Source organism: Mycolicibacterium wolinskyi, assembly GCF_002101965.1.
Classification (GTDB): Bacteria; Actinomycetota; Actinomycetes; order Mycobacteriales; family Mycobacteriaceae; genus Mycobacterium; species Mycobacterium wolinskyi.
Window position 1 is genome coordinate 458,160 of record NZ_LQQA01000029.1, and the last position, 57,671, is coordinate 515,830.

50 protein-coding genes (2 of these 50 cut by a window edge) are annotated in these 57,671 nt (G+C 66.7%); 33 read left to right on the plus strand and 17 right to left on the minus strand.

Going from position 1 to position 57,671, the window contains the following annotated elements; all coding sequences use genetic code 11:
• The 3 genes from AWC31_RS23385 to AWC31_RS23395 all read right to left on the minus strand — a co-directional run.
• Positions 1–1,086 carry the 5' portion of an acyl-CoA dehydrogenase family protein gene (locus AWC31_RS23385; protein WP_085146294.1) on the minus strand. 807 nt of this gene lie to the left of the window's left edge, so 1,086 of the gene's 1,893 nt are visible here — the first part of the coding sequence; the start codon lies at positions 1,084–1,086; its stop codon lies beyond the left edge, outside the window.
• A gap of 103 nt (positions 1,087–1,189) precedes the next feature.
• Positions 1,190–3,832 carry an aconitate hydratase AcnA gene (acnA, locus tag AWC31_RS23390; protein WP_085146295.1) on the minus strand — a complete coding sequence of 881 codons (2,643 nt, stop codon included), beginning with the start codon at positions 3,830–3,832 and terminating at the stop codon, positions 1,190–1,192.
• A gap of 48 nt (positions 3,833–3,880) precedes the next feature.
• Positions 3,881–4,816: a GntR family transcriptional regulator gene (locus AWC31_RS23395; RefSeq protein ID WP_207626408.1), complete on the minus strand. Its 936-nt coding sequence runs from the start codon at positions 4,814–4,816 to the stop codon at positions 3,881–3,883.
• A 220-nt stretch (positions 4,817–5,036) separates the two neighbouring features.
• Here AWC31_RS23395 and AWC31_RS23400 point away from each other — a divergent pair, with 220 nt between their 5' ends.
• The 13 genes from AWC31_RS23400 to AWC31_RS23460 all read left to right on the plus strand — a co-directional run bounded on the left by AWC31_RS23400 (position 5,037) and on the right by AWC31_RS23460 (position 18,046).
• Positions 5,037–6,260 (plus strand): ABC transporter substrate-binding protein, encoded by a 1,224-nt coding sequence (locus tag AWC31_RS23400; protein ID WP_085146296.1) that lies wholly within the window; start codon positions 5,037–5,039, stop codon positions 6,258–6,260.
• A 22-nt stretch (positions 6,261–6,282) separates the two neighbouring features.
• A complete protein-coding gene (locus AWC31_RS23405) occupies positions 6,283–8,058 on the plus strand; it encodes an ABC transporter permease (protein ID WP_085146297.1) in 1,776 nt (591 codons plus the stop codon).
• The gene (locus tag AWC31_RS23410; protein WP_085146298.1) at positions 8,051–9,151 is read left to right on the plus strand and encodes an ABC transporter ATP-binding protein; all 1,101 of its coding nucleotides are present in this window, start codon (positions 8,051–8,053) and stop codon (positions 9,149–9,151) included. Before AWC31_RS23405 ends, AWC31_RS23410 begins: the two co-directional genes overlap by 8 nt.
• Positions 9,148–10,563: an NAD-dependent succinate-semialdehyde dehydrogenase gene (locus AWC31_RS23415; protein WP_085146299.1), complete on the plus strand. Its 1,416-nt coding sequence runs from the start codon at positions 9,148–9,150 to the stop codon at positions 10,561–10,563. Before AWC31_RS23410 ends, AWC31_RS23415 begins: the two co-directional genes overlap by 4 nt.
• A 15-nt stretch (positions 10,564–10,578) precedes the next feature.
• Positions 10,579–11,019: a cupin domain-containing protein gene (locus tag AWC31_RS23420; protein WP_085146300.1), complete on the plus strand. Its 441-nt coding sequence runs from the start codon at positions 10,579–10,581 to the stop codon at positions 11,017–11,019.
• Positions 11,020–11,046: 27 nt separating this feature from the next.
• Positions 11,047–12,126: an isocitrate/isopropylmalate dehydrogenase family protein gene (locus AWC31_RS23425; protein WP_085146301.1), complete on the plus strand. Its 1,080-nt coding sequence runs from the start codon at positions 11,047–11,049 to the stop codon at positions 12,124–12,126.
• The gene (locus tag AWC31_RS23430) at positions 12,123–12,782 is read left to right on the plus strand and encodes an aspartate/glutamate racemase family protein (RefSeq protein ID WP_085146302.1); all 660 of its coding nucleotides are present in this window, start codon (positions 12,123–12,125) and stop codon (positions 12,780–12,782) included. Before AWC31_RS23425 ends, AWC31_RS23430 begins: the two co-directional genes overlap by 4 nt.
• The gene (otnK, locus tag AWC31_RS23435) at positions 12,779–14,026 is read left to right on the plus strand and encodes a 3-oxo-tetronate kinase (RefSeq protein WP_085146303.1); all 1,248 of its coding nucleotides are present in this window, start codon (positions 12,779–12,781) and stop codon (positions 14,024–14,026) included. The genes AWC31_RS23430 and otnK overlap by 4 nt, the downstream gene beginning before the upstream one ends.
• Positions 14,023–14,646, plus strand: coding sequence for a 3-oxo-tetronate 4-phosphate decarboxylase (gene otnC, locus AWC31_RS23440; RefSeq protein WP_085146304.1), 624 nt, complete (start codon positions 14,023–14,025; stop codon positions 14,644–14,646). The genes otnK and otnC overlap by 4 nt, the downstream gene beginning before the upstream one ends.
• A complete protein-coding gene (locus AWC31_RS23445; RefSeq protein WP_085146305.1) occupies positions 14,643–15,689 on the plus strand; it encodes an Ldh family oxidoreductase in 1,047 nt (348 codons plus the stop codon). Before otnC ends, AWC31_RS23445 begins: the two co-directional genes overlap by 4 nt.
• 2 nt (positions 15,690–15,691) lie before the next feature.
• Complete coding sequence (locus AWC31_RS23450) at positions 15,692–16,012, plus strand: putative quinol monooxygenase (protein WP_085146306.1); 321 nt, start codon at positions 15,692–15,694, stop codon at positions 16,010–16,012.
• Between the two features lie 20 nt (positions 16,013–16,032).
• Positions 16,033–16,767, plus strand: a complete 735-nt coding sequence (locus AWC31_RS38160) for a FadR/GntR family transcriptional regulator (RefSeq protein ID WP_085146307.1) — start codon at positions 16,033–16,035, stop codon at positions 16,765–16,767.
• 64 nt (positions 16,768–16,831) lie between these two features.
• Positions 16,832–18,046, plus strand: coding sequence for a CaiB/BaiF CoA transferase family protein (locus AWC31_RS23460; protein WP_085146386.1), 1,215 nt, complete (start codon positions 16,832–16,834; stop codon positions 18,044–18,046).
• 324 nt (positions 18,047–18,370) lie between these two features.
• Here the strand turns inward: AWC31_RS23460 and AWC31_RS23465 are convergent, their stop codons facing one another.
• A complete protein-coding gene (locus AWC31_RS23465; RefSeq protein ID WP_067858331.1) occupies positions 18,371–18,820 on the minus strand; it encodes an STAS domain-containing protein in 450 nt (149 codons plus the stop codon).
• Positions 18,821–19,068: 248 nt separating this feature from the next.
• Here AWC31_RS23465 and AWC31_RS23470 point away from each other — a divergent pair, with 248 nt between their 5' ends.
• The 6 genes from AWC31_RS23470 to AWC31_RS23495 are packed head-to-tail and all read left to right on the plus strand — an operon-like array spanning position 19,069 to position 26,414.
• Complete coding sequence (locus tag AWC31_RS23470) at positions 19,069–19,410, plus strand: L-rhamnose mutarotase (RefSeq protein ID WP_085146308.1); 342 nt, start codon at positions 19,069–19,071, stop codon at positions 19,408–19,410.
• A gap of 42 nt (positions 19,411–19,452) precedes the next feature.
• Complete coding sequence (locus AWC31_RS23475; RefSeq protein ID WP_085146309.1) at positions 19,453–20,763, plus strand: MFS transporter; 1,311 nt, start codon at positions 19,453–19,455, stop codon at positions 20,761–20,763.
• Positions 20,760–21,923: an L-rhamnose isomerase gene (gene rhaI, locus AWC31_RS23480; protein WP_085146310.1), complete on the plus strand. Its 1,164-nt coding sequence runs from the start codon at positions 20,760–20,762 to the stop codon at positions 21,921–21,923. The genes AWC31_RS23475 and rhaI overlap by 4 nt, the downstream gene beginning before the upstream one ends.
• A 2-nt stretch (positions 21,924–21,925) precedes the next feature.
• Positions 21,926–23,962: a bifunctional aldolase/short-chain dehydrogenase gene (locus AWC31_RS23485; protein WP_085146311.1), complete on the plus strand. Its 2,037-nt coding sequence runs from the start codon at positions 21,926–21,928 to the stop codon at positions 23,960–23,962.
• Entirely contained in the window at positions 23,959–25,401 is a 1,443-nt protein-coding gene (locus AWC31_RS23490) for a rhamnulokinase (protein ID WP_085146312.1), read from the plus strand. The genes AWC31_RS23485 and AWC31_RS23490 overlap by 4 nt, the downstream gene beginning before the upstream one ends.
• Before the next feature lie 17 nt (positions 25,402–25,418).
• On the plus strand, positions 25,419–26,414 hold the full coding sequence (locus AWC31_RS23495; RefSeq protein ID WP_085146387.1) for a LacI family DNA-binding transcriptional regulator: 996 nt from the start codon (positions 25,419–25,421) through the stop codon (positions 26,412–26,414).
• A 579-nt stretch (positions 26,415–26,993) separates the two neighbouring features.
• Here the strand turns inward: AWC31_RS23495 and AWC31_RS23500 are convergent.
• The 3 genes from AWC31_RS23500 to AWC31_RS23510 are packed head-to-tail and all read right to left on the minus strand — an operon-like array spanning position 26,994 to position 29,799.
• Positions 26,994–27,602 (minus strand): LutC/YkgG family protein, encoded by a 609-nt coding sequence (locus tag AWC31_RS23500; RefSeq protein ID WP_085146313.1) that lies wholly within the window; start codon positions 27,600–27,602, stop codon positions 26,994–26,996.
• Positions 27,599–29,068 carry a LutB/LldF family L-lactate oxidation iron-sulfur protein gene (locus tag AWC31_RS23505; RefSeq protein WP_085146314.1) on the minus strand — a complete coding sequence of 490 codons (1,470 nt, stop codon included), beginning with the start codon at positions 29,066–29,068 and terminating at the stop codon, positions 27,599–27,601. Before AWC31_RS23505 ends, AWC31_RS23500 begins: the two co-directional genes overlap by 4 nt.
• Positions 29,065–29,799 carry a (Fe-S)-binding protein gene (locus tag AWC31_RS23510; RefSeq protein WP_085146388.1) on the minus strand — a complete coding sequence of 245 codons (735 nt, stop codon included), beginning with the start codon at positions 29,797–29,799 and terminating at the stop codon, positions 29,065–29,067. Before AWC31_RS23510 ends, AWC31_RS23505 begins: the two co-directional genes overlap by 4 nt.
• 79 nt (positions 29,800–29,878) lie before the next feature.
• Between AWC31_RS23510 and AWC31_RS23515 the strand changes: the two genes are divergently transcribed.
• Positions 29,879–30,565 carry a FadR/GntR family transcriptional regulator gene (locus AWC31_RS23515; RefSeq protein WP_085146315.1) on the plus strand — a complete coding sequence of 229 codons (687 nt, stop codon included), beginning with the start codon at positions 29,879–29,881 and terminating at the stop codon, positions 30,563–30,565.
• A 21-nt stretch (positions 30,566–30,586) separates the two neighbouring features.
• Complete coding sequence (locus tag AWC31_RS23520) at positions 30,587–31,015, plus strand: hypothetical protein (RefSeq protein WP_234816966.1); 429 nt, start codon at positions 30,587–30,589, stop codon at positions 31,013–31,015.
• Between the two features lie 3 nt (positions 31,016–31,018).
• On the opposite strand, the gene AWC31_RS23525 is transcribed toward AWC31_RS23520, so the two are convergent.
• Complete coding sequence (locus tag AWC31_RS23525) at positions 31,019–32,257, minus strand: DNA polymerase domain-containing protein (protein ID WP_085146316.1); 1,239 nt, start codon at positions 32,255–32,257, stop codon at positions 31,019–31,021.
• Between the two features lie 55 nt (positions 32,258–32,312).
• Between AWC31_RS23525 and fadD2 the strand changes: the two genes are divergently transcribed.
• Together fadD2 and AWC31_RS23535 are read left to right on the plus strand one after the other, a co-directional pair.
• On the plus strand, positions 32,313–34,019 hold the full coding sequence (gene fadD2, locus AWC31_RS23530; RefSeq protein WP_085146317.1) for a long-chain-fatty-acid--CoA ligase FadD2: 1,707 nt from the start codon (positions 32,313–32,315) through the stop codon (positions 34,017–34,019).
• A 116-nt stretch (positions 34,020–34,135) separates the two neighbouring features.
• A complete protein-coding gene (locus AWC31_RS23535) occupies positions 34,136–34,918 on the plus strand; it encodes an SDR family NAD(P)-dependent oxidoreductase (protein WP_067858364.1) in 783 nt (260 codons plus the stop codon).
• Positions 34,919–34,923: 5 nt separating this feature from the next.
• On the opposite strand, the gene AWC31_RS23540 is transcribed toward AWC31_RS23535, so the two are convergent.
• From AWC31_RS23540 to AWC31_RS23565, 5 genes are all read right to left on the minus strand, one after another.
• Positions 34,924–35,226 (minus strand): hypothetical protein, encoded by a 303-nt coding sequence (locus AWC31_RS23540; protein ID WP_165766043.1) that lies wholly within the window; start codon positions 35,224–35,226, stop codon positions 34,924–34,926.
• Between the two features lie 413 nt (positions 35,227–35,639).
• A complete protein-coding gene (locus tag AWC31_RS23550) occupies positions 35,640–37,826 on the minus strand; it encodes an acyl-CoA dehydrogenase family protein (RefSeq protein ID WP_085146319.1) in 2,187 nt (728 codons plus the stop codon).
• Positions 37,827–37,912: 86 nt separating this feature from the next.
• The gene (locus tag AWC31_RS23555; protein ID WP_165766044.1) at positions 37,913–38,893 is read right to left on the minus strand and encodes a 2-hydroxyacid dehydrogenase; all 981 of its coding nucleotides are present in this window, start codon (positions 38,891–38,893) and stop codon (positions 37,913–37,915) included.
• Positions 38,869–40,011: an alpha/beta hydrolase gene (locus AWC31_RS23560; RefSeq protein WP_085146320.1), complete on the minus strand. Its 1,143-nt coding sequence runs from the start codon at positions 40,009–40,011 to the stop codon at positions 38,869–38,871. The genes AWC31_RS23555 and AWC31_RS23560 overlap by 25 nt, the downstream gene beginning before the upstream one ends.
• Complete coding sequence (locus tag AWC31_RS23565) at positions 40,008–40,637, minus strand: TetR/AcrR family transcriptional regulator (RefSeq protein WP_085146321.1); 630 nt, start codon at positions 40,635–40,637, stop codon at positions 40,008–40,010. Before AWC31_RS23565 ends, AWC31_RS23560 begins: the two co-directional genes overlap by 4 nt.
• Before the next feature lie 98 nt (positions 40,638–40,735).
• Here AWC31_RS23565 and AWC31_RS23570 point away from each other — a divergent pair, with 98 nt between their 5' ends.
• A complete protein-coding gene (locus AWC31_RS23570) occupies positions 40,736–41,335 on the plus strand; it encodes a VOC family protein (protein WP_067858380.1) in 600 nt (199 codons plus the stop codon).
• Here the strand turns inward: AWC31_RS23570 and AWC31_RS23575 are convergent.
• Together AWC31_RS23575 and AWC31_RS23580 are read right to left on the minus strand one after the other, a co-directional pair.
• Positions 41,305–42,144, minus strand: coding sequence for an SAM-dependent methyltransferase (locus AWC31_RS23575; protein WP_085146322.1), 840 nt, complete (start codon positions 42,142–42,144; stop codon positions 41,305–41,307). The genes AWC31_RS23570 and AWC31_RS23575 overlap by 31 nt on opposite strands.
• Before the next feature lie 7 nt (positions 42,145–42,151).
• A complete protein-coding gene (locus AWC31_RS23580) occupies positions 42,152–43,033 on the minus strand; it encodes a helix-turn-helix transcriptional regulator (protein ID WP_085146323.1) in 882 nt (293 codons plus the stop codon).
• A gap of 101 nt (positions 43,034–43,134) precedes the next feature.
• Here AWC31_RS23580 and AWC31_RS23585 point away from each other — a divergent pair, with 101 nt between their 5' ends.
• Complete coding sequence (locus AWC31_RS23585) at positions 43,135–44,043, plus strand: MBL fold metallo-hydrolase (RefSeq protein WP_085146324.1); 909 nt, start codon at positions 43,135–43,137, stop codon at positions 44,041–44,043.
• Positions 44,036–45,439, plus strand: a complete 1,404-nt coding sequence (locus AWC31_RS23590; RefSeq protein ID WP_085146325.1) for a carboxylesterase/lipase family protein — start codon at positions 44,036–44,038, stop codon at positions 45,437–45,439. The genes AWC31_RS23585 and AWC31_RS23590 overlap by 8 nt, the downstream gene beginning before the upstream one ends.
• Here the strand turns inward: AWC31_RS23590 and AWC31_RS23595 are convergent.
• Positions 45,429–46,241, minus strand: coding sequence for a helix-turn-helix transcriptional regulator (locus AWC31_RS23595; protein WP_085146326.1), 813 nt, complete (start codon positions 46,239–46,241; stop codon positions 45,429–45,431). The genes AWC31_RS23590 and AWC31_RS23595 overlap by 11 nt on opposite strands.
• Positions 46,238–46,855: a TetR/AcrR family transcriptional regulator gene (locus tag AWC31_RS23600; protein WP_085146327.1), complete on the minus strand. Its 618-nt coding sequence runs from the start codon at positions 46,853–46,855 to the stop codon at positions 46,238–46,240. Before AWC31_RS23600 ends, AWC31_RS23595 begins: the two co-directional genes overlap by 4 nt.
• Before the next feature lie 76 nt (positions 46,856–46,931).
• Here AWC31_RS23600 and AWC31_RS23605 point away from each other — a divergent pair, with 76 nt between their 5' ends.
• The 7 genes from AWC31_RS23605 to AWC31_RS23635 form a co-directional block, all read left to right on the plus strand.
• The gene (locus AWC31_RS23605; protein ID WP_085146392.1) at positions 46,932–47,837 is read left to right on the plus strand and encodes an oxygenase MpaB family protein; all 906 of its coding nucleotides are present in this window, start codon (positions 46,932–46,934) and stop codon (positions 47,835–47,837) included.
• Positions 47,838–47,878: 41 nt separating this feature from the next.
• On the plus strand, positions 47,879–48,772 hold the full coding sequence (locus AWC31_RS23610) for a class I SAM-dependent methyltransferase (protein ID WP_085146328.1): 894 nt from the start codon (positions 47,879–47,881) through the stop codon (positions 48,770–48,772).
• A 186-nt stretch (positions 48,773–48,958) separates the two neighbouring features.
• Positions 48,959–50,728: a type VII secretion AAA-ATPase EccA gene (gene eccA, locus AWC31_RS23615; protein ID WP_085146329.1), complete on the plus strand. Its 1,770-nt coding sequence runs from the start codon at positions 48,959–48,961 to the stop codon at positions 50,726–50,728.
• On the plus strand, positions 50,725–52,281 hold the full coding sequence (gene eccB / locus AWC31_RS23620; protein ID WP_085146330.1) for a type VII secretion protein EccB: 1,557 nt from the start codon (positions 50,725–50,727) through the stop codon (positions 52,279–52,281). Before eccA ends, eccB begins: the two co-directional genes overlap by 4 nt.
• Positions 52,278–56,261 carry a type VII secretion protein EccCa gene (gene eccCa / locus AWC31_RS23625; protein ID WP_085146331.1) on the plus strand — a complete coding sequence of 1,328 codons (3,984 nt, stop codon included), beginning with the start codon at positions 52,278–52,280 and terminating at the stop codon, positions 56,259–56,261. The genes eccB and eccCa overlap by 4 nt, the downstream gene beginning before the upstream one ends.
• Complete coding sequence (locus tag AWC31_RS23630) at positions 56,258–56,569, plus strand: PE family protein (RefSeq protein ID WP_085146332.1); 312 nt, start codon at positions 56,258–56,260, stop codon at positions 56,567–56,569. Before eccCa ends, AWC31_RS23630 begins: the two co-directional genes overlap by 4 nt.
• Before the next feature lies 1 nt (position 56,570).
• Positions 56,571–57,671 carry part of the coding region annotated (locus AWC31_RS23635; RefSeq protein WP_085146333.1) for a PPE family protein on the plus strand (this coding region is incomplete at its 3' end). Its footprint extends 317 nt past the window's final position, so 1,101 of the 1,418 annotated nt are shown.

A 57,671-nucleotide genomic window follows, 5' to 3' on the forward strand; every position in this document is an offset into this window, starting at 1 on the left:
CTCGATCCGAATGTCGGTGCGACGAGCGTCGGCCAGCTCACTGGCGAGCTCGACCATGGCCTCGATCCCATACGCGGTGGCCGCGATGAACGCCACCTTGCCTGCCACGGCGTCGTGCTCACCGACCGGGCGTCCCCACTGCACGCGTTCCTTCGACCATTCCCGCGCGATCTTCACACACCACTTCGCGGTACCGGTACACACGGCCGGCAGGGACAGCCGTCCCACGTTGAGGGTCGACAGGGCGATCTTGAGTCCTTCACCTTCACGGCCGATCCGGTTGGCGGCGGGCACCCGCACATCGGTCAGCTTGGTGAGACCGTTCTCGATGCCACGCAATCCCATGAACGTGTTGCGGTTCGCCACGACGATGCCGGGGGAGTCGGCTTCGACCACGAACGCGGTGATGCCGCCGCGGTGCCCATCGCTCTTGGGTACTTGAGCCATCACCACCAACAGGTCGGCGATGACACCGTTGGTCGTCCACAGCTTGACGCCGTTGAGCACGTAGTCGTCACCATCCGGGGTCGCGGTGGCGTGCAATCGAGCCGGATCGCTTCCGACATCCGGCTCGGTGAGCAGGAAAGCGCTGATTTCGCGGGTACAGCGGGGGAGCCACGTGCGTTTCTGTTCGTCGGTGCCGAACATCGACACCGGCTGCGGCACGCCGATCGACTGATGCGCGGACAGCAACGCGCCCAGCGCGGGATGCACCGAGCCGACCAGTGCGAGCGCTTTGTTGTAGTAGACCTGCGACAGTCCGAGCCCGTCGTACTCGGTGCCGATCTTCATGCCGAACGCGCCCAGTTCCTTCAAGCCCTGGATCACCGCGTCCGGTATCTGCGCGTCGCGTTCGATCACCGCGGCGTCGATCTGCGACTCGCAGAACTTCCGCAGCCGGGCGAGGAATGCCTCACCACGTTCGGTGGCCTCAGTCGGCCCGCGAGGATGCGGATGGACCAGATCCAACCGCAGTCTGCCGAGGAACAACTCCTTGCCGAAGCTCGGCTGGCGCCACTGTGCCTCACGTGCCTGCTCGGCAACCTGCCTGGCCTGGCGTTCGTTGACTTCTCCGGTGACGGTCATCGCCGACCTCCAACCCAACGGTCCTACTCGACGGTAACCCCGTCGGGTGGTGGCATACCCGCAAACGGGCGAACCACGCGAGATCGGATCGAGCGACTCGCCACTACTTCGGCGTGGCGAGCGTTCGGCGGATCACGTAGGGCAGCGTGCCACCGTGCCGGAGGTAGTCGATCTCGTTGCCGGTGTCCAACCGCAGCCGCAGTGTCATGGAGTCCGAACGGCCGTCGGTCCGGATGATCTCCAGCCGCACCGGCACGGTTCCCGTCGTCAACACGTCCAACCCGCGAAGGCGGAGTGTCTCGGTCCCGTCGAGTGCCGGCGCGCGCTCGCCGGGGGCGAACTGTAACGGGAATATGCCCATGCCGATCAGATTCGACCGGTGGATCCGCTCGAAGCTCTCGGCGATGATCGCCCGAACACCCAGCAGGGCAGGGGCTTTGGCGGCCCAGTCGCGGCTCGAGCCGGCCCCGTAGTTCGCGCCCGCGACGATGACCAGCGGCGCGTCACCGTAGGTGGCCGCGGCTTCGTAGACCGGTAGGACCGCGCTTCGGTCCCGCGTATACGCCCACGCACCCTCGCCGCCGACGTCGTCGGGCAGCAGGCGGTTGTGGACGGAACGGTTGGTGAATGCCCCGCGCAGCATGACCTCGTAATTGCTTCGGCGCGTCGAGTACTGATTGAAATCCCGCGGAGCCACGCCGGCATCGCGCAGATACGTCGCAGCCGCACTGTCGCGGGGAATAGCACCGGCAGGGGAGATGTGGTCGGTCGTCACATTGTCGCCGAGCAGCAGCAGTACGCGTGCCTCCAAGACGCCGGGCGTCGGCGCCGGTGCAGGTGCGATGTGATCGAGGTAGCTGGGCCTGCGGATGTACGTGCTGGCCGCGTCCCAGCCGAACCGAATATCGGATTGTCCCTGGAGCTCGCGCCAGGCTGCGGTCCCGGTCCTGATCGCGGCGGTGTTGCGTTCGAACATGTCGGGCCGCACGGCGTGCGCGACAGTGGCGGCGACGTCGGTGTCGGCGGGCCAGATGTCGCGCAGAAAGACCGGCCTGCCGTCGGGGCCGGTCCCCAGCGGCTGGGCCTCGAAGTCGTGCAGGACGCTACCGGCCAGTGCGTAGGCGACGACCAGCGGCGGCGAGGCCAGGTAGCCGAACTGCAGGCGCGGATGCACGCGGCCGGGAAAGTTGCGGTTACCCGACAACACCGCCGCCGGGACAACGCCATCCGCGGCGAGTTCTTCCATGCGCGGATGCAGTGGACCCGAGTTTCCGATGCACGTCATGCAGCCGTAGCCGACGGTGGTGAAACCCAACCGGCCCAGGTCGGCGAGCAGACCCGCCTCGGTGAGGTACTCGGTGACCACACGAGAGCCGGGCGACAGCGTCGTCTTCACCCAGGGTTTGACGGCGAGCCCGGCGCGAACGGCGTTGCGGGCCAACAGGCCCGCGTGCACCATGAGCGCGGGATTGGCGGTGTTGGTGCAACTGGTGATGGCGGCAATGGCGACCGGCCCGGCCGGCACCGGCTCGCCGAACACCGCGTCGGGTTCGACCGAGGTTCGCGCCGGCTCCGGCAGCGCTTGACGGAACGACGCGGGCACGTCGGACAGCGCAACCCGTTCGTGCGGCAGGCGCGGGCCGGCCAGCGTCGTCTGCACGGACTCCAATGCGAGCGTGAGTGTTTCGTCATAGACCGGCGGGGCGGCTTCGTCGGTACACAGGAGATGGTTGGCGCTCAGGTACGCGCGGACCAGCCGGCAGTGGTCTTCTGCCCTGCCCGTCAAGGCCAGGAACCGCAAGGTTTCTTCGTCGGACGGGAAGAGCGCCACGGTGGCGCCGTACTCGGGGGCCATGTTGGAGACCGCGGCGCGGTCGGCCCACGCGAGATTCCGCGCGCCGTCGCCGTGGAACTCGACGAACTTGTCGACGACACCGTGGGCGCGCAGCATCGCCGTGACGGTCAGCGCCAGGTCGGTTCCGGTGACGCCGGGGCGCAACCGCCCGGTCAGGTGCACGCCGACCACCTTGGGGTACGCGATCGCGACGGGTTCGCCGAGCATCGCCGCCTGCCCCTGCAGCCCACCCACGCCCCAGCCGAGTACGCCGATCGCGTTGACCATCGGCGTGTGACTGTCGGTGGCCACCAACGTATCCGGATGCACCGTCGCCGGCTCAGTGGCGTCGTCGACCCATACGCACGTGGCCAGAGACTCCATGTTGACCTGATGGATGATGCCGGTGCCGGGCGGGACGACGCCGAAGTGGTCGAGCGTGTTCTGTGCCCATTTGATGAAGCGATAGCGCTCGTCGTTGCGACGGAAGTCGATGGCCAGGTTGGCCTCCACCGCGTCGGGCCTGCCGTAGTGTTCGGCGATCACCGAGTGATCGACCGTGAGATCGACCGGGATCGCCGGCTGCAAGGCCCCCGGGTCGCCGCCGAGTTCGGCCACACAGTCGCGCATCCCGGCGAAGTCGGCGAGTGCGGGCAGACATGTCGTGTCGTGCAACATGATCCGATTCGGATGCAGCGGCACTTCGCAGCCAGTCGCCTTGCCGCGCAGGCGGTCCAGCACGGCGGGCAGTGCTTCGGGAGCCCGGCGGGCGACGTTTTCGATGAGAATGCGGACCGCGTACGGCGTCGCTGCGATCTCGGCAGGGGTCAGGACGTCGGACAGCGCCACATACCGGTAGGCCCGTCCGTCGATGACGAGGTGGGCCACGTCGGCCGTGGGCGCGGTACTCATGCGACAAGTTTGTACTAATCGGCGAAAAAGTACAACAAACCCCGTTGTCTAGTGAGACTTGATCCCCGTCTTGAGTTCTCGCACCACGTCGAGGTGGGTGTACATGAACTCGGCGGCTTTCTCGTTGTCGCCGCCCTCCAGGAGGTCCAGCAGGTGCAGATGCTCGCGGGCCTGCGTGACGAGACGGCTGCGGTCGGCTTGGTGGTTGTACTCGATCATTCGGCGCATCCGGTTGACCCGGCGGACCGCATCGGCGAGGTAGGCATTGCCCGAACATTCGGCGAGCATCTCGTGGAATGTCGAGTTGTAGCGGAAAAGCTCACTGCGCGAAAGCAATACGATGTTGCCGTGTAGCAGCGATTCCTGCTGGCGGCGATGCAGTGCGAACGCGTCGGGGTCAATGGCGAACCCGGGTTCGCGCAGGCCCGCGGGTTCGATGATGAGGCGGAAACGGTAGCTCTGGTCGTGCGCCTCCTTTGTGGACAGGGCGCGGACGAACTCCCAACCCCGCCCGGCGCGGCGCCGGATCAGATCCTCGGACTCCATCCGGGCGAGCACCAGATTGGCCTGACGGGTGGTGAGGCCGTAGCGCTGGCACAGCTCGGTGGTGGTGAAGTCGTCGGTGAAGCGACCGCCCAGATGATCGTCGATGATCCGGAAGTAGAGCTGCTCGTCCTCGTCGCCGTCGGCGCTCATCGCGACCCGGCCCAGTTCGGAGGCCGGCATGGTGAGGTGGAAGCCCTTGCGTGGCGTGCGCTCGACGAGGCCGATGTCGGCCAGATAGGTCAGCGCGCGGCGCGCCGGCGTGCGCGAGATGTCGAGCGCGTCGGCCACCCACTGTTCCGTCAGGTGGGCACCCGCCTCCAGCTCGTGGTGGCGGATCAGGTCGATGACGCGCATCGCCATCGAGTTGGGCGACACCCGCGTGGACAGCAACCCGCCCGCTCCGCCGCTGCCGGCGGCAAGGCCATTACTGACGATCACGCTGCGCCCCTTTGACCTCGATGTTCTATCTGTCGCGATCGTACAAGCCGGCCGACGCCGGGTGCCGTTTCGTGCTCGGTGTCCAAGAAGGACTCTTGACCGCAGGCTGTGACCTGAGCCATATTGTACTAATCGGAAAATCAGTACACAGCTCGTGAAAGACTCCGCTCATTGGTCAACCGGTTGACAGGGCGACCAATTTTGGAGCACACTTCACCGCATGCGTGACCCGCACCACAGTGCGGCGCTGAGCGAGGAGGCTCACCGGACCGTGTCCACTCAACAGACGACGTCCCTTCACCACACCAAACGCATATCGCCAATGCGGCGGGCGGCCGTGCTGTTCGCAGCACTTGCGACGGCCGCCGGGTTGTCGTCCTGCGGTGTCGCGCAGGATTACTCGGCGACCCAGCCGGAACTGCCGGACTACTACCCGGCGGATTACCCGGCGTTGATCGGGGCGTCGAAGCGCGAGGGCGGAACGCTGACGATCTACTCCAATACCGATCAGCAGAGCTGGGCGCCGATCATCGATGCGTTCCAGGACAAGTTCCCCTGGGTCGGGAGCGTCAACGCCACCAACTTGGACTCCGATGAGGTGTTCCAGCGCGTGTTGTCCGAACAGGCCATCGGCCAGGACTCGGCCGACATCGTGGTAAGCAATGCCGCCGATGCTTGGGCGGATTTCGCTGAACGTCCGGGCACCCTCGTGGAATACACGTCGCCCGAGCTGGAACATCTGCCGGACTTCGCGCAGCCGATGCCCAACGTCTACACGCTGTCGGTGGATCCGATCTCACTGGTGTACAACACCGCGCTGCTGCCGGATGACGAGAAACCGACGAGCATCGCCGACCTCGCCGCGAAGGTCACCGAAGACCCGGAGGAGTTCAACGGCCGCATAGCCGTCCGAAACCCCAAGGGTGCGTTCGGATTCACCGTCACGCGCGCATTCGTCGACAACAATCCCGATGCGGCGTGGGCAGAGCTCGCGAAGATCCTGCCGTTCTCGCAGAACGAAACCTCCACGGGCGGCATGGTGGAGAAGGTCACGTCCGGTGAGTACACGGTCGGATTCTTCATGGGCTCACCGGCTCTCACCGCAGAACAGCGCACCGGGGGCCTGATCAAGGCGGTGTTCCCGACGGACGGCACCCCACTGTTGCGGCGGGGCATCGGAATCGCCAACGGGGCACCGCACGAGGCGACCGCAAAACTGTTCCTCGACTTCGTGATGTCGGAGGCCGGTCAGCGCGCGGTCTCCGAAGGCGGCCTGACCGCCTACCGCGACGGCGTCGAACGCGCCGAGGACGGCGTCGCGACATACCGCGAGGTCGTCGAGTCCGTCGGTGCCGACAACCTGATCTTCGTTCCCTACATCAAGGCCAGTGACGAGGAGATCGACGCGTTCTCCGAACGTTGGCAGTCCCTGCAAGCCGGCTGAGCCGAGATAGTGACGAGACATCATGACCCTCACCACGCCTGAAACCACCACTCCGTTCGTCCGGCCCACACCGGGAGAATTCGGCAGCCCGCGCTACCGCAGGTTCCGAAACATCGGACGCGACACCCTGATCCAGTACGCCGTGTTGGCGATACTCGCGGTGTTCGTTCTGGCGCCCGTACTGCCGACGATCTACCAGTCGGTGATGGACCGCCCGCTGTACGAGGTCGGCGGCCTGTTCACCCTCGGCAATTACGCCAGGCTGTTCACCGAGGCCGGCTTCGGTGACGTCATCGTCAACACCGTCCTGTTCGCCGGGCTGACCGTCATCCTGGCTCAGCTGTTCGCGGTACCGATGGCCATCGTCGTCACCAGGACGAAGCTGCCGCTCGGCCGGTTGGTCGGCGGGTCGATGCGGTGGCCCTTCTACATCTCGTCGTTGCTGTTGGGGTTCGGCTGGATCATCCTTTACGGGCCAGGCGGATTCGTCAGTGTGCAGGCCCGTGAATTTCTCGGGTTCGTGCCGTGGAACCTCTACTCGATCCCGGGCATGGCATTGACCGAGGCGGTCGCGCTGGCGCCCATCGCGTTCACGTTCTGTGTCGGCGCACTCAACCAGTCCGACAACTCGCTGGAGTCCGCCGCACAGGTGTGCGGCGCAGGCCCGGTGCGCATCCTCTGGTCGGTCGTGGTGCCGATGCTGCGCCCGCCGATCGTCTACAGCTCGGTCCTGATCATCTCGATGTCGATCGAAACCCTTTCCGTGCCACTGCTGTACGGCATGCCCGCCGACATCTCCGTGTTCTCGACCTTCCTCTACACCAACGGCCTGCAATCGATCGACCCCGATTACGGCGTGCTCGGCGCGGCGTCGGTGCTGATCCTTCTGGTGACTGTCGGGCTGGTCGCCATGCAGGCGAAGCTGTTGAAGAACTCGCAGCGGTTCGTCTCCGTGCGGGGCAAGGCCACCCGTCCCCGGGTCTTCGACCTCGGCTGGATCAAGTGGATCTCGGTGGTCTTCATCGGCATCTACCTGATCGTCGGCGCACTGCTCCCGTTGGCGGCGTTGGTCTTCCGGTCCTGCACTCTCGTGCTGACACCGCTGAAGTCGCCGTTCTCGACGCTGACCTTCGAGAACTACCGGCCCATCTTCAGCTACACGTCGTACTACATGTCGATCATCAACAGCATCGTCATCGCGTTCGTCGGCGCCGTGGTGATCAGCGTGCTGGCCATCCTCGCCGTACTCGTGGCGCGGCGGTCGACGATGCGGTTCAACAAGGTGGTCGAGTACCTGGCGCTCGCGCCACAGGCGATGCCCGGTCTGATCGTCGGGATCGGTTTCTTCTGGGCCCTGGCATACTCGCCGGGCTGGATCTCGGGTCTGCTGTCGGGGACAATCTGGATCCTCGTCATCGCCTTCGGTCTGCGGGCGCTGCCCACCGCGTACGGGAACATCTCTCCGCTGCTCATGCAGATCGGCGAAGAACTCGACAATGCTGCCCGCGTCACGGGCGCGGACTGGTTCCGCACCTTCACACGTGTGCTGGGCAAGCTGATCCTGCCCGCGTTCACCGGCGCCTTCATCCTCGTGTTCGTCACGATGATCAAGGAGTACTCACCGGCGGTGTTCCTCGCCAACTCGCAGACGAACGTCATCGGGACTACCGCACTGCAGCTCTGGGCGGAGGGCAATGCCGGATCGGTCGCCGCGTTGGCCACCGTTCAGATCCTCATCACCATCGTCTTCGTCTCGATCGCCACTCGCCTCCTGAAAGGTCACACCTCCAATGCCTGATCTGCGCGTCCGCAACGTCAACAAGACGTTCAACGGCTCACAAGTCCTGCACGACATCAACTTCGAGGTCCGCGACGGCGAGTTCTTCACGCTGCTCGGCCCGAGCGGTTGCGGCAAGTCCACCACCCTGGCCTGCATCGCCGGCCTGGAGTCCCCCGACGAAGGCACGATCGAACTCGACGACTCGGTCTTCTTCAGCAGTGCCACCGGCACGTTCGTCGCACCTGAAAGCCGCAACCTCGGCATGGTGTTCCAGTCCTACGCGCTGTGGCCGCACATGACCATCGCCGACAACCTGGCGCTGCCGCTCAAACTGCGCAAGGTCGCCAAGGCGCGGCGCAACGAGCTCATCGACGATGCGCTCGCGAAAGTCGATCTGCTGCATCTGCGTAACCGCTACCCGCACGAGATGTCCGGCGGCCAGCAACAGCGCGTCGCGCTGGCCCGCGCGCTGGTGTACTCGCCCCGGCTGCTGCTGCTCGACGAACCGCTGTCCAACCTCGACGCCAAGCTCCGCGAGCAGGCCAGGGCCTGGCTCAAGGCGCTGCAGTCAGAGGTCGGTATCACCACGATCTACGTGACGCACGACCAGGAGGAAGCCCTGGCGATGAGTGACCGCATCGCGGTGATGAGCAAGGGCAACATGATTCAGGTCGCCACGCCTACCGAGATCTACGAGCAGCCAGCCGCGCGCGAGGTCGCCGGGTTCGTCGGGAACTGCAATTTCCTCGACGGCAAGGTGGTCGAAGCCACCGGCAGCGAGGCCAAGGTGCAGTTGGAGGCCACCGGCCAACTCGTCCACGCGACCGGGCGGATGGACGTGCATTCCGGCGATGCGGTAACCGTCGCGGTACGGCCAGAACGCGTCACGATCACCGGTGCCGGATATGCCGCCGCAGAAGGGCAGAACGTCGTGCGGGCCAGCGTCAGCAGTGTGCAGTACGTCGGCTCGAAGTACGAATACCTGTTGTCCGTCGGCAATTCCACGATCGCCGCCGACTGCCTCAAGGCCGGCCATCATGGCGAGGTCGACTTGCTGATCGACGCCGAGAACATCTTCCTGTACCCGCAGAAGCAGGTGGTGCCGGCGTGAGCCAGCCAATTGTCACGGTCAACCCGGCGACCGGAGCCGAACTGGCGACGTATTCCGCGATGACCGACAGTGAGATCGGCGCGGCGCTCGACACCGCAGCCACCGCGCAGGTCGCGTGGGCTGCCGAAGACATCAAGACCCGCGGCGAGATCGTGCGCACGGCCGCCGGGGTCTTGCGTGAGCGTGCCGACGAACTCGCGCTGCTCATCACCCGAGAAATGGGCAAACGGCTCGCCGAATCCCGTGCCGAGGTGCACAAGTGCGCCACCGGCCTGGAGTACTACGCCGACAACGCGGCCACCTACCTCGCCGACGAGGTCTACGACACGTCCGCCGACCGCGCGTGGGTGTCATACGAACCCGTGGGTGTGGTGCTGGCCGTGATGCCGTGGAATTTCCCGCTCTGGCAGGTGTTCCGGTTTGCCGCGCCTGCGTTGATGGCGGGAAATGCCGCCCTGCTCAAGCACTCTCCGAACACCACCGGGTCAGCGCTGGCCTGCCAGGAGATCCTGACCGCTGCGGGGTTGCCCGCCGGATTGTTCACCGCGCTGCTCATCGCCGAACCGGACGTACCTGCGGTGACCGAGCGGTTGATCGCGGACCCGCGAGTCGGTGCGGTCACCATCACCGGCAGTGAGCGGGCGGGCAGTGCCGTCGGCTCGATCGCCGGCCGCGAGATCAAGAAGTCGGTGCTCGAGCTCGGCGGTTCGGACCCGTTCATCGTGCTCGCCGACGCCGACCTGCCGCGCGTAGCGACCCTCGCGGTACGGGGCCGTTTCCTCAACGCCGGCCAGAGCTGCATCTCCCCGAAGCGTTTCATCGTCGAGGAGGCCGTCGCGGCGGAGTTCACCCGATTGGTGGTCGAGCAGACCCGGGCCTTGACCGTCGGTGATCCGGAAGCGGCCGACACCGAGGTGGGGCCGATGGCGCGGCGTGACCTGCGCGATGGCGTCGCCGCCCAGGTCGACGCCGCAGTCGAGGCCGGAGCGACGTTGCTGTGCGGGGGAGCGGCCATCGACTCCGACGGGTTCTTCTATGCACCAACGGTTCTCGGGGATGTCGCCCCAGGTATGTCGGTCTACGCCGAGGAGGTGTTCGGACCCGTCGCGAGCATCATCACCGTGGCCGACGCCGACGAAGCCGTCAAGGTGGCCAACGACACCCCGTTCGGCTTGGGTGCCAGCGTATGGAGCGCCGACGTCGGCACCGCCGTCGCAGTCGGGCGCCGGATCACCTCCGGGGCCTGCTTCATCAACGCGATCGTCGCGTCCGATGCCAGGATGCCGTTCGGCGGCACCAAACGCAGCGGGTACGGCCGGGAGTTGGCCGCTCCTGGTATCCGCGAATTCGTCAATGTCCGGACCTGGTGGGCGATGAACGAACCCCCTTCCGTCGCACCTGTTTCCGAGTAACGAGGAGTTTCATCGATGAGCAACACCACCACTCAGGTGCGGGACGGCCGCGCCGCGGCGATCATGCGGCCGTCGGAGATCACCCCGCGGCAACGCGGGGGCGGAGCCCGCACGATTCCCATGGTCAGCCAGCAGGTGGGCGCCAAGGACTTCCTCAACGGCATCACCATGTTCGGGCCCGGCGCAGCGATTCCCGAGCACTTCCACAACTGTGACGAGTCGGTGTTGATCCTGCGGGGCTCAGCGGTCGCCCACATCGACGGGCAGACCTACCCCGTGGCGATGGGCGACACGTCCTTCATCCCGGCCGGAATCCCGCACTTCTTCCAGAACGCCTCAGACACCGAGGAACTGCACATCTTCTGGACATACGCGTCCGTCGACGCCAACCGCACCATCGTTGCCACCGGCGTCACCACCCGCATCGACGAGGAACACGGCACCAGCGTCAGCTGACCGGCACAGACAAGGAGACAAGACATCATGAGCAACACACTGCGGCTCGGCCTGTTGGAGGGCGACGGGATCGGACCCGAAATCGTCCCGGCTTCGGTTGCGGCGGTGGACGCCGCACTGGCCGCGGCAGGCGCGCCGGAAGCCGACTGGGTCACGCTGCCGCTGGGCCGCACCGCCATCGACACCCACGGCAGCCACACGCCGCCCGAGACGCTCGAAGCGCTCGCCGAAATGGACGCCTGGCTGCTGGGACCTCATGACAGTGCCGCCTATCCCGAGCCGTTCAAATCGCAACTCAACCCGAGCGGCACCATCCGCAAGCACTTCGGGCTGTTCGCGAACATCCGGCCCGCCAAGTCATTCGAGGGTGCGAAAGCCGTGGTGCCCGGCACCGATCTGGTGATCGTGCGCGAGAACACGCAGGGCTTCTACGCCGACCGCAACACGTACGCCGGCACCGGCGAGTACATGCCCGACGAGAACACCGCCATCGCGATGGGCATCATCACGCGCGCGGCCGTCGAGCGCATCGCCAAGGTCGCCGTCGACCTCGCCCGGGCGCGCCGCGGCAAGCTGACGATCGTGCACAAGGCCAACGTGTTGCGCCTGACCACCGGCCTGTTCCGGGATGTGTGCCGCGAGGTCGCCGCCGACTATCCGGAGGTCGAGGTCGACGACTACCACATCGACGCCATGACAGTGCATCTCGTGCGCAACGCCGACAAGTTCGACGTCATCGTCACCGAGAACATGTTCGGCGACATCTTGTCCGACCTGGCGGGCGAACTCGCCGGGTCGTTGGGCATCGCACCGTCGATCAACGCGTCGCTGGACCGCGCGATGGCCCAGGCCGCCCACGGCTCGGCACCCGACATCGCCGGACGCAACATCGCGAACCCGATCGCGATGATCCTGTCGGCAGGGATGCTGCTGCAGTGGCTGGGCGCCCGCCGCGATGACGCGACGTTGACGAAGGCCGCGGAACTGGTCGAAGCCGGGGTCCAGGCCACGGTGAAGGCCGGAACCGTCACGCCCGACATGGGCGGCGCGTCCGGCACCGCGGAATTCGGCGCCGCTGTCGCAGCGACCATCAAGGGACTCGCGTGAGTCCACTGATCGCGGTCGTGCACTCCACGCCGGCTTCGATCACGCCCATCGCCGCAGCGTTCGAGGTGGAGTTTCCCGATGCGCGGCTGTGGAACCTGATCGACGACCGGTTGGGGCCCGACGCCGACGCGGCGGGCACCCTGACCCCCGGCTTGCGGGATCGGATGTTGAATCTGATCCGCCACGGCATCTCTGGCGGCGCCGATGCTGTGGTGATGGCGTGCTCGATGTACGGAGAGGTCCGGGACGTCGCCGAAAAACTGTTCGTCACACCGGTGTTCAGTTCGGATGCGGACATGATGGACGAGATCGCCAGGATGGCGCCGCGACGGGTCGCGGTGTTGGCGTCTTTGCCTACCGCGACAGCCGACACCTCGGCGAGGCTGGCTGATCGGTTACAGCGGTCGGGAGTGGATACCGAGGTCGTCGGCGTGTACTGCGAAGGTGCCGCCGCGGCCGCCGCTGCCGGCTGTTTGACGCGACTGGTCGATACGCTGACCGCCGCCGCGGATACCGGCACATTCGACCTGTTGTGTCTGGCCCAGTATTCCCTGAGCCCGGCGGCCGCCGACCTGGCCGCCAAAACCGGTGTGCCGGTGGTCAGCCCGACGCATCTGGCGGCGCGTGCGGTAGCGGCGCGGCTCGCACGATCATGACCGGACCCGTGCTCGGTTGCATTGCCGACGACTACACGGGCGGCACCGACGTCGCCGCAGCGCTGCGCCGGCGCGGGCTGCGCGTGGTCTTGCTGTTCGGCCCGCCCAGCGATGACGTCGACATCCGTGAGTGCGACGCCGTCGTGGTGGCGCTGAAGTCACGCGCCCTCGATGCCGAAGCGGCAGTCAAGATGTCGTTGGCCGCCCAGCAGTGGCTTGTGGACGACGCGCACGTCAAAACCGTTTATTTCAAGTATTGTTCGACATTCGACTCGACCCCGGCCGGCAACATCGGACCCGTCGCCGACGCGCTGCTCGACGCCATGGGGTGCGGTGTGACGGTCATCTGCCCGGCGAGCCCCGAGCACGGCCGCACCGTTTACCAGGGGCACCTGTTCGTCGGTGATCGCCTGCTGTCCGAGTCGTCGATGCGCCATCACCCGCTGACGCCCATGACCGACTCCGATGTGGTGCGTCTGATGGCAGCTCAGACCACGCATGGCGTGGATGGCCTTTCGTGGCAGCATGTCCGGCGCGGCCCGCAGGTGATCGCCGAGGCGCTGCGCAACACCGGTGCACGGTATGTCGTCGTCGATGCCCTGCATGACGGTGACCTCGACGCGATCGCGCACGCGGTCGACGGCATGCGGGTTGTCACCGGCGGGGCAGGGTTGGCCGGCGCGCTCGGTGGTGTGGTCCGTGAGCACGACAACCGTTCCCCGGATGTCACGACGGTGCGGGCACCGGCGGGGCCGGCGGTGGTGTTCGCGGGCAGCTGCTCACGAGCCACGCTCGAGCAAGTCGGCTACGCACGAGAGCATTTCGTGTCATACCGGCTCGATCCTCGCACGGTCGGCACCCCGGCCGAGCTACTGGCACCCGCGCGCGCATGGCTGGCCGAACATCTCGGCAGCCAACCGGTGATGATCTACTCGTCGGCGCCGGCCGGCGAGCGTGGCCCAGCAGATCCCGCTGTTGCCGACCAACTTGAGGCGACGATCGGTGCGCTGGCCAAAGACGCGGTGGACGCCGGGGCGCAACGCATCGTCGTGGCGGGCGGGGAGACCTCGGGCGCGGTGGTCGATGCGCTCGGTATCCGTTCGGTGGTGGTCGACGCCGAAGCCGACCGCGGTGTGCCCTGGTGCAGCACCGCCGACCACGGTGTGTCACTTCTGTTGAAATCCGGCAACTTCGGTGCGGCCGATCTGCTGGTACGCGCCGCGACGGCGGAGGTGCTGGCATGAGTGTTTCCGAGGACATCGTCGAGCTCGGTGCGTCGTTCTTCCGGCGCGGGCTGACGTTCGGCCGGACCGGCAACATCAGTGCCGTCGACACCGACGGGACTGTGCTGTGCACTCCGACGGGTGTCAGCCTGGACTCTCTGCGGCCGGAGACATTGTCACGCATCACGGTGAACGGCACGCATCTGGACGGTCCACAGCCGACGAAGGAAGCGTTCCTGCACGTGGCCCTCTATCGGGCACGCCGGGACGCGCGAGCGGTCGTGCACACCCACAGCACGCATTCGGTGGCGGTGTCGTGCTTGTGTGATGTCGACCGCCGCAATGCATTACCGGTGCTGACCGCGTATTACGCGATGCGGGTCGGGGCACTTCCGCTGCTGCCTTACCACGCACCGGGCGATGAGCGGCTCGGTTCGGTCGCCGAGCTGGCCGCCGCGAAGCATCACGCGTTGCTGCTGTCCAACCACGGCCCGATCGTGGCGGGCGCGGACCTCGCCGGTGCGGCCGACGCGCTGGAGGAGATCGAGGAGACCGCCAAGTTGTACCTGCTGCTCCGTGGCCACGCGGTGAACCCGGTGACCCGCGACGAGGCCCGACGACTAGAGGAGATGTACCGGTGACCACCGTCAATCTGGAGGCTAACGCCGTAACTGGTTGTGGGACCGAGGTTCTGAAGGCGTACGGTGTGCCGGACGCGGACGCTCGTCTGGTCGCCGAGTCACTCGTCACCGCCGACCTGTGGGGCCATCCGTCACACGGTATGTTGCGTCTGCCCTGGTATGTCGCACGCCTGCGGTCCGGTGTCATGAATCCGGTCAGCGACCCGGAAGTGGTGAGCTCGTTCGGCGCGGTCACAGTGCTCGACGGCCGAGACGGCGTCGGACAGATCGTGACGGCCCGTGCCGTGGACGCCGCGGCCGCCGGTGCCGCTCAGCACGGCGTCGCGGTGGTGGCGGTGCGCAACAGCAACCACTTCGGCACGGCGGCGTACTGGACCAGGGTGCTGGCCGAGCGCGGCTGTGTCGGCATTCTGACCACGAACGGCAGCCCGGCCATGGCGCCGTGGGGCGGGTTGCGCAAGATGGTCGGCGCGAACCCATGGTCGATCGCGGTGCCGAGCGGGTCCCACGGAGCGGTCGTGCTCGACATCGCCAATACCGGCGTCGCACGTGGAAAGATCTACGCCGCAAAGGAACGCGGACAACAGATCCCGCAGGGCTGGGCCATCGACGCGGCCGGCTTGCCGACCACAGACCCGCAAGCGGCCCTCGACGGCCTGATCCTGCCGATGGCCGGCCACAAAGGCTATGCGATCTCCTTCATGATGGACGTGTTGTCCGGTGTCCTGACCGGAAGCTCCTACGGCACCGATGTTGTCGGGCCCTATGTGCCCGACCAACGCAGCGGTTGCGGACATCTCGTGCTGGCGATCGACATCGGCGCGATGCTTCCGCCTGACGAGTTCGGCCGGCGCATGGACCACTACATCGACACCATCAAGTCCTGCCCGGCCGCGGGCGACAGCGACGTCCTGGTACCCGGCGAGCTCGAGAACCGGGCCATCGAGCGGGCCGCAGGCACGGTCACGCTGCCCGCGGCCACCCTCGCCGAAGTCAACGCCCTCGCCGACGCTGCCGGCGTCGCGCCTCTCGCAACGGAGTAGCCATGTACACGTTGTTCGTCACCCTCGACATCAGGCCGGACCGGATCGACGAGTTCATCGAAGCGATCACCGTCAACGCCACAGCATCCCTGCGCGACGAGCCGGGATGCCTGGCCTTCGACGTGCACCGCGACGAGAACAACCCCACGCGGTTCTATCTCTACGAGATATACGTCGACGAGGATGCCTTCCGCACCGCGCACCGGGGCGCCCCGCACTACGCCCGTTGGCAGGAAGCGGCGAAACGGTGTGTGGTCGACGGTGGCCACACGAACACCTTCGCGCGCCCCGTCCATCTGGGCGGCATCGTCGCTCCTGGGTGACCCCCAGCTACAGTGGTTGGGTGGGCGACCAATTTGCGCGGATCGAGCAGGCTCCGCGAGAACCGCTGTCCGCCGAGGTGGCCAAGGCGCTTCTGGAGGCGGTCTTCTCGGGCCAGATCCTGCCTGGCACCCGCATGCCGTCGGAGCGTCAACTCGCCGAATCGTTCGGCGTCGGTCGCTTCGTGGTTCGCGAGGCACTCAAGTCGCTGGGCCTGCTCGGCCTCTTGGAGGTTCGCCAGGGCGACGGCACGTATGTACGCCCACCCGATTCGAGCCTGCTGCCGCGCGTCGTCGAATGGGGCCTGTTGGTAGGCGAGCAGCGGACGAGCGACTTGGTCGAGACGCGCAAGCATCTGGAACCGGTGACCGCACGCCTCGCGGCGGAGCGTCGTAGCGAGGCCGACCTCGTCGCCATCCGCTCGCACCTGGATGGCATGCGCGACGCCGGGGACACGGAGTCGTTCGTCGACGCCGACGTCGCCTTTCACCTCGGCATCGCCGCGGCGACCGACAACATCGTGCTGTCGAACATGCTCACCAGCATCGCCTCGCTGCTCAAGGTGTGGATTCGCAACGTCGTCGACGCGGCCGAGTCCCGGGAACCGTCCTACCTCGAACACGTGCCGATCTTCGAGGCGATCAAGGTGCGCGACGGCGACGCCGCCGCAGAAGCGATGGCGGCGCACATGGAAGGCGCGACGTGCCGGCTCAACGCCGCACTTGCCGAGCACGGCAGAAGCCTGCGGCACGACTGACGGATCCAACGTCTCGCTACACTTACCGTAAGTCCAACGGTGAGGGGTTGTGTTGATCAAGGTCATGCAGGGTGTGCGGGTGCTCGAGGTCGCGCAGTTCACGTTCGTGCCCGCGGCGGGCGCCATCCTCGCCGACTGGGGTGCCGACGTCATCAAGGTCGAGCATCCGGTGCGCGGTGACACTCAGCGCGGTTTCATCAACATGGGCGGCTTCGAGCTCGACCCCAACCGCCACCCGCTCATCGAGCATCCCAACCGGGGTAAACGCAGTGTCGGGATTGACATCTCAACGCCCGGCGGGCAGGAGGTGCTCTATGAGATAGCCAAGACCGCCGACGTGTTCCTCACCAACTACATGCCGCAGGCCCGGCAGAAGAACCAGTTCGATGTCGAACACATCCGCGCGGCCAACCCCGACATCATCTACGCCCGCGGCAGCGCCTACGGCGACAAGGGGCCGGAGCGCATGGTCGGCGGATTCGACGGCACCGCATTCTGGACCCGCAGCGGCGTGGGGCACGCCCTGACTCCCGAGGAACTGGGAGGTGCGCTGTCGCAAGGAATCCCGGCATTCGGGGATTCGATCGGTGGCATGAACATCGCAGGCGGCATCTCGGCGGCGTTGTTCCACCGCGAACGCACGGGCGAAGCGCTCGAGATCGACGTCTCACTGCTGTCGACCGCATGGTGGGCCGCCGGTGCGAGCGTCACCCAGGGTATGGAGACCGGTGAGACGATGCGCTCGCTCATGCCGGATTCCATCGGGCCCACGGTCAATCCGTTCCTCGGTAACTATCTGACCTCGGACGGCGGCACCATCAACCTGTGCATCGTGAGCCCCACCGGCTACATCCGCGACGCGTTCGAGCACCTGGGCCTGCCCGAGCTGGCCGACGATCCACGCTTCTCCGACGTGCTTCCACTGATCGAAAACGCCGAGGCGGCAGCTGAACTGATCGCCAAGTCGATCCGCAGCAAGCCCTTCGAATACTGGCGCCGGCACCTCAAGACGATGAAGGGTCAATGGGCGCCGTTCCAGAGCCTGGTCGACCTCAGCACTGACGAGCAGGCCATCGCCAACGACATGATCGTCGAAGTGGAATCGTCTGACGGCGGCAAGCCGTTCCGGGTCGTGCGAGGGCCCGTGCAGTTCAACCACGAGCCGCTCGAAACCACGCGTGCGCCACAAGCTTCCGAGCACACCGAGCTGGTGCTCATGGAGCTGGGAATGGACTGGGACCGCATCGCCGAACTCAAGGACGCCGGCGCGATCGCCTAGGTTTTCTGCCGGCCGACGCACGCGATTGTCGCGCTTACGCCCACGCTTGTCACGCCTACACCCACGCTTGTCACGCTGGAGTGGCTGTCGAAGCCGAGCGCCACTCCAGCGTGACAAGCGGGGCTGTCTCGTCTTGAGAGCCAGAACCTCGCGGCTGCAAACAACTCTGGAGCCGTCGACTGTTGTCGACGACTCCAGAGTGAAAGTTGCCGGTGGGCCCGGCGTTGTGAGGGTTCAGTGAGCGGGGTGCACCGCCCGGCGGCGCCGGTGCAGCAGGGCGGTGAGCCAGCGAACGTCGATCAGCATGTCGGATGGGCCTTTCTCTCAGGCGCTCTTGGTAAGCAGGGGCAGCAACCGGCGGCGAGCCAGGTTGCCTTCGGCGAAGTGATGCAGTGCCTCGGGCACCGATGCGGTCAGCGGAACGCCCGCATCTTCTTGGCGCAGCTCAGCCGCAACGGCCGGGCTCGCGATGACGGCCCAGTCGACGCCTTCGGCGGCGCAGCGGTCGTCGATGTCGTAGAACATCGAAACCGCTTCTGGGGCAAAGTTGTTCACACCGCTCAGATCAAGGGCGAACGGCTTCTCCGCGAGGACGAACCGGCCGACGTACGCGGCGATTCGCTCGAGGTTGCCGTTGTCGATGTCTCCCTTGACCGTCACCACGGTTGCCAGCTGACGGCAATGTGCGCGCATCGAGGCGCCGTCGCAGACGACTGCCGGATTGCCGTATCGAAAATGGTGATCCGAAGCCGGGGTGTTGCTCGTGATAGTCATGATCAGCCTCCCGTCGGTTTCTAAAGCTGGCGGTTGGGCTTCGTCGCTTCAACCTGTCCACAACGCTAAGCGGGCAATCTAAGGCGGCTGGGAGCTGCCGATAATGCTTTGCTAAGAACATCGGCCGTACTGGTCGGTAGCTCTTTCCTGATTTCTTCGCGCAGGTCGCGGTCTTGACGTCGGCGCAGAAGCTGGTCTAGCGTGACCGCCATCACGAATTGAAACGTTTCAATCCTGAAGGCGGCTTAATGACTGTCCCAACCGCACCGAAGACGCAGCGGGTGTGCTTCCTCCTTCAGCTCCGGCCGGACAGGATGGACGAGTACCTCACCATCCATGAGAAGGTGTGGCCCGAGATGCTGGATGCGCTGACCGCGGCGGGGTGGCGCAACTACTCGCTCTTCGTGCGGGAGAGCGACGGCCTGGTCGTCGGCTACCTCGAAACCGACGACTTCGCGCTCGCGCAGAAGCGGATGGCCGAGACAGACGTCAACGCCCGCTGGCAGGCCGAGATGGCCGAGTACTTCGTGAGCGGCGACAAGCCGGACGAGCAGATGCGGCCGCTGTTCGAGTACTTCCACCTCGACTGACGCCCCGAACCACCTCCATACCCTTTCAACCCGAGGAAACCCATGAAGCTCGGAGCGCGCTCCACCACCGGCTGGCGGGCCACCATCGCGGTGGCCATGTCCAACTACATCGAAGCCGGCTCGATCATCGCCATCGCGACCAGCCTGGGTTTCTGGCAGGCCGAGTTCGGCATCAGCAATTTCGCCGTCGGCCTTCTCGCCGCGCTGAGCGCCAACGCGTTCGGTGCCGCCATCGGCGCGATCCTCGGCGGACCGCTCTGCGACCGCTTCGGCCGTAAGGCGATCTACACCTATGACCTGCTGGTGTACATGGTCGGCGTGTTGCTGGCCGCATTCGCGGTCAACTACGTGATGCTGCTGGCGGCATTCGTCATCACCGGCATCGCGGTCGGCGCCGGTGTACCGGCGTCCTGGACATATATCGCCGAACAGGCGCCGTCGACGGATCGTGCCAAGCACGTAGGCACCGCACAACTGGCCTGGTCGACGGGTCCGCTGATCGGTTTCGCACTGGCCGCCGCGCTTGCGCCACTCGGTCTGCTCGGTTCCCGGTTGATCTTCATCCACCTGTTCGTCGTGGCCGCCGTGGTGTGGTGGGTTCGCCAAGGCCTCGTCGAATCGAAGATCTGGACCGACGAGGCCAAGGTCGAACCACGCGAGGTGGCCTCGGCGGTGGGCCTGCGCGGGCTGCGTGGACTGTTCTCGAAGCGGGTCAACATCACGGCCCTGTTGTTCTTGGGCGGTATCTATCTGTTCTGGAACACCGTGGCGGGGCAGGCCGGCATCTTCATGCCGCGTGTCTATGACACCGCCGGTCTGCACAGCCCGGTCGCCCAGAACCTGCTGCAGGTGCTGGTCTGGGGTTGCACCGTGGTGGCCACGTATTTCGGCTTCATGCGCTACGCCGATCGGATGTCGCAGCGCCTGCTCTATGTGATCGGCGCGGCGCTCGGCATCGTCGCCTGGATCGTGCTGGTGGCATTCACCGACAACGGCGTTCCGACGATGTTGGTGTTCGCGGTGCTGTGGGGCATCTCGTCGGGCATCGGCGCGCAAGCCTTCTACAGCCTGTGGGCCAGCGAACTGTTCGCGACGCCGTACCGGGCCAGCGCCCAGGGCGTGATGTTCTTCGTCGTCCGCACCATGACCGGCGTGCTGAGCTACTTCTTCCCGACGCTGCTGGCCGCCACCGGCCTGACCGCCGTCGGTGTCCTGCTGGTCGCGCTGCTCACCGTCGCCCTGCTGATCGGCGCGGTCTGGGCGCCGGCCACCCGCGGGAGGACACTGCAGGAAATCGAGGTCGAACGCTACGGCGCACCCGTGAGTGATTCGAAGGAAAGGACCCCGGCATGAGTGCCATCAGCCTGCATCCGGCGCTGGACAACCTCGCGATCGAACTGCCGTCCTGGGCGTTCGGCAACTCGGGTACCCGGTTCAAGGTCTTCGGCACCCCGGGAACGCCGCGCACCATCGAGGAGAAGATCGCCGACGCCGCGACCGTGCACCGCCTGACCGGATTGGCGCCGAGCGTCGCGCTCCACATTCCGTGGGACACGGTCGACGACTACGCGGCGCTGGCCGCCTATGCCGCCGAGCAGGGCGTCGTGCTGGGCACGATCAACTCCAACACCTTCCAGGACGACGACTACAAGTTCGGCAGCCTCACCCACACCGACAAGGCAGTCCGGCAAAAGGCCATCGACCATCACCTGGCGTGCATCGAGATCATGAACCACACCGGGTCGCGTGATCTCAAGATCTGGCTGGCCGACGGCACGAACTACCCGGGCCAGGGCGACATCCGGGGCCGGCAGGATCGATTGGCCGAGTCGCTCGCGTCGATCTATCAGCACATCGGGCCCGATCAGCGAATGGTGCTGGAATACAAGTTCTTCGAGCCGGCCATGTACATGACCGACGTGCCGGATTGGGGCACCTCGTACGCGCAGGTGAGTGCGCTCGGTGAGCGGGCCATGGTGTGCCTGGACACCGGACACCACGCGCCGGGCACCAACATCGAGTTCATCGTCGCGCAGTTGCTGCGGCTCGGAAAGCTCGGATCGTTCGACTTCAACTCGCGCTTCTACGCCGACGACGATCTCATCGTCGGTGCGGCCGACCCGTTCCAGCTGTTCCGCATCATGTTCGAGGTGATCCGCGGCGGCGGGCTGGATGCGGGCTCGGGCGTCGCCCTGATGCTCGACCAGTGCCACAACGTCGAAGCCAAGATCCCGGGCCAGATCCGGTCGGTGCTCAACGTGCAGGAGATGACGGCCCGCGCCCTGCTGGTCGACACCGAAGCGCTGGCCGCCGCGCAGGAGGCCGGAGATGTGCTTGGCGCCAACGGAATCTTCATGGACGCTTTCTACACCGACGTCCGTCCGGCGCTCGCACAGTGGCGCACCGACCGCGGCCTGCCCGGCGATCCGATGGCTGCGTTCACCGCATCGAGCTACCAGAACACCATCAACGCCGAGCGCGTCGGCGGAACGCAATCCTCCTGGGGAGCATGAACATGACCAATGAGACCGTCACCGAACTGATCGGCCGTTCCAACCGACTCGGATCCGATCCCAAGAACACCAATTACGCCGGCGGCAACACCTCGGCCAAGGGCACCGACATCGACCCCGTCACCGGCCAGCCGGTAGAGCTGTTGTGGGTCAAGGGATCCGGCGGAGACCTCGGCACACTCACCGAGAAAGGGCTCGCGGTGCTGCGGCTGGACCGCATGCGAGCGCTCGTCGACGTGTATCCCGGTGTCGAGCGCGAGGACGAGATGGTCGCGGCGTTCGACTACTGCCTGCATGGGCGCGGCGGCGCCGCACCATCGATCGACACCGCGATGCACGGCCTCGTCGACGCCGATCACGTCGACCATCTGCATCCCGACTCGGGTATCGCCCTGGCGACGGCCGCCGACGGCGAGGCTTTGACCAAGCAGATCTTCGGAGATCGCGTGGTGTGGGTGCCGTGGCGACGACCCGGTTTTCAGCTCGGCCTCGACATCGCCGAGATCAAGCGTCGTAACCCGCAGGCGATCGGCACCATCCTCGGCGGACACGGCATCACCGCGTGGGGCTCGACTTCCGCTGAGGCCGAGGCGCATTCGCTGGAGATCATCGAAACCGCCGAGCGCTACATCGAGCAGAACGGACGTCCCGAGCCGTTCGGTGCTCCGCTGCCCGGTTACGGCCCGCTGCCCCAAGATCAGCGCCGCACCAAGGCCGCCGAACTCGCGCCGTTCATCCGCGGGTTGGCCTCGACCGACAAGCCGCAGGTGGGCCACTACACCGACGATCCGCGCGTCCTCGAATTCCTTTCGGCCGCCGAACATCCCCGATTGGCCGCGCTCGGCACCAGCTGCCCCGACCACTTCCTGCGCACCAAGGTCAAGCCGCTCGTGCTCGACCTGCCCGCCGATACGCCGATCGACGAATGCAAGGCCCGCCTCGCCGAGCTGCACGAGGCGTACCGCGTCGACTATCAGGCGTACTACGACCGGCACGCCGCTGCCGACAGTCCCGCCATCCGCGGTGCCGACCCGGCGATCGTCCTGATCCCCGGAGTCGGCATGTTCAGCTACGGCAAGGACAAGCAGACCGCCCGGGTGGCAGGCGAGTTCTACCTCAACGCCATCAATGTCATGCGCGGCGCCGAGGCCATCTCGACCTACGCGCCCATCGACGAGTCGGAGAAGTTCCGCATCGAGTACTGGGCGCTCGAGGAAGCCAAGCTCGCACGGATGCCCAAGCCCAAGCCGCTGGCCACGCGCATCGCGCTCGTCACGGGTGCGGCCTCGGGTATCGGCAAGGCCATCGCGACTCGGCTGGCCACCGAGGGGGCCTGCGTCGTGATCGCCGACCTGAACGGCGAGAAGGCCGCCCAGGCCGCTTCAGAAATCGGGAACAGCGATGTGGCCATCGGGATCGCCGCCGATGTCACCGACGAATGCGCGGTGCAGGCTGCTGTCGGCGCGACAGTGCTCGCCTTCGGCGGTATCGACATCGTGGTCAACAATGCCGGTCTGTCGCTGTCGAAGTCGCTGCTGGACACCACGGCCGAGGACTGGGATCTGCAGCACAACGTGATGGCGCGTGGGTCGTTCCTGGTGTCGAAGGCCGCTGCGCGTGCGCTCATCGACCAGAAGCTCGGCGGCGACATCATCTACATCTCCTCGAAGAACTCGGTGTTCGCCGGGCCCAACAACATCGCCTACTCGGCGACGAAAGCCGATCAGGCGCACCAGGTTCGGCTTCTTGCGGCCGAGCTCGGCGAGCACGGCGTGAAGGTCAACGGCATCAATCCCGACGGCGTGGTCCGCGGTTCGGGCATCTTCGCCGGCGGCTGGGGAGCCAAGCGTGCGGCGGTGTACGGCGTCGCCGAAGAGGACCTCGGCAAGTACTACGCGCAGCGCACCCTGCTGAAGCGTGAGGTGCTGCCCGAGCACGTCGCCAACGCCGCGTTCGCGCTGTGCACGTCGGACTTCTCTCACACCACCGGCTTGCACGTGCCGGTCGATGCGGGTGTCGCCGCGGCATTCTTGCGATGAGCACGCAGGTAGCTGCCGTCGATCTCGGCGCCACGAGCGGCCGAGTCATGGTCGCCGACATCGACGGCGACCGGTTGGACATGCGCACCGTCGCACGGTTCTCGAATGATCCGGTGCGCTTGTGGGACGGCACGCGAAATGCGTTGCACTGGGACATACCCGGCCTGTACGGGCACGTGGTGGACGGGCTGACACGCGCCGGCCGCGAATGTGACCACCTCGTCGGAATCGGCGTCGACTCGTGGGCCGTCGACTACGGCCTGTTGCGGGACGGCCGCCTGCTGTCGCAGCCGACGCACTATCGCGACGCACGGACCGAGCGCGGTGTCGAGCTCGTACACGACGTTGTCGGTATGCCAGAGCTCTACCAGCGCAACGGCATCCAGTTCTTGCCGTTCAACACGGTCTACCAGCTCGCCGTCGAGCGTGCTGAGGGCATGCTCGAGCAGGCCGACACCGTGCTGCTGGTACCCGATCTGCTGACGTACTGGCTGACGGGGGAGCGGGTCGCCGAACGGACCAACGCCTCGACCACCGCACTGCTGGGATTGGACGGTTCCTGGGACCGCGAGCTTATGACGCGGCTCGGGTTACCGCACGTGTTGTTCCCCGATGTCGTGGACGCAGGCAGCAGCCGAGGTCCGCTACTGCCTGAGGTTTCCGCACAACTTGGTCTGCAAACCGAGGTCGTGTCGGTAGCGTCGCACGACACCGCGTCGGCCGTCGCCGCGATCCCCATGGACGCCGAGCAGGCGGCCTACATCTCATGCGGCACATGGGGTCTCGTCGGTGTCGAGCTGAGCAGCCCGGTCGCCACCGAGGCCAGTCGGACCGCCAACTTCACCAACGAAGTCGGCGCTGACGGCCGTATCCGCTTTCTGCACAACGTCATGGGCATGTGGCTGCTCAGTGAAACCCTCCGGCAGTACGAGCGTGACGGCCATGACGTCGAACTCACCGATCTGCTCGAACGTGCCGCGCACGTGCCGGCACCGCAGGAGGTGTTCGACACCAACGATCCACGGTTCCTGCCGCCCGGCGACATGCCCGCACGCATCGTCGACTGGTACACCGAACGCGGTCTTCAAGCGCCTGCCGATCCCGCGCGCATGGTGCGCGCGATCCTCGAAAGCCTCGCTGCGGCATTCGCCTCGGCGGTGTGCACCGCCGCCGAGCTTTCCGGGGTGACCGTCCGCACGGTGCACATGGTCGGCGGCGGCTCGCAGAACGAGTTGTTGTGCCAGCTTACCGCGGACCGGTTGGGCATGCCGCTGCTGGCCGGGCCGGTCGAGGCGACTGCGCTGGGCAACGTGCTGCTCACCGCCCGCGCGCAGGGCATCGTCAGCGGCGGCTTGACGGAGCTGCGCGAACTCGCCTCCCGATGGTTCCCGCCACGGCGGTACGTGCCGCGGACCAGTCGGGCCGCCGCCATGGTGTGATGGTGCACGTGGTGAGCATGCGCGAGGTCGCGGCGGCGGCGTCGGTGTCGGTGGGCACGGTCTCGAACGTGCTCAACGCCCCGGACAAGGTCGCGCCGGCCACCGTCGCGCGGGTGCAGGCCGCCATTGACCGCCTGGGTTTCGTGCGCAACGACGCCGCGCGTCAGCTCAAGGCGGGACGGTCGCGAAGTGTCGGACTGGTCGTGCTCGACATCGGCAACCCGTTCTTCACCGACATCGCGCGGGCCGCCGAACGCCGCGCCGGTGAACACGATCTGACCGTGCTCCTCGGCACGTCGGACGACGACACCGACCGCGAACGCGCCTATATCGACGCCTTTGACGAGCAACGTGTCTTCGGGCTGCTGGTGTCTCCAGTCGGGGAAGACCTGCAGCGGTTGACCGCGCTGCACGAGCGTGGAACACCTGTCGTCCTGGTGGATCGTGACGGCAGCGGCACGCCGTTCGACTCCGTCGCCGTCGATGATGTGGCCGGGGCACGGCTCGCCGTCGAGCATCTGTGCGCCACCGGCCGACGCAGGATTGCGTTCGTCGGCGGCCCGGGCACATTACGCCAGATCCGCGACCGCCGCCGCGGAGCAGCCGAGGCCATCGCCGAAATCCCCGGCGCGGAACTGGAAATCATCGACACCCCGGCGCCGAGCGTCCAGGCAGGCAGCGCGGTGGGGGAGCAGTTGCGGCAACGCGCTCCGCGAGACCGGCCGGACGGGGTGTTCTGCGCCAATGACCTGCTGGCGATCGGCGTGCTGCAGGCGCTGAGTCTCATCGGTGGGTTGCGGGTCCCCGACGACATGGCGCTTGTGGGCTACGACGACATCGACTTCGCGCGTTCGGCGGTCGTCCCGCTGACATCGGTCCGGCAGCCCACTCGCGCGATCGGCTCCACGGCCGTAGACCTGCTGATCGCCGCATCGGAGGATTCCGTGCGTCGCCGGCCGAAACATGTGGTGTTTCAACCGGAATTGATTGTGCGAGGGTCGACAGGTAGTTGAGCGCGGCGGCTGGCTCGGCGCTATCGCCGTGCCCGGCTATTAGCGACAACGTCGCTGAAATCGACTCAACAGCAACATGTGTCACGCCAGTCGGGGTCGCCGAGCGGTATTGGTTCACTTGCGTCTCTTCGGCCACACCGATCTCAGGTTTTGGCGTGCCCGCCTTGTAGCGACATTGTCGCTGGCCAGGTGGGCGACGGATGGCAGTGGTTATCAATGGCATTCGATGTCGCAACTACGCCGAGGGCTACTGCCACATGCTGACTGGGATCCTCGGCATAGTGGCAGATCGCTGCGCCAGTAACGCTGTGGCGGCCGCAGGCCCGAATCTCCGCCGTAGCGTTACTCGCGTGAACTTCTCGAATACTCAGCGACATTGTCGCTGTAATGCGGGCACGCCGAATCCTGAGGCTGCCGTGACTGCAGAAGCATGAGAGGCCCACGTGAACCGAACCCTGTGTCGCACGTGATAAGTGGTGCAGCTGAGGCTATTTCAGCGACTTTGTCGCTCATAGTCGGACGGAACGGCACATCCTCAACGCCCGGAAGGGTTGTCGCAAGGCTTTCAGCAAAGACGCGTCACACGATCAGCACGTCGAGCGTTCGCGGGCCGTGCACACCTTCCACCCGCTCCAGCTCGATGTCACTGGTGGCGCTCGGACCGGAGATGAATGTCAGCGGACGGTCGGTGCTCAAGGCCGCGAATCCCTGCGGCACGGTGTCGACGATCTGGTCGGCACGCACGACGCAGATGTGGTGGTCTGGCACGAGCGTGATCGCGCGGCGGCCCTGCGTCGCACCCGCGTCGAGCACGATCGTGCCCGTCGCGGCGATTCCGACCGCGCATCCGGTCAACACGGCGTCGGCGCTGTCGAGTTCGTCGATGCTGAGCGCGGGTTCGTCGACCACCGTCCGTACGTCGTGCACCCAGTCCGCCGGCAGATCCGCCGGTATCACCACGGCCGCGTCGGGTCCCACGAGTTTGCGTACGGTGGCAGCGATTTCGTCCGCCGCGATCCGGTAGACGTTGGCCCGGTACTCGGCGACCGTCTCCGAGAAGCGCTCGATGTCACCGGGCCCGGTGAGCGGTGCCCGGTCGTAATCGCGGGGTACCACCACCGGTGCAGGCGGTGCGGCGGCCAGTGCATCACGGATGCGGCCCAGCACCGCCGTCCTGGCGTCGGTCATCGCAGATCCTCCCCGTGCGTGCGCACCCACCACTGCCGGAACGTTTCCTTCGGAGGCTCGGGGATGTCGCGGCTGGCCGTCCATTTCGAGGCGGGCCACGGCAGTGCAGAGATGCGGTGGTCCTTGCCTGCGATCAGGCGTCCGGCCGCGAGTGCCTTCTCCGCCAACGAGAACCGGCCCGCGCCTGCCATCGCCCAGCCTGCGGCCTTCATCGCGAGGTCCTGGCCACCGGGCAGGCCGCCCCGCTCGGAATCGACTTGCTTTGCCCGCAGATGCACGAGGATCGACGGGATGTCGATGCGCACCGGGCACGCTTCGAAACACGCCCCGCACAGCGACGACGCATACGGCAGGCTGGCATTGGGATCGCTGTGGCCGGTGGTGCCGGTGAGCTGGGGGCTCAGGATCGCCCCGATCGGACCGGGATAGACAGAACCGTAGGCGTGCCCGCCGGTGCGTTCGTATACCGGGCACACATTCAGGCAGGCACTGCACCGAATGCAATGCAGCGCAGCCCGTCCCACCTCGTCGGCCAGCACCTGGGTGCGGCCGTTGTCGAGCAGCACCAGGTGAAACTCCTGCGGCCCGTCACCGGGATGCACACCCGTCCACATCGAGGTGTAGGGATTCATCCGCTCGGCCGTGGACGATCGCGGCAGCAGTTGCATGAACACTTCGAGATCGGAGAACGTCGGCACGATCTTCTCGATGCCCATGACGGTGATCAGCGTCTCGGGCAGTGTCAGGCACATTCGCCCGTTGCCCTCGGATTCCACCACCGTCAGTGTGCCCGTCTCGGCCACACCGAAATTCGCACCGCTCACCGCAACTTTGGCGGTCAGAAACTTCCGGCGCAGATGCGCGCGGGCCGCCATCGCCAGCACTCGCGGTTCGTCGGTGAGCTTGCCGGCGTCAGGCATCTCGCGTTCGAAGATCTCGCGAATCTCGGCACGGTTGCGGTGGATCGCGGGCACCAGGATATGGCTCGGCTTGTCGTGGCCGAGTTGCACGATCAGTTCGGCGAGGTCGGTCTCGAACGCCGCGATACCTTCGGCTTCCAGGTGTTCGTTGAGGCCGATCTCCTGGGTCGCCATGGACTTGACCTTGACGACCTCCACGGAGCCGGTGGCGCGGATCAGATCGGTGACGATCCGGTTCGCCTCGTCGGCGTCGCGGGCCCAGTGTACGACGCCGCCGCGTTCGGTGACGTTGCGCTCGAGCTGTTCGAGGAGCTCGGGCAGCCGGGCCATCACGTCTTGTTTGATGGCGCTGCCCGCGGCCCGAAGCTCTTCCCAGTCAGCGCATTCCGCGACTGCCCTCAGGCGCTTGGCGCGAATCGTATGCGTGGCGTGGCCGATGTTGCGGCGTAGTTGTGAGTTGGCGAGTGCGGTACGCGCCGCGCTGGGAAACGACTCGTCACCGCGCAGGTTGCCCAGCCCCGGGTTGCCGAGAAACGTCGCCGTCATGCCGACGCCGCCAGGATCTCGGCCAGGTGCACGGTGCGCACCCCGGACCGCAGCCGGCTCAGCCCGCCGCCGATGTGCATCAGGCACGACGAGTCGCCTGCGCTGCACACCTCGGCACCGGTGTCGAGGATGTGCCCCATCTTGTCGGCGAGCATGGCGGTGGAGGTGTCGGAGTTCTTGATCGCGAATGTGCCGCCGAATCCGCAGCAGGAATCCGCGGCGGGCAGTTCGACCAGGGTGAGTCCTCGGACGTTGCGCAGCAGGCGCAGCGGTTTGTCACCGACACCCAGCATCCGCAGCGAATGGCAGGTCGGGTGGTAGGTGACGCGGTGTGGATAGTAGGCGCCGACATCATCCACGCCGAGCACGTCGATCAGGAACTCCGACAGCTCGTAGGTGCGGGATGAGATGTTCTCGGCGCGCGTGGCCAGCGCCTCGTCTCCGGCCCGGCGGGCCACCATGGCGTGCTGGTGGCGGACTGAGCCGACACACGATCCGGAGGGGGCGACGACCGCGTCGCACCCCGCGCTCTCGAATGATTCGACGTGGTTGCGGACCACACCGACGGCCTCCTTGAGGTAACCGGTGTTGATATGCATTTGACCGCAACACGTTTGGCTCGACGGGAAGACCACCTGGTGGCCCAGCCGCTCGAGCAGTTGGACCGTGGCGATCGCGGCGGGTGGGAAGAGCGCATCCGCCAGGCAGGTCGCGAACAGGGCGATTCGCATGAACACTCCTAGGCTGTGGTCTGACCACAATAACCCGTGTGGTCAGACCACACCAGCGAAAGGCGCTATTCTCGTCGTCATGCGCGCACACGAGCTGGTGCTGGAGCGGATCGAGCGAGATCTCGTCGCGGGCACACTGGCCGTGGGCGACCGACTGCCGGCCGAGCGCGCATTGGCCGAGAGCCTGTCGGTCAGCAGGGCCTCGGTGCGCGAGGCGATCCGCGTGCTGGAGGCCATGGGCGTGGTCCGGACTGCGGCCGGCTCCGGCCCGGACGCGGGCGCGATCATCACGGCCGATGCCGCCACCTCGATCGGATCGGCGCTTCGACTGCACACCGCGACGCGGGCGTTGCCCATCGAAGATCTGGTGCGTACCCGAATTCTCTTGGAGACCTCAGCATTACGTGATGCGGCTGCGCTCAGTCCGCGCCCTGATCTCACAGAGATCAGGGCCATGCTCGACGCCATGGACGATCCGGCGCTGGAACCCGAACAGTTCCACCGGATCGATGCCGACTTCCACCTGGCGCTGACCGCGCTCGCCGGCAACGTGGTGGTGGAGGCGATGATGGCCGCGCTGCGTGGCCCGATCCAGGGCTACATCCTGGCGGGCGTGCCGTTGCTCGACGATTGGGCGGGCGTCGCGTCGAACCTGCGCTGCGAGCACCGCGGTATCGTCACCGCCCTGTCCCGCGGACAGGGCAACAAGGCTGCCGAACTGGCCCGGGCCCACATCCAGGGATATGTAGATCTGATCGGCGGGTGACCGCTGGGCTACGGTTTGTTCATGCTCGTCAATCGGTATGCCAGGTGGGCGGTGATCGCCATGGCCGGGTTGACGGCCGCCTGTACCGACGGCGCGAACACGGCCGCAGCGTCACCCGAGCATGCCGTGCACCGGCACATCGCCGCCGCGAAGACCGGCGACGTCGCGACCCTGCGATCCGGGGCATGTGGAGCGCTGGCCACCGCGATGGAGCCCCACACCGACGACGAGGTTCGCGCCCATTTCCTCGAGGCGTACTCGGCGGGGCCGGATCTGCTGTCGGTCGAACCCGATGGCGCGGGAAACCGGCGCATCGTCACCGGCTACTACAGCGACGTCACAGATCTCGACATCGCGTTCACCGTGGAGAACCTCGACGGCTGGAAGGTATGTGAAATACGCCGGGGCAACGGGAGATTCGGTCCGTTGCCGGGACCGTTCGAGCGGTGACGGTCAACGGCGCCACTGCGCGCCGTTGTAGTGCTCCCACGGGCTGTAGTCGGCGATCAGTTCTTCCTGCGGCGGGCGTTCGGTTTCCGGGACGTGTTGCAGGTTGATGCGGATGCGGTACCAGATCGAGCTGGGGCCACGCATGCCGTCGACCAGAATGTCCACGGGCTCAAGCTTTTCGGCGACATCCGGGTACCGCCCCTTCCACACGTCGAGTGCGGCCATCGCCTCGTCTTTGGTTTTCGTGCGGGCGATCTCGATCAACGGCATGGTCGATTGCCTGCGCCCGTCGCGCGACGCGCCCTTCGGCGCTTTCTCGGCGGGCCCGAGCTCTTCGGCAAGGGCCAGTAACGCATCCAGCTCGCCGACGGTGGTGTCCATGCCTTCCCACGGATCGCCCAGTTCGGCGAACCGGTCCGGCACCGTGGCGATCGTGAACGCCTCGGGGCGGCACTCGGCTACCTCGTCCCAGCGCAACGGGGTCGACACCCGCGCGTCCGGCGTCGCACGCACCGAATAGGCCGAGGCCACGGTCCGGTCGAACGCGTTCTGGTTGAAGTCGACGAACACGCCTTCGCGTTCCTCTTTCCACCAGCGGGCGGTCGCCAGGTCGGGGGCGCGGCGCTCCACTTCGCGGGCGACGGTCTGGGCCGCGAGCCGGACCTGCTTGAACGGCCAGCGGCGCTCGATCCGGGCATAGATGTGAAACCCGCGCGAGCCGGACGTCTTGGGCCAGGCCGTCAGCCCGTAATCCTCGAGAACCTCGCGGGCCACGAGGGCGACGTCGACGATCTGACCCCACTCGACGCCGGGCATCGGGTCCAGATCGACCCGCAACTCGTCGGGATGGTCGAGGTCGTCGGACCGTACGGGATGCGGGTTGAGGTCGACACAACCGAGGTTCACCGCCCACGCCAGCCCGGCGGCGTTGCGGATCACGGCCTCCTTGGCCGACGTGCCGGACCGGTACTTGAGTTCGGCCACCTCGATGAAATCCGGCCGCTTCTCCGGGGCCCGTTTCTGGAAGACCGCCTCGACAGTGATGCCTTTGACGAAGCGTTTGAGGATCATCGGACGGTCGTAAACCCCGCGCAAGGCACCGTCGGCGACCGCTTGGTAATAGCGGATCAGATCCAGTTTGGTGACACCCGGACGGCCGTCGAACCCAGGGAAAACCACCTTGTCCGGGTTGGTGACCGACACCTGCAGGCCGTCCAACTCCAGCGACAGTGCACCGGCCATCACCTCATCGTAGTGAGTTACCCCGGGTGCGATAGCTGTCACATATTGTGTCGGCATGCCAAGTCTGTCTGACCTGCCGGCGCAAGTGACCGCGAAGGCAAAGCAATACCTCGACCGTGGCGCTGCCGAGCTGCATTACGCCCGCAAGATGTTCGAGGCGGGGGCACTCAAACTGGAGTCGCCGCAGAACATGGCCGCAATGCTCGTCGACATCCGCAACTGGGGCGAGATCGGCATGATCGCGTCGCTGAACGCGCGTCGGCACCCGAACCGTGTCGCGGTCATCGACGACAACGGCGAGATGACGTTCGGCGAACTGAACTCCGCCGCACACGCCCTCGCCAACGAACTGGTCACGATGGGCGTTCGGGCCGGTGACGGCGTGGCGATCCTGGCCCGCAACCACCGGTGGTTTCTGGTGTCGGTCTACGGTGCGGCCCGCGCCGGGGCGCGCATCATCCTGCTCAACAGTGAATTCTCTGGCCCGCAGATCAAGGAGGTCGCCGCGCGCGAGGGCGCCAAGGTGATCATCTACGACGACGAGTACACCGCTGCCGTCGCGCAGGCCGAACCCGAGCTCGGGAAGCTGCGCGCGCTGGGCACCAATCCCGACAAGGAAGAACCGTCCGGGAGCACCGACGAAACCCTTGCCGACGTCATCGCACGCAGCAACGGCAGGCCGGCGGCCAAGGTCAGCAAGCATTCGTCGATCATCATCCTGACCAGCGGCACCACCGGCACCCCCAAGGGCGCGAACCGCGGCGCGCCGCCGTCGCTTGCCCCTATCGGCGGTGTCCTCTCCCACGTGCCGTTCAAGGCGGGTGAAGTGACGTCGCTGCCGGCGCCGATGTTCCATGCGCTCGGCTTCCTGCACAGCACCATCGCGATGATGCTGGGTTCGACGCTCGTGCTGCGCCGGCGCTTCAAGCCGGCCACGGTGCTCGCCGACATCGAGAAGCACAAGGTGACTGCCGTGGTGGTGGTCCCGGTGATGCTCTCGCGCATGCTCGACCATCTCGAGCAGACCCAGCCCAAGCCCAACCTGTCGTCGCTGCGCATCGTGTTCGTGTCCGGCTCTCAGCTCGGCGCGGAACTGGCCACGCGGGCGCTCAAGGATCTCGGCCCGGTCATCTACAACCTGTACGGCTCAACCGAGATCGCGTTCGCGAGCATCGCGCGCCCCAAGGATCTGTCGCTCAACCCCGCAACCGTCGGCCCGGTGGTCAAGGGCATCACGGTGAAGATCCTCGACGACAACGGCCACGAGCTGCCGCAGGGTGAGGTCGGGCGCATCTTCGTACGCAACACCTTCCCGTTCGAGGGCTATACGGGTGGCGGCGGCAAGCAGATCATCGACGGCATGATGTCGTCGGGCGATGTCGGCTACTTCGACGAGCACGGTCTGCTCTACGTCAGCGGCCGTGACGACGAGATGATCGTGTCCGGCGGTGAGAACGTGTTCCCCGCCGAGGTCGAAGACCTCATCAGCGGCCATCCCGAGGTCGTCGAAGCCACCGCGCTCGGGGTCGAGGACAAGGAGTGGGGACACCGGCTGCGCGCGTTCGTGGTCAAGGCCGAAGGGGCCAGCGTCGACGAGGACGCCATCAAGCTCTACGTCAAAGAACACCTGGCCCGCTACAAGGTGCCGCGCGAGGTGATTTTCCTCGATGAGTTGCCGCGTAACCCGACCGGCAAGATCCTCAAGCGTGAGCTTCGCAATATCGAAGTCGGCGCCCCTGGCGAGACGAGTGCGGGAGACTGACTTTCCCCGGCGAACAGACACGTAGGTACCCCGTTTCTCGGCGATTGAGGGACTTACGTGTCTGTTCGCGGCGAAAAGGGGGAATAGTTCGTCGCTCCCGGTGGTAGTACTGCGTCGTGAACATCGACCTCACCGGAAAGACCGCACTAGTCACGGGCTCGACGCAGGGCATCGGCCTTGCCATCGCCGAGGCGCTCGCCCGCAGCGGGGCACGCGTCGCGATCAACGGGCGCACGGCGTCGCGTGTCGATGAAGCCGTCGCCAAGTTGGGCGATCACGACGTCATCGGCGTCGCGGCCGACGTCGCCACCGAGGACGGGACGGCGGATCTGCTGCGGCAGTTGCCCGCCGTCGACATCTTGGTCAACAACCTCGGCATCTTCGGGGCGGTGCCTGCCCGCGAGATCACCGACGAGCAGTGGCGCTCCTACTTCGACGTGAATGTCCTTGCGGCCGTGCGGCTTATCCGCAGCTACCTGCCTGGTATGACAGAAAAGGGCTGGGGCCGGGCGATTCAGATCGCAAGCGATTCGGCCATCGTCATCCCCGAGGAGATGATCCATTACGGGGTGTCGAAGACAGCGTTGCTCGCGGTGTCGCGCGGTTTCGCGAAGGACGCCGCGGGCACCGGCGTGACCGTCAACTCGGTGATCGCCGGTCCCACCCACACCGCGGGAGTCGAGGATTTTGTCTACCAGCTGGTCGACAAATCATTGCCATGGGACGAAGCGCAGCGTGAGTTCATGCGCAAGCATCGGCCGCAATCGCTTCTGCAGCGGCTGATCGAGCCGGAAGAGATTGCCAACATGGTCGCCTACCTGGCGTCTCCGTTGGCATCGGCGACCACCGGTGGCGCATTGCGGGTCGACGGTGGTTACGTCGATTCGATTCTGCCGTAACGGAATCAGGACATCATTGCGGAGCCTGGCACCGCGAGACACACGAGCGACAGCGCGAGCAGGAACCAACCGGCGCCTTGCCAGATCGGCCAGGTGCCCTCGGCCCGCCAGATCTGATACGTCCGGATGAATGCGCCGACGCCGCCCACGAACGTGATGGTGGGCACCAGCACCGCCGAAAGTAGGGAACGGTCAAAAGCATAGAACGCCAACGCGATTCCGGCGATTGCCGCGACGATCACGACATACGTGACCGCCGACCGGAACATGCCGGGATCGTGCCAGCGTTTCTCGACGTCATTTGTCATGTTCACGGCCCATTGACGTACCACCCCAGGCAACCCGGCCGGTCTCGGCACGCGATGATGGCGCCGGCATCGGGTGCGGCGCCACGCACCTTGGGTGTCGTCCTCGGTGGCAGATTACAGTTCACGATGTAGGGGTTCCACGGGATGACCCCGTTTACACATGGCCGGGCGTCCGCGGTGGGTGTGCTTTGGCTCCCCACCACCGAAGGACCGGCGAGCAGTGCGAACGCTGCCGCTGTTGCACCGGTCAAGCGCAGGACGCGATGTTTAGAAGTACTCATCATTAGTGCCAACCGTCGTCGATAGCCACCTATTTCGACGGTACGCCTACGTATGGCGAGCTCCCGAGAATGCACGGAGGGTCGTTACCGCGACGCGGCAACGACCCTCAGCGCAGTTTCGCGGTCAGAAAGTTACGGATCGCGGGGGAGGCCCAGGAGACGCTCGGCGATGATGTTGAGCTGCACCTCGGTGGTGCCGCCGTAGATCGTGGTGGCGCGGCTGGCCAGGAGGTAATCGGCCCAGCGGCCGGGCTCCTGGTCGGCATCGCCGATCGCTCCGTCGGTGCCGAACGACGCCACCGCGAACTCCGCATAACCCTGGCCGGTCTTCATCGACAGCAACTTCGAGATGGCCGCGGCGGGCATGGCGTCGCCGCCGGCCAGCGTCAACAGTGTGGACCGCAGGTTGAGGACCTTGGCGGCGTGGCCTTCGGCGATGAGCCGGCCCGCGTGGTTCTGCTCGATCTGATCGAACTGGCCGTCGCGCAGGAACGCGACGAACTGGTCAAGATTGGCCAGGAACGGCGGCTCGCTGCTGCCGATCGACACGCGCTCATTGGTGAGCGTGTTGCGGCTGACCTCCCAACCGCGGTTCACCTCGCCGAGCACCATGTCGTCGGGCACGAACACGTCATCGATGAACACGGTGTTGAACATCGCGTTGCCGGTCAGCTCACGCAGCGGCTTGACCTCCACGCCGGGCGCCTTCATGTCGAGCAGGAAGTACGTGATGCCCTGGTGTTTCGGAGCGTTCGGATCGGTGCGGGCCAGCAGCGCGCCCCAGGCCGAGTACTGAGCGCCCGTGGTCCAGATCTTCTGGCCGGTGATCTTCCATCCGCCGTCGACCTTGGTGGCCTTGGTGGTCAGGCTCGCCAGGTCTGAGCCGGCGCCGGGCTCGGAAAAGAGCTGGCACCAGATCATTTCGCCGCGGAACGTGGGCGGCAGGAAGCGCTGCTTCTGCTCGTCGGTGCCGAACGCCACGATCGACGGGATGATCCATGACGCGATGCCCATCTGGGGACGCTTCACGCGGCCCGACGAGAACTCCTGGGCGATGATGATCTGCTCGATCGGCTCGGCGGCGCGGCCCCACGGCTTGGGCAGATGCGGCTGCACCCAACCGCCTTCGGCGATGGCGGTGTTGCGCTCGGGCCCGCTCGGAAGTGCTTTCAACGCAGCCACTTCGGCGCGGATCTCGTCACGCAGCTTCTCGGTCTCCGGATCGAGGTCGATGTCGACCGGCCGCATGCCGGTGCTGGTGGCGGTGTCGACCACCTGCTGCGGGTAATCGGCGGACCGTCCGAAGCACGCCGCCAGCAGCAGTGCGCGGCGGTAATAGACGTTGGTGTCGTGTTCCCAGGTGAACCCGATTCCGCCGTGCACCTGGATGCAGTCCTGCGTGCAGTGCTGGGCTGCGGCTGGCGCCAACGTGGCAGCCACCGCGGCGGCGAACTCGAAATGCGCGTCCGCGGAATCACTCTCGTCGAGCGCCCGGGCCGCATCCCACACGGCCGCGGTGGCCCGCTCCGTCTCGGCGACCATACCCGCGCACTTGTGCTTGATGGCCTGGAACTGGCCGATGGGCCTGCCGAACTGCTCACGGATCTTGGCGTACTCGGCGGCGGTGTCGGTGGCCCAGCGGGCGACGCCGATGGCCTCGGCAGACAGCAGCGTCGACATCAGTGCCCGGGCGAGCGGCCGGCTGAGATTGGCGAGCACGCGATCGTCGGTGATCTCGACCGCGTTGGCCCGCACATGGCCGAGCGGACGCAGCGGGTCGACACTCTTGACCGGTTCGATCTCGAGCTGGTCGGCGTCGAGGATCACCCATTCCTCGCCGGAGTCGATGGCGACCGGCAACACCAGGATCGACGCCTGCGCGGCGGCAGGGACGGCACGCACCTCGCCGCGGATCACGAGTTCGGTGCCGTGGCGGGTCGCGGTCAAGCCGGAGTCGATGGCGTAGGCGGCGATGGCGTCACCGGAAGCCAGTTCGCTGAGCACCTTGGCGTCCGGGTCGTTGGCGGAGATGAGGGCGCTCGCGATCGCCGACGGGACGAACGGGCCGGGCACCGCGCCGTATCCGAACTCGGCCAGCACGATGGCCAACTCGAGGATTCCGAAACCCTGTCCGCCAACCGACTCGGACAGATGCAGGCCTTGCAGACCCTGGTCTGCGGCAGCCTTCCAATAGGAGGGCGGGTTGGCGATGGGGGTTTCCAGCGCCTCGTGGAGAACCTCGGACGGGGCCACCCGCTCGACGAACGACCGGACCGAATCGGCCAGGTCAGTGTGCTCGGACAGGATTGCGATGGGCATGCATAACCTCCATGCGGGGCAGTTCCCTAATAACCGGTCGGTCGGTTTCGAGGGTACCGTGACGTGACCGGCGCCACTTGGACGGCCTATGTAACTTTGTTGACCACGTTCGCGGGCGGCTCCCCGTCGTGGATGCGCCGGCAATTCTCGACCCCCGCCGTCAGATACCGGCGCATGGTGTCGGCGGTGTACCACGCCACATGCGGGGTATAGACAGCGTTGGACAGCTCAAGGAGCGGGCTGTCATGGGGTAGCGGCTCGGTCTCGAACACGTCGAGACCGGCCGCCCCCAGCCGTCCCGACTTGAGCGCGTCGATGAGCGCGGGCTCGTCGATGATCGGTCCGCGCGCGGTGTTGACCACTACTGCGCCGGGTTTCATCGCGGCCAGTTGGTCGGGTCCGAGCAGGCCGCGGGTGGCGTCGGTCAGTGGCAGGTGCAGCGAGACGACGTCGCTGGCCGCCAGCAGGTCGGGCAGGCTGCGCCAGCGTGGATGGCCGGTGTCGCGGGTGCTGGTGTGGATGACCTCGGCTCCCATGGCCTGCGCGATCCGCTCGACCTGCTTGGCGACGTTGCCGTATCCGATGAGACCCACTGTGCAGCTGCCGAGATCGCGGACCGTCTCACCCAGCGTGGGATCGGACGGCCAGCCGCGACCGGCGCGCGTGGTGCGATCGAGTTCGGGCAGCCGCCGCAGCGCCGCGAGCATCAGCACAATGGTGCCCTCGGCGACCGAGGGGGCGTTGGCACCGGGCATGTTCGACACCAGGATGCCGAGCTGCGTCGCGGTGTCCACGTCGATCGTGTTCACCCCCGCACCCAGCTTGTGTACGAGGCGCAGCCGCAGCGCGCGGTGCAGATCGTCGCCCGAGATCGGGCGCAGCACGTGCCAGAGGACTTCGGCCTCGGGCAACTCTCGGTAGAAGGTTTCGTCGTCGTCCTCGGCGCAGAACCGTACATCGAGCCAGTCCTGATGCGGGGCAAGGAAATCCAGCACTTTGTCGCCGGGAACGAAGTGTGCGAGGACCCGGAGAGGGCCGGGATTCACCGCCACCGCTTCGCGATCCATCGCGCGATCGTGTCGGCCTGCTCGCTGCGGGCCCCCGGCGTGGTGAAGTAGTGATCGGTGTCGATCGAGCACTGACTCTTGTCGGTGCCGCCAAGCGCGTCGTAGATCCGCTGTGCGTCGGATGGATACACGCCGGTGTCCTGGTCGGCGTTGATCACCAGTGCCGGGCAGGTGATGCGGGCGAGATGGGGTTCGGCTCTCGTCTGCGCATGGCGCAGGCTCCACATGCCGATCCAGTTACGCAGGGTGGTGGCCGCGGCGATACCCCGCGCCGACCGGTTGGCCTTCACCGGGACTCCCGCGTAGCACAGGTTGGGCTGGCGCCGTGTCGGTTCGATCGCCGGGTCGACCATCCTGGGATCGGCCCAGGTCCGTAGCACCGTGAACGGCCGATCCGAATAGCCCGCGGCCTGAACGCGTTTGAGTTCCTGCTCGGCCCAGTCCGTGATGGCCTCGTTGCGGGCCACCTGCGCCGCGCGATACCGGGACACGAAGTCCGGCGAGTACGGCGGCCCGTTGCGCTCGTCGAACAGATCGAGTTCGGGATCGGTGGCGACCGCGTCGTTCTCGTCGACCACCGAGGCGTCCATCCAGGCGGTCAGCACATCGGGCCGCCCGGGATGCGCCGCACTGGCCACATAGCCGTCGGCGGGCGGTAGGTCGGTGAGGCCCGCTGCGGGTCGCATGCCCTCCATCGGCGTGACGTGGTGGTCGTTGGCCTGCGCCTGGTAGGCGGCCATCAACGAACCGCCACCGGAGTTGCCGAGCAGCACAACGGTTTCGATGTTGGCGACTTCGCGGAGCCAGCGCACGCCCACGCCGATGTCGACCAGCGCGTGGTCCAACAGAAAACTGCTCTCGAACCCGCGGAAGCGCGTGTTCCAGCCCAGGAAGCCGACGCCTCTGGTGGCGAGATAGTCGGCGATGTAGTGCTCGGAGAAGTCGATCTGGTAATGGGTCGCGATCACCGCGATCTTCGGCTTGCGGCCCACGCCGCGGTAGTAGATGCCCTGGCACGGGTGACCGCCTGCGCCGGCGCGGCGTGCGGTCGGTGATTCCACTCCGATGAACTCGCGGATGACGCCTGCGGCGGGAGACGCCCCGGATGTTCTGCTCATGCGCGCGCGGTCCCCTCGTGATAGATGGTCCGGTAGAACACGTTGGCCAGAGCCATGATGCAGGCTTCGTCGTCGACATCGTCGGCATTACCGCCCGATAGTTTCACGAAACAGAACTGGTTGAGCATCGACACGAGCGCTTCGGCGGTCAGCCGCGGGACGTCGCCGGGGCAGAAGCCTTGGCGCTGCGCGTGTTCGACCATCCCGGTGATCAACGAGATGGGAAGCTCGCAGATCTCGGCCCAGTAGTGCGCGAAATCGTCGTTGACCATTGCCAGCTGGGACACGCTGATGATCTCGGCGAGCCGGTGCCGGTAGGTCGTCCAATGCGCGGATACGGCTTGATAGGACCGTTCCCAGTTCGTCAGACCGGGTTGGCCGACCGCGCGGGCACGGTCGCGGGCCTCGTCGCGAAAGCGCAGCGCCCATTCGCGCACCATCGCTTCCTTGGAGTCGTAGTAGTTGTAGAACGACGCCGTGGAACGCCCCGCCTCGGCGGCGATGTCCGCGATCGTGGCGGCCAGTATGCCTTTGCGTGCGATGACTGTCCGGGCGGCCGCGTCGATGGCGGCCTGGGTCTGCCTGCCGCGTGCGGTCGGCAGCTGTTCGCGGGGGCTGACGGTCACCGGGCTCCTCGGATCATTGATCGAATCTGAATCTGATGTTAGATTCAGTTTCGGAGCGGCGCCAGCTTTGGGCGCGTTCGCATCGGAGGAGTCACGACGTGATCAAGCCCAACAATCCCAACTCCGAATTCGAGTTCGGCGGAATCAACCATGTGGCACTGGTGTGCTCGGACATGGAACGCACCGTCGACTTCTACAGCAACGTGCTCGGCATGCCGCTGATCAAATCGCTGGACCTGCCCGGCGGCATCGGCCAGCACTTCTTCTTCGACGCAGGCAACGGCGACTGCATCGCCTTCTTCTGGTTCCGCGACGCCCCCGACGGAGTTCCCGGCATCTCCGCGCCGGCCGCGATCCCCGGCATCGGCGAGATCGTCAGCGCCACCGGATCACTGAATCACCTTGCGCTGCACGTACCCGCCGAGAAGTTCGACGAGTATCGGCAGAAGCTCAAGGCCAAAGGGGTCCGGGTCGGGCCGGTGCTCAATCACGACAACAGTGAGATGCAGGTGTCGCCGACCGTGCATCCCGGCGTATACGTGCGGTCCTTCTACTTCTTCGACCCGGACGGGATCACGCTGGAATTCGCCTGCTGGACCAAGGAATTCACCGAAGACGACGTGCACGTCGCGCCGAAGACGTCGGCCGACCGCACGCCTCCGGCCGATCAGCCGGGCTTGGTGGCCTCGACGAAGTAACCGCGTGGCACCCCCGGGACATCGAGCGGCACTGCCGGTGCGAACCAGCGGTTCCATGCGTTGCCCGGCTCGGCGATGTCGGTGACGACGGCCGACCAGCCCAGCCGCCCGCTCAGCTCGCCAGGCTGATCCGTCCCGAACAACCAGGGAGCGCCGCTGGCGGCCATCGACTCTCGCACCGCGGCGAGCATGGCCGCATCCAACAGGGTCTTGCCCACGACGTCGTACAGCAGTACCGAGCCCGCCGCCGACATCGCGTCCACACGGTCGAACAGCGTGTGCACGGCGGCCTCGTCGAGGTACTGCAGCAGGCCCTCGATCAGCCACACCGCCGGCTTGTCCGCGTCAAAACCGTTGTCGTGCAGCGATGCGGTCCAGTCCTCGGTGAGGTCGACGCCGAGTGCGACGCGACGGCATCGCGGTCGGTCCTCGGCCAGCAGTTCGTTCTTGGCGGCGATGACCGCGGGCTGGTCGAGTTCGAAGACCACGGTGCCGTCCGGCCATGGCAAGCGGTAGGCCCGCGCGTCCATACCGGCGGCGAGGATCACGACCTGATCGACGGTTCGCGTGGCGCGCAACAGCGCCTCGTCCCAGAATCGGGTGCGGACGATGATCTGCAGCGTGGTCTTCTCACCCGTCGCGGCGAGCGCGTCGGCCAGTAGCCGCCTGCCCGATTCTCCCGCCAGCTTCTCGGCGAACGGGTCGCTGAACAGCCCGTCGGCCCTGCGGGTTTCCTCGGCTCGGATCGCGGCGACCAGCAGGCCCGTGTCCGCTACCGGACGTCCTGGGGTTTGTCCCGGTTTCTGCATGGCGACATCATGCGTGGCCGGCCATGGAGTCGGCTTGGATATTTTTGCCATCGACGGATCGGGCCAGTAATTGCATCGTGTCCGCCGAAGCCGACCCGGCGGCGGTGGTCACCAGGCACAGCGACTGCTCGGGATTGCGGGCCACCCTCAGATTCTGTTGCGTGACCGTGAGCGAACCGACCAGCGGATGACGCAGGTCATAGGTGTCGGCCTCGCACGGCTTGACCCGGTGATCAGCCCACAGCGAGACGAATTCCTGGCTCTGCATGGACAGTTCGCCGATCAAACCGGCCAACAGCGCATCCTCGGGATGCCTACCGGCGACCAGGCGCAGGTTGCCCACCACCGCGCGAGCTTTGCGCGGCCAGTCGACGTACAGGTCGCGGGTGTGCGGATCGAGGAACAACAGCCGGGCGAGGTTGGGCCGGTCCGCCGGCCGGTCGACCAGCGTCGGGTCGACGTGCCCGGCGAACAGCGCGTGTCCGAGCGTGTTCCACGCCAGGATGTCGGTGCGGCGACCGACCACGAGCGCGGGCACATTGTCGAGTGAGCGCAGCAGGTCCCGGGTCAATGAGCTGACCCGCTCGACCGGCGGGCGCCGGGTCGGCTGCGGCCGTTGGGCGGCGAGTTCCCGCAGATGCCTGCGCTCGTGGTTGTCGAGCTTCAATGCGTCGGCCAGTGCGTCGAGGATGGCCTCCGACGCGTTCACCGACTGTCCCTGCTCCAAACGGGTGTAGTAGGACACGCTCACCCCGGCCAGCTGGGCGAGCTCCTCGCGTCGCAGGCCGCTCACGCGTCGGCGCTCGCCGAACCGGGGCAGGCCGACGTCCTCGGGTCGCAGCCGGCTGCGCCGTGCCCGCAGGAACTCGCCCAGTTGTCCGGTGGTCATCACACCACTATGCGCCCCGATGGCATCGGCTGCCTGACCCTGCCAGTGGTAGGCAAACGCGGGTCTGGCTCGGTCGCCCGGAGATCCGCAGGCTGGTTGCCATGAACCAGATTGTGTTGGGCGATGTGACGGTCACCCGTGTCATGGAGTATTACGGTTCGGTCGAGATGTCACCGCGGACGTTCTTCCCGGACAGTCCCGACGGGGCCTGGCAGCGTCACGAACATTGGCTGGCACCGGATTTCTACGATCCCGCGGCCGATATCTGCATATCGGCGATCCAGACCTGGCTGCTGCGCAGCGAGGGCAAGAACATTCTCGTCGACACGGGCGTCGGCAATCACAAGAGCCGGCCGCACTCGCCGGTGTGGCACGACCTCGACACCGAGTTCCTCGGCAACCTCGCGGCGGCCGGAGTCGCGCCCGAGGACGTCGACCTGGTGATCAACACGCACCTGCACGTCGACCATGTGGGTTGGAACACCTATCTCGACGATGGCAGCTGGATCCCGACGTTCCCGAACGCGACCTATCTCATGCCCAGGCCTGACTTCGAGTTCTGGAATCCCGACAACGCGCGCCACGCCAACGCGGGCCAGCGCGACGTGTTCGCCGACAGCGTCGCACCCGTACATGCCGCCGGGCAGACGTTGTTGTGGGAGAACAAGTTTCAGATCGACGGCAATCTGGCGTTGACGCCCGCACCCGGGCACACGCCGGGTTCATCGGTGGTGACGTTGCAGTCGGGTACCGACCGCGCCGTGTTTGTCGGCGACATGTTGCACACCGCACTGCAATTCGTCGAACCCGACACGAACAGCTGCTTCTGCGAGGATCCCGAACTCGCGCGGGCCACGCGGCACAACGTGCTCGGCAGGGCGGCCGACACGAACACGCTCGTGTTCCCCGCTCATCTCGGCGGGCACGGCGGTGCTGAGGTGGTGCGCGACGGAGACCGGTTCGCCATCAAGGCATGGGCGCCGTTCGAACGGCTGGCCTACCATGCCTGAGCCGAACGTCGACACCGCTACCGGCCCCGTTCGGGGTCGCCGGATCCGGGATGCGCACGTCTTCTACGGCATTCCCTACGCCGCACCGCCGGTCGGTGCCGGCCGCTTCGCCGCACCGCAGCCCCACGAGCCATGGCGAGACGTCCGCGACGCGACCGCGCCCGGACCCACCGCCCCGCAAGCACGGCGCGACGGCTTCGGGCGGCTGGACATGTCGCCGTTCTTCGGCCCCGGTTGGGTCCCAGAACCCGACTACCTCACCGTCAATGTGTGGGCACCGCCTGCCGCGCATCGCGCACCGGTCATGGTGTTCGTGCACGGGGGAGGTTTCGTCTCGGGTTCGACGCGCTCACCTCTCTACGACGGCACCGCGTTCGCGCGTGACGGCGTGGTTCTGGTGACGGTCACCTATCGATTGGGCGTCGTCGGATTCCTCGATCTGCCTGGCGCCCCGGCCAACCGCGGGCTGCTCGATGTGCTGGCCGCGCTGCGCTGGGTCCAGGCCAATATCGCGGCATTCGGCGGGGATCCGGACAACGTCACGCTGTTCGGCCAGTCCGCGGGCGCGACGCTCACCGCTGGTGTGCTCGCGACCGCCGAGGCCGGAAGGTTGGTGCGGCGGGTGATCATGCAGAGCGGCAACGGTTTCGGCGCGTTCACGCCGGAGCAGGCCGGCCGGGTCACAGCGGCGGCGGCCCAAGCGCTGGGTGTCGAACCCACCGTCACAGGCTTTGGCCCGCTCTCCGATCGGCAGCTCGTGGACGTGGTCAGCGACCTGGCCGGGCTGGATCTGCGAACCGCCGACCGGTTCGACCCGTTGGTCGGGCTCAGCCCCTTCAGCTTGGTGCTGGACCGGCAGCCGGGCGAATCGGTGAATCCCGACATCGGTCTGCTCATCGGGACGAACAGTGCGGAAGGCAACCTCTACCTCGTGCCACAGGGCCAACTCGACACCTCGACCCGCGACGACGTCGATGCGCTGGCGGCGCGCGTGTGCGCCGATCCGACTGCGCTGGTGCAGGATTACCGGGCCCGCCACCCGGATGCGACTTGGGGCGAACTGCGTTCGGCGATCCTGGGCGACGCGTTGTTTCGGACCGGCAGTGATCGGTTGGCCGATGCGCATGCGCAGTTGGGCGGCGAACCGACGTACCGCTATGAATTCACCTGGAATTCAGCGGCATTGGACGGTCAGCTGGGAGCCTGCCACGCGATGGAACTGCCGTTCGTGTTCGACGTTCTTGACCTCGAGGTGTTGCGTGGCCGCGGCGCGCTGCTCGGTCCCGGCCGGCCCCCGGCCGTGCTGGCGGCGCAGATGCACAGTGCGTGGGTGCGGTACGCCCGCACGGGTGATCCGGGTTGGTCGCAGGCGGTGACGCGGCGGTTCACCGGTTGATGCCCACGTGGCTGGGCAGCCACATGCGGCGTCGCACGTACTCGGTGGGCGTCATGGCGGTGAAGGACCGGAACTCCCTGACGAAGTGGGCCTGATCGAAGTAGCCGAGATCGGCCGCGATCGTGGCACCACCCTCGGCGCCGGTGTCGAGCCGCCGCATGGCGGCTTGGAACCGCCGAACCCGCAGATAGGTCTTGGGAGTCACGCCCACCTCTGAGCGAAACAATGCGATGAGGCGCTTCGGCGACAGGCCGATCTGCGCGCCGGCGTCAGCCACCCGCATCGACGGGTTGCGTTCGACGGCTTGGAGTACCGTCGTCAATGCGGGATGGCGTAACCGCATGCGGGCCAACAGAAACTCTTCGAGAAGCGTGATCCGGTGCCGGATGGACGTCGCCTCGATCAACCGGGCGTGCAGGGCGACGCCGTCGCGGCCCCAGATCTCGGCCAGCCCGACGCACGCGTTCTCGAGGTCACCGAGCGGGCCGTCCAGGAACGGCACCGCACCACCGGGGTGGAAATGTACGGTCAGGACGGTCTGGGCCGAATCGATCTGTGTGACATAGGAAATGCTGCCCGCACCGGCCACGAAAGCCGTCCCGACGTCGAGACGGGTCGCGCCGTCCGCGGCATAGAAGTCGACTCGCTGACGTGGGCTGACGTCGATGATGACGGTCGCCGCACCGCGCGGAAGTGCCCGGCTGCGGTGGGCTTCGCCGTCGTCGTCACGCTGCCAGTAACCGAAGAAGTCGATGTAGGGAACCAACGCCCGGCACGGCCAGTGCAACGCGGGTCCGGTCACGGCCGGTTCCGGTACGGCCGGCCGGCGAGCGCGTCGAGCATCGAGCGCAATTGGTCAACGAGTTGTTCTGGGGTGAACGCGATCTCACCCGACAGCCAGGCGCTGATCGTATGGGTCACTCCACCGACCGCGAAATAGCCCATGGCCCTGAGCTGATCGTTCTCCTGCACCCGCAGCGTGTCACCGGCGTGCTGTCCGAACAGCGCCGCGAAGAACCCGATGCCCTCGATCCGCTTGCGGGCCAGTACCTCGTTGGACAACTTCGTGCTGAACAGCAGCCGGCCGATCCTGGGGTCGTCGGCAATGATGCGAACGATGTTGGCCATGCCTGCGGTCGTCTGTTCCGGCACGGGGACCGCTGCGACGGCCGCTTGCGTGGAGGTGGCGATGTCGGCGATCACCCAGTCGTAGACCGCGGCGATGAAGTCGTTCTTGTCGTTGAAGCTCTCGTAGAAGTAGCGCGCAGCGAGCCCGGCCCGTTGGCATACGGCTCGAACCGTGAGCTCGGCGCCGTCGGCGCCCAATACGTCCAGCCCGGCCTCCAGCAGCTGACCGCGGCGCTGCGCGAGGCGGTCGGCCGCTTCGATACCGCGGTACGGGCGGACCGGTGTCACTCGAACATCTTGACACCTGTCAGTGCGGCAGGCCAGTATCAGGAAACACAGGTTCTCACTTTCCGAAGGGGTGGCCATGACGGTCAGCGAACCGGTTCCGCATGTCGAGCGTGCGATGGGCGAGTCGGTGAGCTCACCGGCCGCTTACAAGCGCTGTCGGCGGCGCAGTGCCAGCATCGATGACGGGCTGATGGGCGTGGCGCTGTTGGCAGGCCCGGCGAACGTCATCATGCAGCTCGCACGTCCCGGCGTCGGCTACGGCGTGTTGGAGAGCCGCGTCGACAGCGGACGGGTCGACCTGCATCCGATCAAGCGGGCCCGCACGACGTTCACGTATCTCGCGGTGGCCACCCGCGGATCCGACCAGCAGAAAGCCGCCTTCCGGCGGGCCGTCAACAAGGCCCACGCCCAGGTCTACTCGACCGAGGACAGCCCGGTGAAGTACAACGCGTTCGACAAGGACCTGCAGATGTGGGTCGCCCCCTGCCTCTACAAAGGCGGAGTGGACGTGTACCGGATGTTCATCGGCGAGATGGACGACGAGACCGCCGATCGCCACTATCAAGAAGGCATGGCACTGGGCACCACATTGCAGGTGCCACCGGAGATGTGGCCGGCCGACCGGGCCGCGTTCGACAAGTACTGGCAGGAAAATCTGGACAACGTGCACATCGACGACACCGTGCGCGAGTACCTCTACCCGATCGCGGTCGGCCGGTTGCGCGGCATGGCCCTGCCCGGCCCGCTGCAACGCTGGTCGGAGAACCTGACCGGCTTGATCACCACGGGCTTTCTGCCGCAGCGGTTCCGCGACGAGATGCGGCTGCCCTGGGATCCCCAGCGCCAGCAGCGGTTCAACCGGATCATCGCGGTGCTGCGCACCGTCAACAATCTGCTGCCGTCGGTCCTGCGGCAGTTCCCGTTCAATCTACTGCTCAGAGATTTGGACTGGCGCGTGCGCACCGGGCGTCCGCTGGTCTAGCGGCCAGTCTCCCGCCAGATTCGCGGCGTACCCTCGCGCAGGTGCGTAGTGACAATGACACCTGGGACATCACCACGAGCGTCGGGCAGACAGCGTTATTCGTCGCTGCTTCAAGGGCTTTGGAAGCTCGAAAACCCGATCCGCTGGCCGTCGACCCCTATGCCGAAGTGTTCTGCCGTACCGCGGGCGGGGACTGGGCGGCCGCGGTGGACGGCACGGACCCCGACCATCCGCTTCGGACGGAGTTCGGTGCGCACTTCGTGAACTTCCAAGGCGCGCGGACCAAGTACTTCGACGACTACTTCCGTCGCGCCATCGAGGCCGGGGTGCGCCAGGTCGTGCTCTTGGCGGCCGGGCTGGATTCCCGCGCATATCGGTTGCCATGGGCCGATGGCACTGTTGTCTACGAGTTGGACCAACCGCGGGTGCTCGAGTTCAAACGCCAGACCGTCGAAGAGCTCGGAGAAAAGGCAACCGCCGAGCGCCGTGAGGTTGCGGTGGACTTGCGTGAGGACTGGCCGCAAGCGCTTACGGCAAAGGGATTCGACCTCACCAAGCCGTCCGCGTGGATTGCCGAGGGCTTACTGATCTATTTGCCGGCGCCAGCACAGGATCGCCTGTTTGCCGGGATTGACGGGCTGGCCGCCCCGGGAAGCTTCGTGGCGGTGGAGGAGGCCGTCCCGATGCCGCGGGAGGCGTTCGAGGCCAAGCGCGCGGAAGCGGAAGCCTCCGGTGAGGAGAACGCATTTTTCACGCTCGTCTACAACGAACAGCATGCCCCGGCTGAGCAGTGGTTTTCGTCCAGGGGCTGGACCGCGGCGACGACGGCGCTGCCGGACTATCTACGTCAGCTCGGTCGGCCGGTGCCCGCAGCAGACAGTGAAGCGGGCCTGATGACGGGCACGATCAGCCTGGTCACCGCCACCAAAACGTGAGCCGATTCACGTTTTGTGGCGAGTACGTGCATCTCGACACTTAGCTTATGCGATGCTAACTTCAGCAAAAGTTAGCTTAGCCATACATAAGGGAGAGAGACGGGGGCCGTGTGGCTCCCGTGCACGCATATGGGTAGTGACACGCTCGCCGCTCCGTCTCATGGAGCGCCCCGGCTCGACCGCGATGTGGTCAGCCGCTTTGCCACATGTTGTCGTGCGCTTGGCCTGACGGTCAACGACCGGCAACGTCCGGCCGATCTGTCGGCCGCTCGATCGGGCTTTGCTGGGTTGGCGCGCATCGCGCACGATCACTGTGACGCGTGGATCGGCCTGGCCGCGGCGGGGGATACGTCGGCGCCCGTCATCGACGCCGTCTGGCGGACGGTGGGTACGGCCGGCGTGCTGCAGCGCGAGATCGACCTGGCCGCGGGCGAGCTCGGCTTCCTCTATGACACGGGACTGTACCTGCAGTTCCGCGCCACCGAGCCCGACGACTTCCAACTTGCTTATGCGGCAAGGCTTTACGATGCCGGTGAGCTTGCCAAGGCCAACGAACTGGTCGCTGACGTGCTGGCACGCCGGCCGGGCTTCCTCAACGCCAAGTGGCTGCGTGTCGCGATCAACTACCGCGCCGAGCGCTGGTCGGACGTCGTCAGGCTGCTGACGCCGATCGTCACCGACGAGTCGCTCGATCAGATGACGTCGCACGCCGCCCGGGTCACGCTCGGTATTGCGTTGGCCCGGCTCGGAATGTTCGCACCGGCCCTGTCCTACCTGGAGGATCCGTCCGGGCCCATCGCGGTGGCTGCCGTCGACGGCGCACTGGCCAAGGCACTCACGCTGCGTGGTCAGGGCGAGGACGACGACGCCAACGAGGTCCTGCAGGAACTCTTCGCTGCACATCCCGACAACGCACAGGTCGAAGAGGCGCTGTCGGACCCGACATTCGGGCTCGTCGTCACCACGGCCGCGCGCATCGAGGCCAGGACCGACCCGTGGGATCCGGAGACCGAGCCGTCGGAGTCCGAGTTCGTCGACCCCGGAGCCAAGGAACGCAAGGCACATCTGCTCATCGAGGCCGAGGCCGAACTCGCCGAGTTCATCGGCCTGGAAGAAGTGAAGTTCCAGGTGGCCCGCCTCAAGAGCTCGGTCGCCATGTCGATCCGCAGACAGGAACGCGGGCTCACCGTCGCGCAGCGCACCAACCACCTCGTGTTCGCCGGACCGCCCGGAACCGGTAAGACCACGATCGCCCGCGTCGTCGCCAAGATCTATTGCGGCTTGGGACTTCTCAAGAAGGAAACCGTTCGCGAGGTGCACCGCGCCGACCTCATCGGCCAGCACATCGGCGAGACCGAAGCCAAGACCAACGCGATCATCGACAGTGCGCTCGACGGCGTGCTGTTCCTCGACGAGGCGTACGCCCTGGTGTCCACGGGCGCCAAGAACGACTTCGGGCTGGTCGCGATCGACACACTGCTGGCCCGCATGGAGAACGACCGCGATCGCCTGGTCGTGATCGTCGCCGGGTACCGCAAGGACCTCGACATGTTCCTCGACACCAACGAGGGTCTGCGTTCGCGTTTCACGCGCAGCATCGACTTCCCGTCCTACTCGTCGTCCGAACTCGTCGAGATCGCCGAGCGGATGGCCGAGAAACGCGACAGCGTGTTCGAGAAGGCCGCCCACGAAGACATGGAAAAGCTGTTCGGCCATCTCGCCGAGGCGACGATGCCCGACGCCAACGGGGTTTCGCGCCGCTGCCTCGACATCGCGGGTAACGGCCGGTTCGTCCGAAACCTGGTGGAACGCTCCGAGGAGGAGCGCGAGTACCGCCTCGACCATTCCGATGCCGAGGACTTCACCGACGAGGAGATGATGACGATCACCGCCGGTGACGTGCGCAATTCGGCTGCCCCGCTGCTGCGTGGCCTTGGCCTGACGGTGCCGGCATGACCGGCCCCACTCACGAGGACCGGCGCTCATTCGCCTCCCGTACGCCCACCAATGAGAACCCCGACCAGGTGCAGTACCGGCGCGGCTTCGTCACGCGCCACCAGGTGTCGGGCTGGCGATTCGTCATGCGCCGCATCGCGTCTGGTGTCGCGCTGCACGACACCCGGATGTTGGTCGACCCGCTTCGCACGCAGAGCCGTGCGGTGCTGACCGGTGCGCTGATCCTGATCACCGGCCTGATCGGCTGCTTCGTGTTCTCGCTGATCCGCCCGGGTGGCGCCGCCGGCAACGACGTGATCCTCGCCGACCGGTCGACGGCCGCGCTCTACGTCCGCGTGGGCGAGCAGTTGCACCCGGTGCTCAACCTGACCTCCGCACGCCTGATCGCGGGTCAGCCCGACAACCCGACCACGGTGAAGACCAGCGAGATCGACAAGTATCCGCGCGGCAACCTGCTCGGCATCCCCGGTGCGCCGGAGCGCATGGTGCAAAGCGCGGCGACCGACGCCGATTGGACTGTGTGCGAAAGCGTTTCGGGCGCCAATGCCGGTGTCACCGTCATCGCCGGAACGCCCGCGACCGGCGGCGAACGGGCATTGCCGCTCGCCCCCGGCCAGGCCGTCCTGGTCCACAACAGCGCCGGGCCGACCCCGGGCGACTGGCTGTTGTGGGACGGCAAGCGCAGCCCGATCGATCTGGCCAACCGCGCCGTCACCGATGCGCTCGGATTCGGTGCGCAGATCCCGGCACCGCGTCCCATCGCGGCAGGCCTGTTCAACGCCATACCGCAGGCACCCGCACTGATCGCCCCTGCGATCCCCGAAGCCGGTGCGCCACCGCGGTTCCCGCTGTCGACGCCGGTGCCGGTCGGCGCGGTCGTCACGGCATACGACGCCGACAACACCATCCGCCACTACGCCGTGCTGGCCGACGGTCTGCAGCCGATCTCCCCCGTGCTGGCCGCGATCTTGCGCAATACCAACTCTTTTGGGCTCGAACAGCCGCCGCAGCTCGGCGCCGACGAAGTGGCCAGGACCCCGGCCGCCAACGGCATCGACACCGCCGCCTACCCGGCCGAACCGCTCACCCTCGTCGAGCCGTCGGCTTCTCCGATCACCTGTGCGCAGTGGATCAAGCCTGCCGGCGCCACCGAGAGCCGGCTGACGCTGCTGTCGGGCGCGGTCCTGCCGCTACCCGATGGACTGCGCACGGTCGACCTGGTCGGCGCCGGCAGCAACGGCACCGCCAATCGGGTCGCGTTGACTCCCGGCACCGGATATTTCGTGCAGACCGTCGGGTCGGAGCCCGGATCGCCGACCGCCGGATCACTGTTCTGGGTGAGCGACACCGGTGTCCGCTATGGCATCGACACCAGCGGCGACGACAAAGCCGTTGCGGCCCTTGGCCTCACCTCACCGGCGCTGCCCATCCCGTGGTCGATCCTGACGCAGTTCGCGGCCGGCCCGACCCTGTCCCGTGGCGACGCACTGGTTGCGCACGACGCCCTGTCGCCCGATACGAATTCTGCGCGGCTGGAGGCCACGACCCGATGAGCAGGTTGATTTTCGAGCACCAGCGTCGGCTGGCTCCGCCGACCACCCGCAAGGGCACCATCACGATCGAACCGCCGCCGCAGCTGCCGCGGTTGGTGCCGCCATCGTTGTTGCGCCGGGTGCTGCCGTACCTGATCGTGATCCTGATCGTCGGCATGATCGTGGCCCTGGTGGCCACCGGGATGCGGCTCATCTCGCCCACCACGCTGTTCTTCCCGTTCGTGCTGCTGCTGGCCGCAACCGCGCTGTATCGCGGATCGGACAACAAGATGCGCACCGAGGAGGTCGACGCCGAGCGCGCCGACTACCTGCGGTACCTGTCGGTCGTCCGCGACAACGTCCGCGCCCATGCCAGCGAGCAGCGGCAGGCGCTGGAGTGGTCGCACCCCGAACCGGAGGTGCTCACCACCATCCCCGGCACCCGCAGGCAGTGGGAGCGCGACCCGCGCGATCGCGACTTCCTGGTGCTGCGCGCCGGTCTGCACGATGTGCCGTTGGATGCGGCGCTCAAGGTCAAGGACACCGCCGACGAGATCGACCTGGAACCCGTGTCGCACAGCACGTTGCGCGGTCTGCTCGATGTGCAGCGCACGGTGCGTGACGCGCCCACCGGCATCGATGTGGCAAAACTGGCCCGTATCACCGTGATCGGTGAAGCCGACGAGGTCCGCGCGGCGATCCGGGCGTGGATCGCGCAGGCCGTCACCTGGCACGACCCCACGATGGTCGGGGTGGCCCTGGCCGCACCCGGCGTCGACTCCGACGACTGGTCCTGGCTGAAATGGCTTCCGCACGTGGACGTTCCCGGCGAAGCCGACGGTGTCGGCCCGGCCAGGTACCTGACGACGAGCGTCGCCGAACTGCGGGAGCGGCTCGCGCCCGCGTTGGCCGACCGCCCGCCGTTCCCGTCCGAGCCGGATCAGGCCACCAAGCATCTGCTGGTGGTGCTCGACGATCCCGATGCCGATCCCGACGATATCGCCCGCCGTCCGGGGCTGACCGGCGTGACCGTGATCCACCGCTCGGACAAGCTGCCCAACCGCGAGCAGTACCCGGACCCCGAGCGCCCGATCCTGCGGGTGGCCGACGGGCGCATCGAACGCTGGCAGAGCAGCGGATGGCAGCCCTACATCGACACGGCCGACGCGATGTCGGCGGCCGAGGCCGGGCACATCGCACGGCGGCTGTCGCGCTGGGATTCCAATCCCGGCTACATCCGGTCGAGCTCGACCGGCGGCGCGACCTTCACCACGCTGCTGGGTATTCCCGACGCGTCGGCGCTCGACGTCGCGAGCTTGTGGGCGCCCCGTACCCGCGACGACGAACTGCGGGTGCCGATCGGCGTCACCGCGACCGGCGAGCCGCTCTACTTCGACCTCAAGGACGAAGCCGAGGGCGGTATGGGTCCGCACGGCCTCATGATCGGTATGACGGGCTCTGGAAAGTCCCAGACTTTGATGTCGATCCTGTTGTCGTTGTTGACAACCCATTCGGCCGAGCGGCTGATCGTGATCTACGCCGACTTCAAGGGCGAGGCCGGCGCCGACATCTTCCGCAACTTCCCGCAGGTCGTCGCGGTCATCTCGAACATGGCCGAGAAGCGGTCGCTCGCCGACCGGTTCGCCGACACCCTGCGCGGTGAGGTGGCCCGTCGCGAGCAGCTGCTCAAGGAGTCCGGCCGCCGCGTACAGGGAAGTGCCTTCAACTCGGTCACCGAGTACGAGGCCGCGATCGCTGCCGGACACGATCTGCCGCCCATGCCGACGCTGTTCGTCGTCGCCGACGAGTTCACGCTGATGCTGGCCGATCATCCCGAGTACGCGGACCTGTTCGATTACGTTGCCCGCAAGGGCCGCTCGTTCCGCATCCACATCCTGTTCGCGTCACAGACGCTGGACGTGGGCCGGATCAAGGACATCGACAAGAACACCTCCTACCGGATCGGTCTGAAGGTGGCCAGCCCGAGCATCTCGCGTCAGATCATCGGGGTCGAGGACGCCTATCACATCGAATCCGGCCGCGAGCACAAGGGCGAAGGCTTCCTGGTGCCCGCGCCGGGCGCGGTGCCGATCAAGTTCCGCAGCACCTACGTCGACGGCATCTACGATCCGCCGCGTGCCGAGAAATCCATTGTGGTGCGCGCACTTCCGCAGCCTCAGGTGTTCACGGCGTCGCGCGTGGAACCCGAGCCCGACACCGTCATCGCCAGCTCGGATGTTGACGGAGCCGAGGCGACGGTGTTGCCGCCGCGCAAGCTGATCGCCACGATCGGCGACCAGCTGGCCACCTACGGCCCGAAGGCGCCGACGCTGTGGCTGCCGCCACTCGACGAGGCCATCGCTCTGGCCGACGTGCTCGCCGGAACCGAGGTGGAGCCCGGGCAGCTGCGCTGGCCGCTCGGCGAGATCGACAAGCCGTTCGAGATGCGCCGCGACGCGCTGGTGTTCGACGCCAACTCGTCGGCCGCCAACGTGCTCATCCACGGCGGCCCGCGATCGGGCAAATCGACTGCGCTGCAGACGTTCATCCTGTCGGCGGCCGCTCTGCACTCGCCGCGCGAGGTCACGTTCTACTGCCTGGACTACGGCGGGGGCAAGCTGGCCGGGCTCGGCGATCTCGCCCATGTCGGTAGCGTCGCGACGCCGCTGGAACCGGAGCGGATCCGGCGTACGTTCGGCGAGCTCGAGCAACTGCTGCGGGCGCGCCAGCGGCAGGGCGCGGTGAACCGCCAGAGCGGCGGCTACACCGACGGCTATGGCGAGGTGTTCCTCGTGATCGACAACCTCTACGCCTTCAGCCGCGACAACACCGACACGTTCAACACCCGTAACCCGTTGCTGGCCAAGGTCACCGAGCTCGCCAACAGCGGTATGGCCTACGGCATCCACGTCGTCATCACCACGCCGAACTGGCTTGAGGTACCGCTGGCGATGCGCGACGGCCTGGGGCTGCGGCTGGAACTCAAGCTGCACGACAGCCACGACAGCATCGTGCGCGTGGTCGGCGCGCTGCGCAGGCCTGCCGACGCGGTGCCGGCCGACCAGCCGGGCCGCGGCCTGACGATGGCCGCCGAGCACTTCCTGTTCGCCGAGCCGGCACTGAGCGACATCGCCGTCATCAACGCGCGCTACCCGGGCGTCAGTGCACCACCGGTGCGGCTGCTGCCGAGTGACCTCGCCCCTTCGGCGCTCGCGCCGCTGTACCCGGCGCCCGAGACGGTCGTCATCGGGCAGCGGGAGGAAGATCTGGCGCCGGTCGCGATCGACTTCGCGAGCAACCCGTTGCTCACGGTGTTCGGCGATTCGAAGTCGGGCAAGACGACGCTGCTGCGCCACATCATCCGGACGATCCGCGAGAACTCGCAGCCCGATCAGGTCGCGTTCACGGTGATCGACCGGCGGCTGCACCTCGTGGACGAACCGTTGTTCCCGGACAACGAGTACACCGCGAACATCGACCGGGTGCTGCCCGCGATGCTGGGTCTGTCGGCGCTCATCGAGAAGCGGCGCCCGCCGGCCGATCTGTTCCCCGAGGAACTCAAGAAGTGGACGTACTCCGGGCACACCCACTACCTGATCATCGATGACGTCGACCAGATTCCCGACGGTCCGGCAGTCAGTGGGCCGTTCGTCGGGCAGCGACCGTGGACCAACATCGTCGCGCTGCTGGCCGAAGCATCCGACCTCGGACTGCGCGTCATCGTGACCGCCCGCGCCACCGGTTCGGCACACGCGGTGATGACCGCGCCGCTGTTGCGTCGCCTCAACGATCTGCAGGCGACGACCCTGATGCTGTCGGGCAATCCGGCCGACAGCGGCAAGATCCGCGGCCACCGGTTCGCCCGATTCCCGGCCGGGCGCGGCATGCTCCTCGGCGACGGCGATTCGCCGGAGTACATCCAACTCGTCAATCCGCTCGGCGCCGATGCGGCGCTGTCGGTGAACAACGGAACCCGCAACATAGGAAAGGAATACCGATGACTCTTCGTGTAGTCCCCGAAGGCCTGACCGCGGCCAGCGCGGCGGTGGAGGCGTTGACGGCACGGTTGGCGGCCGCGCATGCGGCGGCGGCGCCGGTGGTGTCGACGGTGGTTCCGCCTGCCGCTGACGCGGTTTCGTTGCAGACGGCCACAGGGTTCAGTGCGCACGGTGCGCAGCATTCGGCGCTGGCCGCCCATGGTGTGGAGGAGCTGGGCCGGTCCGGTGTCGGCGTCGGCGAGTCGGGCGCGAGCTATGCGACCGGTGATGCGATGGCGGCGTCGTCGTACCTGATCGCGCGCGGGGTCTGACGTGACTGCTCCCGTGTGGATGGCCTTGCCCCCGGAGGTGCATTCGGCGCTGTTGTCCAGCGGGCCGGGTCCGGGGTCGTTGTTGGCCGCCGCGGGGGCTTGGCAGTCGCTGAGCGCTGAATATGCTTCGGCGGCAGCCGAACTGACCACTGTGTTGGGTGGGGTGCAGGCCGGTGCGTGGGAGGGGCCGAGTTCCGAGCAGTACGTGGCGGCCCACGGGCCCTACCTGACCTGGCTGGCGCAGCAGAGCGCGAACAGTGCGGCGGTGGCGGTTCAGCACGAGACGGCGGCGGCAGCGTATTCGACGGCGTTGGCGGCCATGCCGACGCTGCCGGAACTGGCGCTCAACCATGTGGTGCACGGCGTGCTCGTGGCGACGAACTTCTTCGGTATCAACACGATTCCGATCGCGCTCAACGAGGCCGATTACGTGCGGATGTGGGTTCAGGCCGCGACGACGATGAGTACGTATCAGGCGGTGTCGGGCGCGGCGGTCGCCGCGACGCCGACGAGCTTGCCGGCCCCCTTCCTGTTGAAACCCGGTGTGGGCGAGGCGGGAACGGCGTCGGCGAGCGCCCAGCAGATGGCCGCGCAAGGGCAGGCCGCGCAGAGCGGCAGCGCCCTCACCTACGCGGACGCCAGCAGCACCGAGCAGCTTGCCGAGGAGAATCCCTACCCCAATCTGCCGCAGTGGCTGGTGGATTACCTCAGCAACCCCTCGATGATCGGCGGCAAAGAGCTGCTGCAGTTCCTCAACGATCCGTTGGGCACCATCCAGGCGATGCTCGAAACCCTGCTGACGAACCCGTCCGCCTTCTTGACGACCTGGGGGCCGTTCCTGGCCGGCGTCCTCTACCAATTGATATTCCAGCCGGTGGGCTGGGGAACCTGGATCGGTATCGCGATCTCGCCGTTCCTGGTTCCGCTGCTCGGCATCGGACTTGCGGCACTCGGCTTCCTCGGCCTCATCCCGACCGATGCGCCACCCGCCGACGTTCCCGCTGACGAGAACACACCGGTCCCGGTTCGCGGCGATCAGAATCTGCCGATGGCAGGCATCTCCCCGGCCGGGGTTCCCGGACCGTCGGCTGGCGCGCCCGCC

What these genes read in the sequence shown, in the direction of transcription:
- acnA (WP_085146295.1), bottom strand. Translation starts at nt 3,832, where the DNA reads ATGAGTACCGCGCCCACGGCCGACGTGGCCCACCTCGTCATCGACGGA.
- AWC31_RS23400 (WP_085146296.1), top strand. Translation starts at nt 5,037, where the DNA reads ATGCGTGACCCGCACCACAGTGCGGCGCTGAGCGAGGAGGCTCACCGG.
- AWC31_RS23405 (WP_085146297.1), top strand. Translation starts at nt 6,283, where the DNA reads ATGACCCTCACCACGCCTGAAACCACCACTCCGTTCGTCCGGCCCACA.
- AWC31_RS23410 (WP_085146298.1), top strand. Translation starts at nt 8,051, where the DNA reads ATGCCTGATCTGCGCGTCCGCAACGTCAACAAGACGTTCAACGGCTCA.
- AWC31_RS23420 (WP_085146300.1), top strand. Translation starts at nt 10,579, where the DNA reads ATGAGCAACACCACCACTCAGGTGCGGGACGGCCGCGCCGCGGCGATC.
- AWC31_RS23425 (WP_085146301.1), top strand. Translation starts at nt 11,047, where the DNA reads ATGAGCAACACACTGCGGCTCGGCCTGTTGGAGGGCGACGGGATCGGA.
- otnK (WP_085146303.1), top strand. Translation starts at nt 12,779, where the DNA reads ATGACCGGACCCGTGCTCGGTTGCATTGCCGACGACTACACGGGCGGC.
- otnC (WP_085146304.1), top strand. Translation starts at nt 14,023, where the DNA reads ATGAGTGTTTCCGAGGACATCGTCGAGCTCGGTGCGTCGTTCTTCCGG.
- AWC31_RS23450 (WP_085146306.1), top strand. Translation starts at nt 15,692, where the DNA reads ATGTACACGTTGTTCGTCACCCTCGACATCAGGCCGGACCGGATCGAC.
- AWC31_RS23460 (WP_085146386.1), top strand. Translation starts at nt 16,832, where the DNA reads ATGCAGGGTGTGCGGGTGCTCGAGGTCGCGCAGTTCACGTTCGTGCCC.
- AWC31_RS23465 (WP_067858331.1), bottom strand. Translation starts at nt 18,820, where the DNA reads ATGACTATCACGAGCAACACCCCGGCTTCGGATCACCATTTTCGATAC.
- AWC31_RS23470 (WP_085146308.1), top strand. Translation starts at nt 19,069, where the DNA reads ATGACTGTCCCAACCGCACCGAAGACGCAGCGGGTGTGCTTCCTCCTT.
- AWC31_RS23475 (WP_085146309.1), top strand. Translation starts at nt 19,453, where the DNA reads ATGAAGCTCGGAGCGCGCTCCACCACCGGCTGGCGGGCCACCATCGCG.
- rhaI (WP_085146310.1), top strand. Translation starts at nt 20,760, where the DNA reads ATGAGTGCCATCAGCCTGCATCCGGCGCTGGACAACCTCGCGATCGAA.
- AWC31_RS23485 (WP_085146311.1), top strand. Translation starts at nt 21,926, where the DNA reads ATGACCAATGAGACCGTCACCGAACTGATCGGCCGTTCCAACCGACTC.
- AWC31_RS23490 (WP_085146312.1), top strand. Translation starts at nt 23,959, where the DNA reads ATGAGCACGCAGGTAGCTGCCGTCGATCTCGGCGCCACGAGCGGCCGA.
- AWC31_RS23495 (WP_085146387.1), top strand. Translation starts at nt 25,419, where the DNA reads ATGCGCGAGGTCGCGGCGGCGGCGTCGGTGTCGGTGGGCACGGTCTCG.
- AWC31_RS23500 (WP_085146313.1), bottom strand. Translation starts at nt 27,602, where the DNA reads ATGACCGACGCCAGGACGGCGGTGCTGGGCCGCATCCGTGATGCACTG.
- AWC31_RS23505 (WP_085146314.1), bottom strand. Translation starts at nt 29,068, where the DNA reads ATGACGGCGACGTTTCTCGGCAACCCGGGGCTGGGCAACCTGCGCGGT.
- AWC31_RS23510 (WP_085146388.1), bottom strand. Translation starts at nt 29,799, where the DNA reads ATGCGAATCGCCCTGTTCGCGACCTGCCTGGCGGATGCGCTCTTCCCA.
- AWC31_RS23515 (WP_085146315.1), top strand. Translation starts at nt 29,879, where the DNA reads ATGCGCGCACACGAGCTGGTGCTGGAGCGGATCGAGCGAGATCTCGTC.
- AWC31_RS23520 (WP_234816966.1), top strand. Translation starts at nt 30,587, where the DNA reads ATGCTCGTCAATCGGTATGCCAGGTGGGCGGTGATCGCCATGGCCGGG.
- AWC31_RS23525 (WP_085146316.1), bottom strand. Translation starts at nt 32,257, where the DNA reads ATGGCCGGTGCACTGTCGCTGGAGTTGGACGGCCTGCAGGTGTCGGTC.
- fadD2 (WP_085146317.1), top strand. Translation starts at nt 32,313, where the DNA reads ATGCCAAGTCTGTCTGACCTGCCGGCGCAAGTGACCGCGAAGGCAAAG.
- AWC31_RS23540 (WP_165766043.1), bottom strand. Translation starts at nt 35,226, where the DNA reads ATGACAAATGACGTCGAGAAACGCTGGCACGATCCCGGCATGTTCCGG.
- AWC31_RS23550 (WP_085146319.1), bottom strand. Translation starts at nt 37,826, where the DNA reads ATGCCCATCGCAATCCTGTCCGAGCACACTGACCTGGCCGATTCGGTC.
- AWC31_RS23555 (WP_165766044.1), bottom strand. Translation starts at nt 38,893, where the DNA reads ATGGATCGCGAAGCGGTGGCGGTGAATCCCGGCCCTCTCCGGGTCCTC.
- AWC31_RS23560 (WP_085146320.1), bottom strand. Translation starts at nt 40,011, where the DNA reads ATGAGCAGAACATCCGGGGCGTCTCCCGCCGCAGGCGTCATCCGCGAG.
- AWC31_RS23575 (WP_085146322.1), bottom strand. Translation starts at nt 42,144, where the DNA reads ATGCAGAAACCGGGACAAACCCCAGGACGTCCGGTAGCGGACACGGGC.
- AWC31_RS23580 (WP_085146323.1), bottom strand. Translation starts at nt 43,033, where the DNA reads ATGACCACCGGACAACTGGGCGAGTTCCTGCGGGCACGGCGCAGCCGG.
- AWC31_RS23585 (WP_085146324.1), top strand. Translation starts at nt 43,135, where the DNA reads ATGAACCAGATTGTGTTGGGCGATGTGACGGTCACCCGTGTCATGGAG.
- AWC31_RS23590 (WP_085146325.1), top strand. Translation starts at nt 44,036, where the DNA reads ATGCCTGAGCCGAACGTCGACACCGCTACCGGCCCCGTTCGGGGTCGC.
- AWC31_RS23605 (WP_085146392.1), top strand. Translation starts at nt 46,932, where the DNA reads ATGACGGTCAGCGAACCGGTTCCGCATGTCGAGCGTGCGATGGGCGAG.
- eccB (WP_085146330.1), top strand. Translation starts at nt 50,725, where the DNA reads ATGACCGGCCCCACTCACGAGGACCGGCGCTCATTCGCCTCCCGTACG.
- eccCa (WP_085146331.1), top strand. Translation starts at nt 52,278, where the DNA reads ATGAGCAGGTTGATTTTCGAGCACCAGCGTCGGCTGGCTCCGCCGACC.
- AWC31_RS23630 (WP_085146332.1), top strand. Translation starts at nt 56,258, where the DNA reads ATGACTCTTCGTGTAGTCCCCGAAGGCCTGACCGCGGCCAGCGCGGCG.